The sequence below is a fragment of the Myxococcus sp. CA023 genome (genome assembly GCF_010998615.1).
GTDB lineage: Bacteria > Myxococcota > Myxococcia > Myxococcales > Myxococcaceae > Myxococcus.
The window spans coordinates 1-54,987 of the sequence record NZ_JAAEAH010000014.1; the positions used below are offsets into that span (position 1 = coordinate 1).

Consider the following 54,987-nt stretch of genomic DNA (forward strand, 5'->3'; position numbering starts at 1 on the left):
GCCTGTCGCTGCCCGCCCGGACCCCTCTGCAAAGCATCGGCCGTGCCTTGCTCGGACCTTCTGCCGGACTTCGGACATGCCAAGCAGGCCAAGCCTCGTGAAGGACGCCTGCTCTCCCTTCTTTTCGGTGGGTACGGCCGCCGGGTTGCTGGAGATTTTTCAGGGAGCCGCTCCTTGGCGCCTCTGCACACCGCGGGGTGTTCTCTGGGCGGAGGTGGGCCTGCTCCGGAGGCCTGCCCGGTCGCGGACTTTGCGACACGCCGAGCCCGGTGGCGCCTGGCGCGCGACGCCTGAATCTTCGAGGTGTAGATGACGCCAGTCGCCGCGCGGCCGTCCACGGAGCGGTGGAGCGACCGGATGCCTCCGGGAGGCTGCAAGGTGTCACCTTCACCGCTACACGCATACTCACAAGGTGAGTCGGGTGGAAGGGAAGGAGGGATGGAGATGAGGCCATCACAACTTTCGAAGACGGCATTGCCGCTGCTCCCTCCAGGGCTCGCCCGGGGGCAGCGGGGCGTGTCGCGCCTGGTGGTGGGAACGGATTTCTCGCTGCGCTCCGAGTTCGCGCTGGCGCGCGCGCTGCGCCTTCCGTTGGCGCATGGGAGCGTCTTCTGCGTGCTGCACGTGGCCCCCGTCCTGGACGGGCAGGAGGGGCCAGGTGGGACGCTGTCGGGTGCACGCTGCCTGCGCAAGGCGGTGAGCTCCGTGTGCAGGCGGCTGCGCAACCGCGTGGACATCGACGTGCGCGAGGAGCTCGGGCGAGGGGACCCGGTGGAGGTGGCGTCGGCCGTGGCGCGGATGTCGGGCGCGGAGTTGGTGGTGCTGGGGCGTCCCCATGTGACGTACCCGGTGCGTGCGCTGGCCGAGGATTCGACGGTGCGGCGCATGGTGCGCCAGCTGGGCGTCTCCGTGCTGGTGGTGGTGCCGCACCCGGTCCGGCCCTACGGCAGGCCCCTGGTGGCGGTGGACTTCTCACGCGAGTCGCGCAGGGCGCTGGAGCTGACCTTGCGCCTGTGCCCGGCGCCCGCGCTGGTGGACGTGCTGCACGTGGTGGACACGGCGGCGCAGGAGGCGGAGCTGCGCCGCGCCCATGCGCCGGCCGAGCGGTGGCTGCTGCTGCGGCAGGAGCGGGAGTATCAGGCGCGGGTGGCGCTTGGTCGCTTCCTCGCGCCCTACCGGGAGGCGGGCCGCGAGTTGGAGGTGAGGGTGCGCTGCGGCGAGCCGGCTGAAGAGGGCATCCTGGCGGAGGCGTTGGAGCGGGGCTCGGACCTGCTGGCGCTGGCCATGTCCGCCGTGGAGGCGCGCACGCCGCTGACGGAGCAGGTGCTGGCGCGCGCGGGCTGCGACGTGTTGGTGTCGCGTCACCTTCCGCCTGCATCCTGAAGCAGGAGGGCGCGCTCCGCGTTATGAACGCGGACCGTGTCTCCTCGTCCTACAACAGCCCCTGTCGCCCCGGTGTCGCTCAAGGCCCGCTTCCAGAACGCGGGCAGTCTCTTCAAGCAGCTGCCGGGGACCTTCCGGCTCTTCTGGCAGGCCAGCCCTCGCGGCGCGGTGGTGCTGGGCGCGCTGACGCTGGTGGCGGCGCTGTTGCCGGCGGCCATCGCCTGGGTGGGCAAGCTCATCGTGGACTCGGTAGTGGCGGCGGCGCAGGGCTCGGTGGAGGCCCGCTCGCGGGTGTACGGGCTGGTGGGGTTGGAGTTCGGGTTGATGCTGGGCTCGGCGGTGGTGGACCGCGGGCTGACGCTGACGCGCGAGCTGCTTCGCGCCAACCTGGGGAACCTGCTCAATGAGCGCATCCTCCAGAAGGCGCTGGCGCTGGAGCTGCAGCACTTCGAGGACTCGGCCACCTACGACAAGATGCAGAACGCGCGGCGCGAGGCGAACAGTCGGCCGCTGTCGCTGGTGACGCAGGCGTTCTCCATCGTCCGCAACACCATCACCCTGGGCACCTTCGCCGCGTTGTTGGTGGCGTTGTCGCCGTGGAGCGTGGTGGTGCTGGTGGCCGCATCGGTGCCGGCCTTCATCGCCGAGGCGCGGCTGGCCATGGCGGGCTTCCGGCTCTACTCGTGGCGCGCGCCCGAGGGCCGCAAGCTGAACTACCTGGAGTGGATTCTCACGCGGGACAGCCACGTGAAGGAGGTGAAGCTCTTCGGGTTGGGGCCGCTGGTGCTGGGCCGCTACCGCACGCTCTTCCAGAAGTTCTTCGCGGAGGACCGTGCGCTGGCCTTCCGGCGGATGGCCTGGGGCCTGGGGCTGGGCGTCCTCTCATTGGGCGCCTTCTATGGCTGCTACCTGCTGGTGGCGGGCCGCGCGGCGAGCGGGACGATTACCGTGGGCGACATGGTGCTGTACCTGAGCGTGTTCCGTCAGGGGCAGGCGGCGTTCCAGGGCATCCTGACCAGCGTGGGCTCCATGTACGAGGACGCGCTCTTCATGAGCAACCTGTTCGCGTACCTGGACATCCCCACTGGAGGCGAGGCGACGCGGGTGCTGCCGCCGCTCTCTCCGCCGCGTGGGCACGACAGCGCCATCGAGCTGCGCGACGTGTCCTTCCGTTATCCGGGGAAGGATGCGTGGGCGCTGAAGAACGTGTCGCTGACGCTGAAGCCGGGACAGAAGCTGGCGCTGGTGGGAGAGAACGGGGCGGGGAAGAGCACGTTGGTGAAGCTGCTCCTGCGCCTGTACGAGCCGGTGGACGGCGACATCCTCTACGGCGGCGTCAACCTGAAGGACATGGACGTGGAGGACCTGCGCAGCCGCTTCGGCGCGGTGTTCCAGGACTTCGTGCGCTACCAGTTCAACGTGGCGGAGAACATCGGCCTGGGGCACGTGCCGGCGCTGGAGGACCGCGGCCGCATCGAGAAGGCGGCCGAGGAGGGTGGGGCCAGCGGTGTGATTACGGCGCTGCCACAGCAGTACGACACGATGCTGGGCGGCTGGTTCGAGAAGGGGCAGGAGCTGTCGGCGGGTCAGTGGCAGAAGCTGGCGGTGGCGCGGGCCTTCATGCGCGACGACGCGGAGGTGCTGATTCTGGACGAGCCCACGGCCAGCATCGACGCGGAGGCGGAGCACGCGCTGTTCGAGCGCTTCCAGGCGCTGGCGGCGGACCGGATTGCGATTGTGATTTCGCACCGCTTCTCCACGGTGCGCATGGCGGACCAGATTGCCGTGCTCCACAACGGGCAGGTGGACGAGCTGGGCAGCCACGACGAGCTGATGGCGAAGGACGGCCGCTACGCGCATCTGTTCCGGTTGCAGGCGCGCGGATATCGGGACTGAGCGTCAGGCGCGCTCGCCACGCAGGCGAGCGATTTCCGCCCGAGCCTCGGCGAGCTGGCGCTCAGCGTCCTCGCGCCGTTGAGTCTCCAGTTCCAGGAGTCGGGACTCCTCGGCTCGCATGCGAGACTCCTCGGCTCGCAGGCGGGACTCCTCCGCGAGTTGCTGTACGAGCTCCGCGCGGCTGGCCTCGACGCGCTCAACCATGTGTTCGAGGCGGGCAATCAGCTCGGGTGCCTCTGGCAGGGCAGCGCCTCCCAGGTAGAAGCGCAGACGCTCGTCATCTACCTGGAGGTCCAATCCCAGGACTTCAGATGGATAGAGGCCGTGCTGCGGAAGGATGGGGCGATAGACGCGGCGCCCTTCGTCCAGCCGCCAGCCGCTCAGTCGTAGCCGGCCCCGGTCGAAGACGAAGTACTCGCGGATACCCAGCCGGGCGAAGCGCTCGACGTTGCGCTCCAAGTCCTTGCGCCGCTCACCCGCGACGTGCACTTCCAGCGCGAAGTCCAGGCCCTTGCCCTCGGCACTGACCACCCAGCGCATTCGCGCGTGGGGCTCGACGTCCACCACGGCCATGACGTCTGGGGCGAACATGGATTCGCCTGGGTAGTACACGGGCAGCTCGCTCCCCAGGTACACCTTGCGACCAATGCGGGAGAAGAAGCTGCCGAGCACCTCGCGGGCGCGCGTCTTGGCCTCGAAGTGGAAATCGCCCTCCGGCGGGTTTGCCTCCGAAACGGGGAATTCGGATGGAAGGCTGTCGACGATGCGTTGACGCTCCTCGGACGAGAGCGCGTCCCACGTCTCCTGGGGCGGCGCGCGCGGGTCGTTCGGATCGATGTCGTAGGGCTCGAAGGGCATGAGGTCGTGCATGAGAGTAGGCCGCGCCGCCACGAGGGCCAAGTGGCAGGCAAGGCAGCGTTGTCCTCGAATCAAGTGGTGAAGGTTCGCGTGCTGACGAGGACGGCGAGCAAGCAGCGGTCATGCCACGTTTGGCGCGTGAGAATTCTCCGATGGAGAGGGTCTCCGCGGCCCGTGAGTTTCGCGCGCGCATGTCACTGACTCATGGCAGGTTCTCTTGCCATGTCGCGCGCTCAAGCTCCGAAGAAGGTCGATGTCGCTGCGTTGATGAAGAAGGCGGACAGTCTGCTGGACGAGATGCCGCCGCAGCTGGACCAGGCGATTCCGTTGCTGCGCGAAGTCGTGGCGGCGGAGCCCGAGCACCTGCTGGGACTCCACTCCCTGAGCTGGTGTTTGGACCCGACGCGGAGCATGGAGCCGCACCGTTGGGAGCAGGAGTTGAAGGCCGAGCACTGGCGGCTGCGTGACCGTATCCTCGAGCTGACGCGAGGGACGAAGCCCGGCGGCGCGCTGACGCTCGCCCATCGTGCACGTTCGCTGGCCCTGAGCCAGTGGGCGGAGGACCTGGTGCGGCGCAAGCCGACCGTGGCGCAGCTCGACGAAGCGGAGGCCGCGCTGAACGAAGCCAACAGCCTTCGGGAACTCGCGAACCACCAGCGTGGACGCCGCGGGCTCGAGGCCTGGCGCGCACTGACGCAAGGCAAGCCGGAGCAGGGCTACCGCGAGTTGCTCGCCAAGGTGGAAGAGTTTCCTGGCATGTGCGCCCAGGGCGTGATGGACGATGACGACTCGCTCAACTTCCAGGGGCTGGAGGGCGCCTACTCCGATGAGGGTTTCCTGGCCTGGCTGCGGAAGCAGAAGCCCGCGGCACGCCCCGCGGGGAAGAAAGGCAAGGACCTGGATGCCGGACTCCTGCTGGCGGCGGGGCTGGATGCGAAGCCGTTCTTTGGCCCTGGCTTTGAAGGGAACAGCCGCACGGGCCGGGTGCTGGCCCTGGTGGCGTTGGGCGCGGACCTGGCGGCGAGAGATTCCGGCAAGCACAGCGTGCTCCACCTGGCCGCGATGGTGGATGACGCGGCGCTGGTAAAGGAGCTGCTCCGCCTGGGCGTCGCCGCCGACGTCGTCGATTCGACGAAGTCCACGCCGCTGCATGTCGCGGCCGAGCACGGCAGCGTGTCCTGCATCGCTCCGCTGGCGAAAGGCGGCGTGCCGGTGGATTCGCTCGATGCGTCAGGGCGGACGGCGCTCTTCGAAGCACGTCAGGCCGACGTGGCTCAGGCGCTCATCGACGCGGGAGCGAATCCGAACGCGGGCAAGGGCTGGACGCCGCTGCATCAGCACGCACGCTTCAAGGAGCGAGGCCCCGTCATCGAGGCCCTGCTCAAGGCGGGGGCGGATGTCTCGCTGAAGAATGGCAGCGGCCAGACGCCCGCGCAGGAGGCGCTGGAGCACAAGAACGCGTCCCTCGCCCAGCTCATGGGGGCCAAGGCTTCCTCGGGCAAGGCCGGCGCGTTGGACATGCAGCCGCTGCTTGATGCGCTGGCGCGTCAGCGCAAGACGCTGCTCAAGGCCTGGTACTTCGAGGACAAGAACGTGGACGGCGTCGAACAGGTCCTGAAGGGGCTCGCGCTGCAAGGTGCCACGTCCTGGGACCAGCTCGCGGCCGCGCTCCAGGGCGAGCTCCCCTGGACGGCCATGGCGGTGGTGCAGCTCGCGCGGGACGTGCTGCCGGCTGAGGAGAAGGCGCCTCGTCTGTCCAAGCTGCCGCGCTTCGTGCGCGGGGACCTCGTGGTGAAGGGCGACGTGCACGTCGATGGGCCGCTGCTCGTGACGGGAGACCTCACGGTGGAAGGCGTGCTGCGCAACGCGGGGATGGAAGGGATGCTGGTGGTGGGCGGCACACTGCGCGCCACCGGTGTGGACACGGACGGCGAGGTCGTCGTGGGCGAGGACCTGGAAGCGCAGGTGGTGTGGGGCCACGGCAACGACGCTTCGCTCCGGGTCGGCGGCGTGCTGAAGGCGGACGTGGTCATCGCGGACGACCACGACATCCAGGCGAAGGTGAAGGCGAAGCACCACTACGAGAACGGTGAGTTCGACGCCTCGGACGCGGCGCTCAAGAAGGTCTTCATCGCGAAGGCCTTCGCAAAGTCGGAGTTGGACCGGGACAAGCTGTTCAACGTGCTGCGCAAGGTCGGGGCCATCCTGGTGTAGACTCAGGCCTTGGGCAGGTGGTCCCGCACCACGCCGAGCCAGTACTCTTTTCCATAGTACTGGCTCATCTTCCCGATGAGCTTGCCCTCACGGAACAGCAGGAACGTGGGGATGCCGAAGAGTCCGAAGCGCTTGGCCAGGTCCTCGTACTGGTATGCGTTCACCTTGACGACGCGCATCGGAGCGTCACCCAGCTCCGCCAGCAGCGCGGGCTCGGCCGCCGCGTAGATTTCGCAGTTCGGGCAGCCGTCACCCCAGAAGTCCACGACCACCAGCTCGCCCTTGGGTTCCAGGACCAGTTGGTCGAAGTTCTCCGCCGTCCCCTCGTAGCTCACGGGATGTGCCATGGCCTCCTGCCTAACGGGCTCGGGTGTCGTGTTCAACCTGCTCACGGGGCTCGCGGCTGGAAGTCCTCGCTGTCTGCTGCGCATCCCAGGAGCCGCCAGCGCGATGCCCCCGGCACGGTCTGGCGGAGGCCAGGCAGGGGTTGAAATTCCGCGCGTGTGGCCGGGCGGCTCACCCCATTGGGCGCTCTGGCCGCGCCCTGGGGGGCCAGTCGAGTGGGCTGTTGCCACGTTGGGCTGCTTCACCCGGCGGAGGATGGATCAGCGGAACACCAGGGCCGCTCCGGAACGCGGGCGGCCGGAGCGGGTGCCAGGGGCATCACCTTCGTGCGTGAGCCCTGTTTTTCCGGAGGAGGGGATGGGTTGGACGGTGGGTACGGGTTTTCAAGGTATGCCTGCGCGCGGTGGTGGCCGCCATGTCAGCCGGAGCGAGTTGGATCAGCTCTGGCGCGGTGTCATCAAAAGCAAAAGCCCGCACTGCGCAGGAGCGCTCAGCCGCCGTAAGGTTGTGCGACTGGATGTCGTGGAGGGGTCATGCACGAGTGGTTGGAGGCACTTCGCAAGTCGGTAAAGGCATCGTCAGCTGGCGTCTCTCCCGAGGAGATTCGCCGGGCCGAAACGGAGTGCGGCGTTCCATTCCCCGATGAGCTCACCGACCTGTATCAGGCGTTCAACGGGGGCGAGCTCAACGGTGAGGTTCTCCTCTTCCGTCTGCACGGCGCGGAGGGAGACCCGAGCGTCCTGGAGAAGACCCGCCTCAAGCTGGAAGGGCTTCCCGCGGCGGGGCTGTGGCGCATCGGTTTGAAGGGGCAGCACCGGCACCTCTTCGCCTCGCGCAAGTCGGCCATGGTGGAGCAGGGCGACGGTGGCGGTCCGTTGCCGGCCTGGGTCGAGGCGCTGGATGGCGACGACTGGGTCTATGGCACCTGGGAGGGCGAGAAGCGGCAGATGCGGCTGTACCGCTCGTTGAAGGACATGCTCGACGTGCTCGTGCCCCCCGCGGAGGTGGAGAGCTTCGGTGAGCGCACCTTTGCCCGGGCGATGAATGCCGTCCTTCAGGGGGCGCTGTCCGGCGTCCAGGTCGACGAGGAGGACGAAGAGGCGGCGGAGTCCGGCGAGGCACCGCTCGGTGCGGCGGCCGAGGCTGAAGCGGTCGAAGAGGCCGAGCAGTTCGAGGAGGCGGAGCTGGCCGATGAGGAGGCCGCCGAAGTGGCGGTAGAGGAGGCGGAGGTACGCGAACTCGCGTACGAGTATGACGACGTCCGCCCGTCTTCCCGTTACGAGGATGGGGCCGGCTCGAGAAAGGCACGCGCGCAGGCCCAGCAGATACCGCTCGCCATCGGTGGCGCTGGCGTGCTGTTCCCGAAAAGTGCGTCGAGCAGGGGGCCGGGTGTGAAGAAGGCCGCCGCGGAGCCTGCTCCCGCGAAGGCGCGCCCCGCGAAGAAGGCCGCGACAGAAGCGGCTTCGGCGGACCTCCCTGCTGGGACGGGGGAGTCTGTTTCATCGCCGGAAGCTGCGCCCCAGAAGGCCGCCGCGAAGAAGTCTCCCGCCAAGAAGGCTGTTGTGTCGGAGGCTGCCGCGCAGGGGGCTGCGGCTCCGAACGTGGCCGCTGAGGTGCCCGTCGTCAGCGAGGCGAAGGCAACGAAGGCGGCCCCCGCGCGCAAGACCGGTGCGAAGAAGGCGGCAACCCAGGTGTCGGCTGCGGAGGAACCGCCTGCGCAGGAGTTCCCTGCCGTGGCGGAGGTCTCGACGACGGCGGCATCTCTGAAGCGCGCGGCGAAGAAGGCCCCTGCCGTGAAGACGACTGGCGCCCTGGATGATGCTGCGGTGGCGTCTGGCCAGAAGGGGACGGCGAAGTCTGCTGCTGCCCAGAAGGCCGCAGCGAAGGCCCCCGCGCAGAAGGGCGCGGCGAAGAAGTCGGCCACCGCGAAGAGGGCGACGAAGGCCCCTGCCCAGAAGAGCACTGAGCAGAAGCCTGCCACCGCGAAGGGGGCGGCGAAGAAGGCCACTGTCCAGAAGGGCGCGGCTCGGAAGGGCGCGGCGAAGAAGGCCCCCGCGCAGAAGGCCGCGGCGAAGAAGTCCGTCACCGCGAAGGCTCCGGCTCGGAAGGGCGCGGTGAAGAAGGCCCCTGCTCAGAAGGGTGGTTCAAAGCGGGCCGGTGCCCCGACGAGCGCAGCGAAGAAGGCGGCCGCTCAGAAGAGCGTGGCCAAGAAGGCTGCTGCTCAGAAGTCCGGAGCGAAGAAGAGCGCCGCGAAGAAGGGCTCAGCCCAGAAGCCAGCGGCGAAGAAGGGCGCACGCGGCCGGTAGTCAGGGGCTCGGAGGCAAGGCGCGCTCCCGCGCCTTGCCTCAACATCGCCTCACCGCACGTTTATCCCTGCGGCAGCTTGTCGAAGTCGATGGGCCGGATGCGGTAGCCCGGCTGTGCCGTCAATTCCAGCGGCTCTTCCTCCTCATCACCCCGGCGGAACTCATGAATCTCGTCCGGGAGGATGTCGCGGAAGTCCGGCTCCTCCTCCAGCGGTGGGGTCGCCGCCAGGTCCTGGTCGGAGATGTTGATTTCATCCTCACCGGTGTCCGGGTTCATGTGACGCCGAGAGGTGGACTCGCCCACGTCGTCTGACCCCAGCTTCTTGAATCGCATGGCCTCTCCTCGGAAAGCGCGGTGGGTCGGCTGCCTTCGTCTCAAGAATGAGAACCCGCGGGGGCTCCGGCAATTCTCGCCGCCCGCCTGCCTGCCATGCCTGCCCGTGCCTCAGCGCTCCGGGAGCACGGCGCGGCCAGAGGGGTAGGCGGGCTCCACCTCCAGCAGCACCATGGCCAGGGCCAGTACGCGCGACAGCGTCTCGCGCAACTGGTAGCGCCACGGCGTCGACCGTCCCTCGTCCGCGGCCACGCCCCATGCGTCGATGCCCACCGAGTTGGCGATGAACAGCGCCCGCGTCAGGTGGAAGCGCTGGGTGACGAGCACCGCCCGCTTCGCGCCAAACACCGTGGCGGCCCGCAGGCAGCTGTCATAGGTGGACAGCCCCGCTTCGTCGCCCAGGATCGCGCTTTCGGGCACGCCGTGCTCCACCAGGTAGCGCCGCATGGCGCGCGTCTCGTGGTGGAAGGGCTTCGTCTGGTCTCCACTGACGAGCACCGTCTGCACCTTGCCCTGCTGCCACAGCGCGACGGCCGCATCCAGCCGCTGGGCGAGCACGGGGGAGGGCACCGCGCCCCTCGCCAGACCCGCGCCGAACACCAGCGCCACGGGAGCATGGGGCGCCTGCTCCAGGGGGACGATGCGGTCCTCGTAGCTGAGGCGGACGAGGTGGGAGAGGGCGAGCAGCCCCAGCCCACCCGCGGCCAGGACCGCGAGGCCTCTACGCAACCACACCCATCTCGCACCGCCTGGCTTCATGGACCCCGAGAACACCGGTAGAGAGGCCATTGTGTTCCGGCCGCCCTCCACCGGAAAGCCCAGAGCGACATCCCTGTCTCAGGGGAACGTGCCCGCCTGGGAGCCTGCCGGCTTTGGGGCAAATCGCTCGATGGCCTCCAGCAACTGTCGGGGCTCCACGGGTTTCTTCAGGAATGCCGCCACGTTGTACGAAGACGCATAGACGGCCCGGTCTCTCGGATTCATCTCCGCCATGCCCGCGGACAGGATGATGACTGGCACCTGGGCCAGCGCTTCACTCGCCTTGCGGGTGGTCAGCACTCGGTGGCCGTCCATGACAGGCAGGGCCATGTCCAGCACCATGAGGGCGGGGCGGGGAGGCTGGGCCAACTGCTCCAGGGCCTCCCGGCCGTTGCGCGCTACGCGCACCGCGTGGCCGTGCAGCTCCAGGTAGTTCTGAAGGGCCTCACAGATGTCCACGTCGTCTTCGACGATGAGCAGCGGACCGGATGACGTCTGAGCCACCATTCCCGCAAGGTAAGTCCGTGTCCTACCGCGGGGAGGGGCTGTCAGGGGGGCTCGGCCGCCTGCCGTATCCGGTGGGGCGGGCGATCGTCTGCCCGGCGGCGGCAGGCATCCGTTGACCGGCTCCCGCCCCGCCTATATAGGGGGCCCCGTCTTACCCTGCCCCGCCTTCCTTCAGGACAAAGCGGGTCGAACGCCCCACAGGAGCTCCCCGGTCCATGGCGTCCCTTCGCGACATTCGCAAGCGCATCCGCTCGGTGAAGAACACGCGTCAGATCACCAAGGCGATGAAGATGGTTTCCGCCGCGAAGCTCCGCAAGGCGCAGGACGGCATCCTGGCGGCGCGTCCCTACGCGACGATGCTGGATCAAATCATCGCGGACCTGGCCGCCCGCGCCGGGGATGAGAGCCTCAGCCACCCGCTGCTCATGGCCCGCCCGGTGAAGCGCGTGGAGCTGGTGCTCCTCACGTCGGACCGTGGCCTCGCCGGTGGCTTCAACTCCAACGTCATCCGCCGCGCCAACCGGTTCCTCTACGAGAACACGAACCTGGAGAGCATCCGCCTCTCCACCGTGGGCCGGAAGGGCAACGACTTCTTCCGCAACCGCGGCCAGAACATCCGCAAGGACTTCGGCGGCCTGTACCAGCGCCTGAACTACCGCGCCGCCGCGGACGTGGCCGAGGAGCTGGTGGCCAGCTACCTCAATGGCGAGGTGGACGCGGTCCACATCGTCTACAACGAGTTCGTCTCCGCCATCTCCCAGACGGTGAAGGTCGCTCAGTTGCTGCCGCTGCAGACGCTGGGGACGCCGGACCAGGCCCCGACGGCGGGCTCCACCTCGCTGGTGGACTTCAAGTACGAGCCGGACCGTCAGTCCGTGCTGGACCGCCTGGTGCCCCAGGCCGTCAACATCAAGCTCTACCGCGCCCTGCTGGAGAGCGTGGCCAGCGAGCACGGCGCCCGCATGAGCGCCATGGAGAACGCCACCTCCAACGCGACCGACATGATTGGCAGCCTGACGCTCACCTACAACCGCACGCGTCAGGCGGTCATCACCAAGGAGCTGATGGAGATCGTCTCCGGCGCCGAGGCCCTGAAGTAGGGCATTCGCGCAGCCGCGACCCCGTCTCCTGGGCCCGCCTCGTCTATCGAGGTGGGCCCTTCGCGTTTGAGGCCCCCGCGAAGCGTTGCGAGCTGCATCCTCAGACCGGGTCAAGTACGCCGGCAACCTGCTCGCCTCGTGGGCCGCCCGGAGGCCCGCGAGGTGTTCGGCCGCTACGCGCCGGAGGAGCGCAACTCTTCGAAGCGCGAGCAGATTCAGAGCCAGGGCGCCAAGGTGGTCCTGGTCGGTCGCCCGAACAGCGGGCTGCCCCTGGTGTACCAGCCGGATGGGAGGTAAGGGGGTGGCGCCCGGCATGTGGTTCCGCTAAGCCGGACTTACCAGTCAGTTGCCCGGGAGGCTTGACCCCCGGGGGGGGCCCCGGTAAAGGGGGCCCGCCCTCACAGCCGGGCCGAAATTTCAAGGGTGGCGGCGCCCGTCCGCTCCCCGTGCGAGGCAGACGATTCCATGAGCGCTCAAGTTCCGACGGCAGGCAGAATCATCCAGGTCCTCGGCCCCGTGGTCGACGTCGAGTTCCCGCCCGGCGGTCTCCCCGAGGTCTACACGGCCCTCAAGGTCACCAACGCGAACCTGAGCGCCGACGCCGACAACCTCACCCTCGAGGTGGCGCAGCACCTGGGCGAGAACACCGTCCGCACCATCGCCATGGACTCCACGGAGGGCCTGGGCCGCGGCATGCCCGTCAGGAACACGGGCGCCCCCATCCAGGTGCCGGTGGGCAAGGCCACCCTGGGCCGCATCCTGAACGTCACCGGTGAGCCGGTGGACGAGATGGGCCCCGTGAAGGCGCAGGAGTACTGGTCCATCCACCGCGCGCCGCCGCCCTTCACGGAGCAGGACGTGCGCGTGCAGATGTTCGAGACGGGCATCAAGGTCATCGACCTGCTCGCCCCGTATACCCGCGGTGGCAAGATTGGCCTCTTCGGCGGCGCCGGCGTGGGCAAGACGGTGCTCCTGCAGGAACTCATCCGCAACGTGGCCGTGGAGCGCGGTGGCTTCTCGGTGTTCGCCGGCGTCGGTGAGCGCACCCGCGAGGGCAACGACCTCTACCACGAAATGCAGGACACGAAGGTCATCCAGACGGACAACCTGGAGGCCAGCCAGGCCGTGCTGGTGTACGGCCAGATGAACGAGCCGCCCGGCGCCCGCGCCCGCGTGGCCCTGTCCGCGCTGACGATGGCCGAGTACTTCCGCGACGTGGAAGGCCGCGACGTGCTCCTCTTCGTGGACAACATCTTCCGCTTCACCCAGGCCGGTTCCGAGGTGTCCGCCCTCCTGGGCCGCATCCCCAGCGCCGTGGGTTACCAGCCCACGCTGGCCACGGAGATGGGCAGTCTGCAGGAGCGCATCACCTCCACCACGAAGGGTTCCATCACCTCCGTGCAGGCCATCTACGTCCCCGCCGACGACCTCACGGACCCGGCGCCCGCGACGGCCTTCGCCCACCTCGACGCGACCACGGTGCTCAACCGCTCCATCGCCGAGCTCGCCATCTTCCCCGCCGTGGACCCGCTGGACTCCACCAGCCGCATCCTGGACCCGGCCGTCATCGGCGCGGAGCACTACGGCGTGGCCCGCAAGGTTCAGGGCATCCTCCAGCGGTACAAGGAGCTGCAGGACATCATCGCCATTCTCGGCATGGACGAGCTCTCCGAGGATGACAAGCTGGTGGTGGCCCGCGCCCGCAAGATTCAGCGCTTCCTGTCGCAGCCCTTCTTCGTGGCCAAGGTCTTCACGGGCAAGGACGGCCGCTACGTGAAGCTCCAGGACACCATCCAGGGCTTCAAGGAGATCGCCGAGGGCAAGCACGACGACATCCCCGAGGGCGCCTTCTACATGACGGGCAGCATCGACGAGGTGGTCGAGAACGCGCGGAAGCTCGCGGCGAGCTAAGCTGGGCGCTTCTCCTCCCGCAGAGGTCCCCATGCGCCGTGCAGCGCTCGCCCTGGTCCTGATGTTCCTGGCTCCCTCCTCCGCCCTGGCGGAGGAGCGCAGGGGACGGGCTCGGGTGAGCGCCAACGGGCTCTACAGCGTCCGCATGGTGGAAGCGGCGCAGGACCAGTGCCGGTTGGAGGTGACGCAGGAGAGCGGCCCCGTCTGGACGCTGAAGGAGTGTCTGGGCACGGTGGACGACCTCTACTTCGTCTCCAACGACGGCGAGCGCGTCTGGGTGGTGTGGCCGCTGGTGGAGAAGGGCAAGGCCGTGGCGGAGCCGCGGACGAAGAAGTCGAAGGCGAAGAAGCCCAAGGGGCCTCCCGCCTGGGCGCGCGTGGTGGTGGCGGCGCAGTACGGGCGGGATGGCCAGCGGCTCCAGGAGAAGCGGCTGACCGAGTGGCTCAACACGCGGCAGCTCTCCGAGGTGCGCCAGCTCACCCACCACTTCAAGTGGCTGGAGGGCACGCTCGGAATCCCCGGCAAGGGGCCCCGGTTGACGGACGCCGGGGTGGTGGAGTTGGAGCCGGTGGGTGGAACCACCCGCCAGCTCACGTTCTGATTCGGTTGTGCGAGGAGCCTCATGGCCAAGCTGACTGTGGAGATTGTCACCCCCGAGAAGCGCATCCTGTCGGTGCAGGCCGACGAGGCGATTGTTCCTGGCGGCCGGGGCCTGTTCGGCGTGCGGCCGGGACACACCCCGTTCCTGTCGCTGATGGAGCCGGGCGCGCTGACCCTGATCGAGAGTGGCCGGCGCGAGTCCTACTTCGTCGCGGGCGGCTTCGTGGAAGTGGGCAACGACAAGGTGTTGGTGCTCGCCGACGCGGCCGAGCCCGTCACGGGCATCGACGTGGAAGGCGCCCGCCGCCGCATGGCCGAGGCGCAGGAGCGCATGAAGGGCATGTCCTCCGAGGACGCGCGCTTCGAGCTGGAGCAGGCCACGGTGCGCCGTGAGGCCGCCCGTATCGGCGCCGCCAGCAGCGCGCGCGCGTAGGCTTCCCCCCGTTTCACCGCCCAGGAGCGTCCCGCGCTCCTGGCGTCCCTGGCGTGACACCCGGGCTCCCCTCGAGCGGAGCCGGTGTCCGCTTCTGTTTGCGTGACGGTGCCCCTCTGGGGTGGCGCCTCCGGAACAGGCTTCCCGGTCCGCACCTCGCTTCACAGTGCCCTCAGGGGCCTGGCTGCGTTCGCCTCCGAGCTTTCGCGCGGGCGCGGCGGCCTCCTGTCAGCGGCTGTCCTCGGTCGCAGTAGCTCCACTGACAGTGTTGCTTCCATTTGACGGTGCGGATTTTAAGGTGCATCTAGAATGCATCTTAAGGCCCATGCCGGGCGAGAGGAGCAGCGCCATGAGCGTTACTGCGGAGAAGAGTGTCTACGAGCAGTTGGGGGGAGAGCCGGCGATGGCGGCGGCGGTGGAGGTCTTCTACCGGAAGGTGCTGGCGGACGATCACATCAGCCACTTCTTCGAGGACGTGGACATGGAGCGCCAGGCCGCGAAGCAGAAGGCGTTCCTGACGATGGTGACGGGTGGGCCGGTCCACTACTCGGGCAAGGACATGCGCGCGGGCCACGCGCCTCTGGTGAAGCGTGGGCTGAACGACTCGCACTTCGACGCGGTGGCGGGCCACCTGAAGGCGACGCTGGAGGAACTGGGCGTGGCCGCGCCGCTGGTGGCGAAGGTGATGACCATCGCGGAGAGCGCCCGCGCGGACGTCCTGGGACGCTGACCCGAGGAGCACGCCATGGCCAAGGTAAAGCATGAGTCCGACTGGTACCCGCTGGAGTCCGGAGAGAGTGTGCTGGACGCGCTGCTGCGCCAGGGCGTCTCCATTCCGAATGCGTGCCGCGCGGGGGCCTGCCAGTCCTGCCTGATGCGGGCCGTGGCGGGGACGGTTCCAGAGGCCGCGCAGGTGGGGCTGAAGGACACGCTCCGGGCACAGGGCTACTTCCTCGCCTGTGCCTGCCGGCCTCCGGAGGGCACGCAGTTGGAAGTCACTGGCGCGGAGGCGCTGCGCATCCCCGCGCGAATCCAGGCGCTGTCGTTGCTGTCCACCAGCGTTCTTCGTGTGCGGCTGGTGACGGACAGCCCGCTGGCGTACCACGCGGGGCAGTACATCTCCCTGGTGCGCGAGGACGGGCTGGCCCGCAGTTATTCGCTGGCCAGCCTGCCTCATGAAGACGCCTTGGAGTTGCATGTGCGGCTCCAGCCGGGCGGGGCGATGAGTGGCTGGCTGGCGCATGACGCACAGCCGGGAGACAGGCTCCAGGTGCAGGGCCCGGCGGGGAGTTGCTTCTATGTGCCTGGCCGGCCCGAGCAGCCCCTGTTGCTGGCGGGCACCGGCACGGGCCTGGCGCCGCTGTACGGCATCGTTCGTGACGCGTTGGCGGCGGGCCACACGGGGCCCATCTGGCTCTTCCACGGCGCTCGCACGCCCGAGGGGCTCTACCTCACCTCCGAGCTGCGGGCGCTGGCGGAGCAGCATCCTCAGTTTCTCTATCGTCCGGGTGTGTTGGAAGGCGGCAGCCGGGACGTGGCCGAGGGAGCGCTCGATGTGCTCATCCGCGCCGAATGCCCGAAGCCGCTGGGCTGGCGCGCATGGCTCTGCGGAGACGGGCCATTGGTGCTATCCCTTCGAAAGAAGCTGTTCCTGGCCGGGCTCTCGCTGAAAGACCTCCACACGGATGCCTTCTTGCCGAGCGTTCCATCGGGGCAGCGTACTTCCGACGCCGGAGCCCGCTGACGTGCACCTCACCCTCCATGCCGACTACTCGCTGCGGGTGCTGCTCTACCTGGCCACGCGCACCGGGCGGCCCGTCTCCACGCAGGAGATGGCGGATGCGTACGGCATCTCCAAGCACCACCTGGTGCGCGTGGTGCAGACGCTGGCGGGGCAGGGGGTGGTGGATGCGCGAGCGGGCCGCTCCGGCGGCGTGGTGCTGGCGCGCGCGCCAGCGGACATCCGGGTGGGGAGCGTGCTGCGCGCCGCGGAGCCGGACTTCCACCTGGTGGAGTGCTTCGACCGGGAGCGAAACGCCTGTCCCATCGCTCCCGCTTGTGGGCTCAAGGGCGTCTTGGACGAAGCACGCGAGGCGTTCCTCGCGGTGCTGGACCGGTACACGCTGGCGGACCTGCTCCGCCGCTCGCGCCCGAACCTGCAGGACTACTTCCTCCCCACCTCCGAGCCATGATGTCCGGCACGCTGGAGCTGTTTCATCGCATCGCGGATGCACCTTCCGCGCAGGCCCGGCGCTACATCGTGGACTACGCGCTGGAGGACCGCGTGCGCTTTCGCAACGTGGCCTTCGACGAGGCGGAAGCGGACTGGCGCAAGCATGGCGGACATACCACGCCCGCGCTCTGGGATGGCACGCACCTGCATCAGGGCGCGCAGGCGGTGATGGCGCGCTTGCAGGCCGTCGTCAACCTGGGACGCGACGACGCATGAAGTAACGGGCGCGCGTGTGCTGACACCCGCGCGCTGGTGGCACCTGCGCGTCCCTCGTGCGCCATTCCCGCCGTGCGCGAAGCTTCGAGAGTTGGACACGTGTACAGGTGCGCGAATGCGTGCACCCTCCGATGCTTGCCGCGCGCGTGTTGGTTGCGGTAGTCAGCCCACCCCGCGCTGCGATCCACGAGGCGCCAGGGATGGAGGGTGGACGGTGAAGAATCCGAGCGGCGGAGTTTCGAGGACGGCTGTATCGCGCTCGTCAAGCCCCGGCATGATTCTTCCCGCTCCGGCTCGCGGATGTTTCACGGGTTTCTCTCGGCCGTTCTGGCCTGAGCGTCGGTTAATCTCCACGACCCCATGTCGCTGACTCCCGCCGAGCGCCAGGACAGGTTCCATGCGGCGTTCGTGGGGCTCGCCATCGGTGATGCGCTCGGCTTTCCGCTGCGCGGCATTCCACCGGCGAGCCTCACGCGGCTGCCCGGCCTTGCCGAAGACTTCGCGCCCCGCCCGCGCGGCAAGTTCGCCAAGGGCCAGTTCAGCGACGACACGCAGTTGCTGCTCGCGGCGGCGGAGAGCGTCATCCGCGAGGGCAAGGTAGACGGCCGCAGCGCGGCGGCGCACCTGGCGTGGCTGTGGCAGGAGGGCATCATCCTCCAGCCGCCCAAGAGCCTGGCGGACGCGCTGCAGCGGCTGGCCAGCGGCGTGCCGTGGATGAGCGCGGGCGCGTCCCTGGGCACGCGCTGCCATTCGGTGCTCAGCCGCGCGCTGGTGGTGGGCCTGTTGGAGAGCGGCCACCGCGCGCGCCTGCCGCATGACGCGGGCGTGCTCACCATCATCACGCACAAGGATCCGGTGTGCGCGGCGGCGGCCGCCGCTTTCGCGCAGGCCGCGGCGCTGGGCATGGAAGCGGAGCCGCTGACACCCGCGGCCTTCTGCGAGGAGCTGGCGCTGGCGGCGGCCGTGCACGACAAGGGGTTGGCCGAGGAAGTACGCCACCTGCCGCGCCTGCTCACCTGGGACACCGCGCGCGCGCTGACGCAGCTGCGCAAGGTGGGCGTGCCCCCCAGCGAGCTGAAGGGCGTGGACGGGCTGCCGCCGCACGTGGTGCCGGTGCTGCTGACGTCGCTGTTCGCCATCCTCAAGGTGCCGCACGACTTCCGGGAGGCGGTGGCCCTCACGCTGCGCTGCGGCGGCGAGGCGGACGTGGCCGCGGCGCTGACGGGCGCTCTGCTGGGCGCCCACCTGGGGACGCGCGCCATCCCCGCGCGGCTGCGCAAGCAGGTGTTGTACTCCGAAAACCTGGTGGATACGGCGGACCGCCTCTTCCGCGCCCACCAGGTCCGCGAGACGCTGGCCACTGCCCTGTCGCACCGCCGTCGCCGCTGAGCGCGAGGGCAGGGCAGGCGGGCGGCCGTTGGCGTGCATTTCCCCGGGGCTTCACTGGAGGGAGCGTCCTGCCCACCTTGTGCGAAGGAGCGGGCCGCAAGGATGCCAGGCAGGCATGGGAGCGCACGTGTGGTCCGCGGAGTCATCGCAGGAGGCGCACGTCGTGGATCTCGAATCGGAACGCCTGGAGCGAAGTCAATTGGAGGCGCTCTCCACGGCGGAGCTCATCCGGCATGCCTTGGCGGAGACGCGCCTGCTGGTGCGCGCCGAGGTGATGCACGCCAAGAAGGAGCTGCGTGAGGAGCTGAAGGCCGCGCGTACCGCGGGCATCCTCCTGGGGGCGGGCGCGGTGCTGGCGCTCACGGCGCTGGCCGTCCTCTTCGTCGCGCTGGGGCTGGCCCTGCCCATGGCCCAGGCGCTGGGCGTGCTGGTGGTGGGCGTGGTGCTGCTGGCGATTGCCGGTGTCTTGCTCTTCATGGGCCGCAAGCGCGTGCCCAAGAAGCCGCTGCCGCACACACAGGAACGCTTGAAGATGGACTACCAGCTCACGCGGGAGACGCTGCAATGAATGGCGACGACCGCGACGCAGGCGAGCCCTCGGCAATCGAGCGGCAGCATGAGGACCACCGCATCACCCGGGGCATGGGGGACCGCAAGCAGGTGGAGGAGACCGCCGACCGCATCCGCGACGAGCTGATGCTCACGCTGACGGAGTTGGATAGGCGACGCACGCGCGCGCTCGACGTTCGCTACCTCGCGCGGCAGCACCGCACCGAGCTGATGGCCGCATGCGCCGCGCTGTTGACGGCGGTAGGCTTGGGCGTGGGGTATGCGGTGTACCGCGCACGCAACCGCGACGAGATTCTGCGCCGCAAGCGCCGCAAGGCCCTGGCGCGTGCATGGGAGCACCCGGACCGCGTGGCCTCCACCGCGGAGCCGCGCCCGCTGGGCGCGGAGCTGGGGAGAAAGCTCGTCCTCATCTTCGCCAGCGCGCTCGCCACCGCTGTGGCACGAAACGCGGTGGCGACGCTGGTTCCCGCGCGCCGCGTCCCCGCTTCTGCTCAGGTGGATTATAAGAATATGTAATTGCGACAAAATAACGCATAAACCACTCTGATGGGCATGACGGACCTGCTCTATGCGCGTGCCCAAATGGGTTTGTCGCTCGCGTTCCACATCATCTTCGCCGCGGCGGGGGTGGCGCTTCCCGTCCTCATGGTGCTCAGTGACTGGAAGGGCCGGCGCACGGGGGACGCGGACTACCTGAAGCTGAGTCAGAAGCTGGCGAAGGGGACGGCCATCCTCTTCGCGGTGGGCGCGGTGAGTGGCACGGTGCTGTCCTTTGAGCTGGGCCTGCTGTGGCCGGAGTTCATGGGGCAGTACGGCGAGGTGATTGGGCTGCCCTTCAGTCTGGAGGGCGTCGCCTTCTTCACCGAGGCCATCTTCCTGGGCATCTATCTGTACGGGCGGGAGCGGGTGTCGCCAGGGATGCACATGTTCTCCGGCGTCATGGTGGCGGTGAGTGGCGCGGCCAGCGCCTTCTTCGTCACGCTGGTCAACACGTTCATGAACGACCCGTCGGGCTTCACGCCGTCGGCATCGGGGCCCGTGGACGTGCAGCCGCTGGTGGCCATGTTCAGCCCCGGCTGGCAGTACCAGACGGTGCACGTGCTGCTCTCCTGCTACCAGGCGAGCGCCTTCGCCATGGCGGGCATCCACGCCTTCGTGTTGCTGCGCCACCCGGGTGCGGTCTTCCACCGCAAGGCCCTTTCGGTGGCGCTGCCGCTGGCGTGTGTCACCGCGCTGCTCCAGCCCGTGGTGGGGGACTTGTCCGCCAAGCACGTGGCGAAGGCGCAGCCGGTGAAGCTGGCCGCCATGGAGGGCCAGTTCGAAACGGAGCGCGGCGCGCCGCTGCGCCTGGGCGGACTCCCCAACGTGGAGACGGGCGAGGTGCCCTACGCGGTGGACATCCCCAAGGGCTTGTCGATTCTCGCCTTCGCGGACCCGGACGCGGAGGTGAAGGGCCTGAATGCCTTCCCGCGCGACGAGTGGCCGCCGGTGGCGAAGGTCCACGTGGCCTTCCAAATCATGGTGGGCACCGGGAGCGCCATGGCGCTGCTGGCGTTGGTGACGCTGGGCTGGCGGTGGCGGAAGAAGGCCTGGCCCCACGGGCGGAAGATGATGTGGGCGTGGCTGTTGTCGGGGCCGCTGGGGGTGGTGGCCATGGAGGCGGGCTGGCTCGTCACGGAGTGGGGGCGACAGCCGTGGATTGTTCGCGGCGTCATGCGCACGGCGGACGCGGTGACGCCGGTGCCACACCTGGCCGCGCCCTTCTGGACCTTCACCGCCGTGTACCTGTTCCTGGGGGTGACGGTGGTGACTCTGCTGGTGCGGCAGGTGGCGGGCACGCTGCCCACGCGCGACGGCGGTCTGACGGGAGGTGAGGCTCATGCCGACTGACGCGATTCTGGGCTTCGCGGTGGCGGGGACCTTCGTCCTCTACGCCCTCTTCGGCGGGGCGGACTTCGGGGGCGGCGTCTGGGATTTGCTCGCCTCCGGGCCGCGCAAGGCGGAGCAGCGCGCGCTCATTGCCCGCGCCATTGGCCCGGTGTGGGAGGTGAATCACATCTGGCTCATCGTGGGCCTGGTGCTGCTGTTCGCCGGCTTCCCGCGCGCTTTCGCGGTGCTGAGCGTGGCGCTGCACGTGCCGCTGACGTTGCTGATGCTGGGCATCGTGTTCCGGGGCGCGGCCTTCACCTTCCGGACCTACGACACGCGCGGGGACGCGGTGCAGCGGCAGTGGGGGCTCGTCTTCAGTGGCGCCAGCGTCATCGCGCCGGTGCTGCTGGGCATGTGCGTGGGGGCCGTGGTGAGCGGCACCATCCGCGTGGAAGGGCGGGTGGTGGTGAGCGGCTTCTTCGCGTCGTGGCTCGCGCCCTTCTCATGGGCGGTGGGCGCGTTGGCGCTGAGCCTCTTCGCCTTCCTGGCGGCGGCGTACCTCACCCACGAGGCGCACGAGCCCGCGCTGCGCGAGGACTTCCGCCGTCGGGCGATGGGCGCGGGCGTGGCCGTGTTCGTCGCGGCGCTGGCGGTGCTGTTGCTGGCGCGCGAGGGGGCGCCGCGCGTCTGGGAGGGGCTCTTGCGCTCGCCCTTCGCCCTGGCGCTGCATGCGGGCACGGCGGTGGCGGCAGTAGCGTCCTTCGCGCTCTTGTGGACGCGCCGCTTTCAATGGGTCCGTGTCGCGGCGGCCGTGCAGGCGGGGCTCATCGTGCTGGGGTGGGCCGCCTCGCAGTACCCGTACCTGGTGGTGCCCGACGTCACGCTGCACGGCGCGGTGGCGAGCCCTGGCGTGCAGCGCGTGTTGTTGGTGGCGCTGGGCGTGGGCACGGCCGTGGTGGTGCCTTCGCTGGTGTTGCTGTTCCGCGTCTTCCGGCCCGCGCCCACGCCGGGTGCCGGCTCGGAGGCGTGAGTCGCGCGGGCGCCCCTCGCCACGCGCAATGCGTGACGAGGGACGAAGCGGCGCCTTAGAACCGCGCGTTCACGCCTGCGTAGAGGGTGCGGCCGCGCTCCTGGAACACGTAGCCTTCCTCGTCCTCGGTGCGGGTGTTGGCGATGTTGAGAACGCCCGCGTTGACGCCGAAGTTCTTGCTGATGTCGTAGCTGGCACCCGCGTCGAAGAGGGCATAGGCCTCCACTTCCTCGGTGCCGCTGAGCTGCGGGCCAATGTACTGGCCGCGCACGAAGGCCTTCAGCTTGTCCATCGGCGTCAGGTCAATCTGGCCGTTGAGGGTGTGCTTGGGCCGGTAGGCGAGCTGCACGTCGTTCTCCAGGTCCCGGCTCTCCAGGAAGGTGTAGTTCGCGCTCAGGCGGACCACATTGCCGAAGGCCTTGCTCGCCGTCGCCTCGACGCCGCGCAGGCGCGCGCGGTTGACGTTGCGGGGCACGTACAGGGGCAGGCCCGTTCCCGGGTCGGTGCCCACCGGCTCCACGCCCGTGCCGCGCGGCGTGTCGATGAGGTTGCGGATGTTGTTCTGGAAGACGGTCGCCGACAGGGCCCACGACGTCATGGTCCAGTTGGCGGACACCTCGAAGTTGGTGCTCTTCTCCGGGTCCAGGTCCGGGTTGCCGATGATGCCGCAGCGGCCTCGGCAGCTCGTCACCAGGGACTCGGTGCTCATCTGACGCAGCGTGGGCGCCTTGAAGCCCGTGCCGACACCCGCCTTCAGGGTGAGGTGGTTGATGGGCGAGTAGACGGCGTAGGCACGCGGCGTGAAGTGGAGGCCGAAGTTCTCGTGGTTGTCCAGACGCGCGCCCAGCAGCAGCGTCAGCTTGTCCATCAGCGCCAGCTCATCCTGCGCGTAGAGGGCCTGCTGGTGCACGCTGGCGCCGCCGCTGGTGAACTCGTCCGACTTGAGGTCAATCCAGCGCGCCTCGCCGCCCACCGTCAGCGTGTTGATGCCCAGGTACGCGGTGGCGTTCGCCTCCGCGACGATGTTGTCCTGGGTGAGGCCGTCGACGCCGCTCTCCAATCCTTCCCAGTAGCCGCGGACCTCGGAGTTACCCCAGTCCCACTTGCCCTTGTGGCCCAGCACCGCGTCGTTGCGGTGGACCACCGCGTCCGCGTCGCCGTAGGAGCCGCCGATGTAGTACTCGCCGATGCGGTTCTGGTACGCGCGGCCGTACTCGGCGGTAATCGTCTGCTGCGCGGTGGGCGTCCAGTTCAGCGACAGCCGGCCGTTGTGGTCATTTCGGCCCTCGAGCGTGGCCAGGTCGCCGTGGTTGACGACGCTGCCGTCTTCACGCGTCACCGGCGCACCGTCCGCGTTGAGCACGGGCGAGCCCGGGTTGCGCGCGCCATTCCACGCCTGGCGGTGATTGAAGCCGCCCGTAATCTTCATGGAGAGCGTGTCCTCGATGAGCGGACCGCTGAGGAAGACGCTGGAGCGGAGCTCCTCGCCGTTGGCGCCCACGGTGGGCGTCTGCGCCTTCAGGTCGATGCCGCCCGTCCACTTGGGCGCGATCGGCTTGGTGATGATGTTGATGACGCCGCCCAGGGCCTCGGAGCCGTAGAGGGAGGACATGGCGCCGCGGACGACCTCGATGCGCTCGATGCCCTCCGTGGGGATGAGGCCGATGTCGAAGTCGTTGTGGCGGAACACCGCCTCCAGCGAGTTCACGCGCTTTCCGTCGACCAGGATGAGCGTGTAGCTCGAATCCATGCCGCGGATGCTGATGCCACGGCGGCCCTGGCTGCCGGCCGTCAGGCTGATGCCGGGCGCCAGGCGGATGGCGTCCGTCAAATCGCCCACGGGCGCCCGCTTCAGGTCCTCCTGCGTCACCACGGTGACGGAGGCAGGGGCGGAGGTGACGTCCTGCTCAGTGCGCGTCGCCGTCACCACCACGGGGGCCATCTGGAAGATGTTGTCCTCCAGCGCCGCCTCCGCCTGCTCGGCCTGATGCTCGGCGGCCGCGGAGTCCGGCGGCGGCGGCGTGGCCGCGTCCTGCGCCCAGGCGGGCGTCATGGTGAGCAGCAGGGCAGAGCCCACCCACTTCCACGTCACGGACAGGCGGGGACCACGGAAGGGTCGGGGGGAAACGTCATCACGGTGAACGGCGCGCAAGGTCCTTCTCCTCATGTGGGTGTCTGAACTGCCGGACTCCCCCCGTTCCGCTTCCGCCCGAGGCGTCCGCGGGTACTGATTCGAGCAAGGCCCTCCCGCCGCCGCGGAAGCCGCGACGTGGGGGACACCTGCGATGCAAAGGGCCGCGTCCTGAGGTCTTCCGGTGCTCAGCGGAGCGTGCGCGGAAGGTGCTGTACTTTGCGTGTGACTTTGCGAATCAATTTCAACTAAGCGGCACTTTGCGTCCTGGCGGGTGTCCTGTCAACGCGCGGAAGGCGGAATCTTCTACACCAGCCGTAGAAGTCCGCCTTCACCGCGGAGGTGCCCGCGAGGTGTGCGTCAGTCTTTCGTGGGCCAGACGGCCCGCGGCTCTTCGTCGTCCCTGGCGATGAGCAGGGTGGCGCCTTCGAGCAGGTCCTCGGAGTCCAGGGCCTCCACGGCCGTGCGCACGCCCGCGTCGGCGTCCATCACCCGGCAGTAGACGCGGAGCTGCTGTTCCTGGAGCTCACCGCCTTCGACCTCGCCATTGCCCGTCCAGCCGAGCGCGTCCGTGAGCAGCTCCTCCACGGCGACGCGCTTCTCCACGTCGTGGCCGGTGCCCTTGCCCTCGATGGTGTACTGGACGATGAGGGTCATCATCGCCGTGGGATCAGGCTCGTCATAGCCCTGGTCCACCAGGGGGCCGGCGGCCTCGGCGATGACCATGTCCGGGTCTTCATCCGGGGGGAGGGGCAACTGCTGGTCTTCACCCGTCTCGCCCACGAGGCCTTGGTGCACGGTGAGTGCGCCGTCATGCACCCAGGCCTCCCAGTAGCGGAGCCGGTTGCCTTCCTTCTTGTAGAGCTTCAGCACGCTTCGAGTCTCATTCGAGGGCCCCTGCATAGCACGGAGCACGGGGGGCTTTTCGCTCAGAAGGCACGGCCCTGGCCCCCATCCACGGGTAGGGTGGCCCCTGTGACCCAGCGTGCGCGTTCCGAGCAGAGGAAGGCCACCACGTCGGCCACTTCCTCGGGGGCGCCGAAGCGGCCCCAGGGCAGCTCGTCACGCACCAGCCTGGCCACCTTCTCTGGATCCGCCTTCTGGCGTTTGTCCCAGCTTCCCCCGGGGAAGAGGATGGAGCCGGGGGCCACGCCGTTGACGCGGATGCGGTACTGCGCCAGGTCCACCGCCATCTCCTTGGTGAGCGCGGTGATGCCAGCCTTGGCGGTGGTGTAGGGCGCGCTGGTGGCGTACTCGCGGCCGAAGATGGAGTTGATGTGGACGATGCAGCCGCCGCCCTGCTGGCGCATGGTCTCCACGGCGCGCTGGCTACACCACACGGCGGACAGGAGGTTGCGGTCCAGGACGGATGTCCACTGCTCGGCGGTGGCGGAATGGAAGGCGCCCGCGCCGCCGCTGCCGCCCACGTTGTTGATCAGGATGTCCAACCGGCCGAAGGCGCGCACCGCCGCGTCCACTGCTTCCACGGCGCCGGCCTGGGTGGCCACGTCCGTCACCACAGTGGCCACGTCCGCGCCCTCGGCGCGAAGCTGCGCCGCGGTGGCCTCCAGGGCCTCCGCGCCGCGTGCGCTGAGGCACACCCGCACGCCCTCGCGGGCCAGCACCGACGCGATGGCCCGGCCAATGCCCCGGCTGCTGCCGGTGATGAGGGCCGTCTTTCCTTTGAGCTCCAGGTCCATGGGCGGGCGTTCTACTGCGCCCGTCCGCTCATGGGGACGTCATGGTGCCGGGGCGTTGAGTCCTGTGCGCAAGTCCGGGAAGCATCGCCTGGGAGGGGTTCTGCTTCCGATGACCGGTGCCGCGGCCGGGTGCTTCGGCCGCGGGCATCGGTGGCCGCGGTCCTACTTCGCCTGGAAGCGCGCCTGCGTCGGGGTGGCCCCTGGGGTGCGCGTGACGCCGCGGTCCGGGTTTGCGGCCAGGTGCTGGAGCACCTTGAACACCGTCTCCACCTCGTCCGGCATGCCGATGTCCGCCGCGAGCTGCTCGGCGGTGCGAGCCTCTGCGCGCGCCTCGCGCAGGCGCGTCGTCAGCTTGCGCTGGAGCTCCAGCACCACGCCCGCGGCCTTCTTGCCCGCCTCCACGCCCGGCTGGTGGTACGCGTTGATGTGCACCAGCGTGGCGTAGAAGCCCACGGCCCGCTCATACAGGGCAATCAGCGCGCCCAGCGTGCGCGCGCTCACGTCCGGCACGGTGAGGGTGAGCGACTCGCGGTCCTTCTCGTAGAGCGCGCGCCGCGTGCCCAGCAGGAAGCCCAGCAGGTAGTCACCGCTGGTGACGCCGGGCTCCACTTCCTGCGAGCCGCCGTCACGGTCCTTCAGCACCTCGATGAAGGTGGCGAAGAAGTTGAGCACACCCTCGCGCAGCTGCTGCACATAGGCGTGCTGGTCCGTGGAGCCCTTGTTGCCGTAGACGGCGATGCCCTGGTTCACCACCTGGCCATCCAGGTCCGTCTCCTTGCCCAGCGACTCCATGACGAGCTGCTGGAGGTAGCGCGACATCAGCAGCAGCCGGTCTTTGTACGGCAGGATGACCATGTCCTTGTGGCCCCTGCCGTCACCCGCGTAGTGCCACATGAGCGCCAGCAGCGCGGCCGGGTTCTTCAGCGCATCGCGCTCCCGCGTCGCCGCGTCCATGTCGCGCGCGCCCTTCAGCAGCGCGTCGATGTCCAGCCCCTGCAGGCGCGCGGGCAGCAGGCCCACCGCGGACGTCACCGACGTGCGGCCGCCAACCCAGTCCCACATGGGGAAGGTGCGCAGCCAGCCCTGCTTCTTCGCGTGGTTGTCCAGCTCGCTGCCGGCGCCGGTGACGGCCACCGCGTGCTTGCTGAAGTCCAGACCCCGCGCCGAGTAGCCGCGCTCGGCCTCCAGCATGCCGTTGCGCGTCTCCTTGGTGCCACCCGACTTGCTGATGACCAGGGTGAGCGTCTCCGACAGCCGCTCGCCCAGCTGCGCCAGCACGCGGTCGAAGCCGTCCGGGTCCGTGTTGTCGAAGAAGGACACCTGCATCGGGTCCTTCGCCGTGCCCAGCGCATCCGCCACCAGCTGCGGCCCCAGCGCCGAGCCGCCAATGCCGACAATCAGCACGTGCGTGAAGCGCTGCGCCTTCTGTGGCTTCACCCGGCCCTCATGCACGTCCTTCGCGAAGGCGTGGATGGCGGCCACCGTGTCGGTGATTTCCTTCTGGAGCGCGGGCTCGGGCGCCAGCTCCGGCGCGCGCAGCCAGTAGTGGCCCACCTTGCGCTTCTCGTCGGGGTTGGAGACGGCGCCCTTCTCCAGGGCCTCCATCGCGCCGAAGGCTTCCTCCACGCGGGGGCGCATCCGCTCCAGGTAGTCCGCCGGGAAGCGCATCCGCGAGACGTCGAGCGTGAAGTCCAAGGCCGGGACGACGCACAGATAACGCTGGTACCGCTCCCACAGTTCTCGCTCGGTCATGGCTCCTCCTGGCAGTTCTCGCGTCGCGAAAAGTGCCGGATGGCTTAGCGCCTCCGTGCGCGGGTGGGAAGCTGGACGGCGGTGTCGGTGCGCGTCCACGGGGCCGCGGGCGGCCGGGTGCTCAACACCTCACACGGAGGGGCGGGCCGCTTCGGGCGGGGGCTGTACTCCGGGCGGCTGGGGTGCCTCTGGTGCGTCGGGCTTCCAGGCCGGGTTGCGGAAGACGTAGCTCAGGCGCTGCTTCAGGGAGCCGGGCTTCGCCGCGTCGCGTGTGATGGCCGCGAACTCGTGGAAGGCGATGCGCACGGGATTGAACGTCTCCAGGTTCTTCGTCAGGCCGTACACGGGCTTCTCGCCCTCTGGCTCGAACGTCCCGAAGAGCCGGTCCCAGATGATGAGGATGCCCGCGTAGTTCTTGTCCAGGTAGCGCGGGTTGGACGCATGGTGCACGCGGTGGTGTGACGGCGTGTTGAGCACCCACTCCAGCGGGCGCGGCAGCCGGCCAATGGCCTCGGTGTGAATCCAGTACTGGTAGAGCAGGCTGACGGACTGCTGCACGACAATCATCACCGGGTGGAACCCGAGCAGCGCCAGCGGTGCCCAGAAGACGAAGCTGGTGGGCGGCGTCCACGTCTGCCGCAGCGCCGTGGAGAGGTTGTAGTGCTGGCTGGAGTGGTGCACCACGTGGGACGCCCAGAAGAAGCGGCTCTCATGGTGGACGCGGTGGAAGGCGTAGTAGCAGAGGTCGTCCGCGAAGAAGATGAGCACCCACGCCAGCACGCCGGTGCCCATGCGCAGCGGCGTCAGGTGGTAGAGCGCCAGGTAGCCGGCGAAGGCCACGCCCTTCCACAGGACGTTGATGGCCACGTTGCCCAGCCCCATGGAGATGCTGGCAATCGTGTCCTTCCAGGTGTGGCCCACCATGGGACGGCCTTCGTCCCGCTGCTTCTTCACCCAGAGAGCCTCGGCAATCACCGTGAGGGTGAACACCGGGATGGCCGGGGTGATGATGTCGGGGATGTGTGCTGCGTCCATGGTGGGACCCTCCGTGTCGGCGAACTCAGGAGCGGGCGCGGCGGCGAGGCCGCGCCAATGAGGGGAGGAAGGCGTTGCGCATGAAGTGGGTGAGCGCATCCAGCATGCGCCGGTGCGCCGGGTCGTTCGGCCGGGCGCTGCCTCCCACCGCGGCGCCCTGCACCGCGTCCAGCGCCAGCTCCACGATGGAGTCGAAGTCCGGGTGCTCGGCGGCCTCGGGGAACAGCTCGCGTGCCACGCGGTGCAGGTTCTCCCGGTGCGGCCCGTCCACCGCCGCCAGCGCCACGCGCAGCTCCGCGTCCGTGCGCGCCGCGACGTACAGCTCGATGGCGGCCTGCAGCTCCGGGCGCTGGAAGGCGGCCCACAACATGTCCACCGCCGCCGCGATGCGGTCCCTGCCCGATGGCCGGGCCCCCACACCGGCCAGGTAGTCCTGGATGAGCCGGGGGAAGAGGTGCTCCACCGCCGCGGCGAGCAGCTCCTCCTTCGTATCGAAGTGCGTGAAGAGCGCGCCCTGTGACAGGCCAGCCCGCTTGGACACCTCCACCGTCGTCAAGCGGGCATAGCCCTGCTCCACCAGCGTTTCGATGGTGGCGTCCAGCAGCTTGCGCCGCGTCGTCTCACGGCGCTCCTGCTGCGTGCGGCGGACAGGCCGGGCCGGCGCGTCCGATGGAGAGTTCTTCGCGGCCATTCGACTCGCAGGATAAGTCTGAACTTAGTGAGTGACCAGTCACTTTCTTCGGTGAGGGGTGAGTGGTTCTCACAGTGGCGTGTGCCGCCATCTGTCCCCGTTCACGGGCACCTCGAAAGGGAAGTGGCCGCTCATGAGGCGCGCCAAGCCCGCTTCCCCAGCGGCCCGGCGGACAGGGGCCTGGGTGCCAAGTTCACGGCGTTCGCTCGGGACTCGGGCATGACTCCCCTCGGGAGGGTGGGCGTGCCGAGGCCCTCCGCGTCGTACAGCAGGCAGGCACGGCGAAAATCCGCAGGGAAATACCCGCGCCACTTGCCCTCGTTTCCGCCCCGCCCCGATATGAACCTTTCAGCCCTCCTCCTTGGTTCTCTCCTGGCTTCGGCCCCTGCGGTTCCTTCCTCTTCCGCCACTGATGTGGGCGAAATGCCCGAGGTCGGCGTTCCCTTCGCCTGTGGTCGCATCCACACGGTGAGCCAGGGACATGACACGGGAAGTCACCAACACAACGACACGCATGCGTGGGATTTCCGCATGCCGGATGGCACACCCATCGTCGCCGCGCGCGACGGCACGGTGCGCCTGTCTCGCGGTGACAGCACCAAGGGTGGCTGTGACGAGAAGCTCGCGCCCTACGCCAACTACGTCGTCATCTCCCACGGCGATGGACTGGAGACGCAGTACCTCCACTTCAGCGCGGTGGTGGTGAAGCCGGGTGACGTGGTGAAGGAGGGCCAGCTCATCGGCTTCTCCGGCTCCACCGGCTGGGCCTGCGGCGCGCACCTGCACTTCAAGGTGGCGCGTGAGAGCGGCAAGGGTTGGAACAACCCGTCCGTGCCGGCGCGCATCGCTGGCTACGGGGACCCGGTGCGCGACACCCGCGTGGCCGCTCCCCTCTGCAAGGACAACGGCACGCAGGCGCTCATGGCGAGCAACGGCGGTACGCACACCCCGGGTCAGCCGGTGGTGTCCATGTCACCGGAGCGCCAGCAGGCCCTTCGCGGCCTCCCGCCCGGGGCGCAGAGCATCCTCGACGGTCTCTCCCAGCCTCCCGCCCAGGGCGGCCAGGGCCTCAACGAAGCGCGCACGTCCGGTGGTCCCCGCACGGCGAGCGGCCCCAGCGAGACTCGCTGAGGCCAGCAGCGCGCCCGCTCCGGCGAGCAGCATGAAGAGGGCCCCCGCGTTGACGAAGTAGTCCAACGGCAGCAGGGGGCCTTCCACGTAGGCCCGCACCACGCGGTAGCCCACATGGCCCAGCAGGGCCAGCAGCGGCAGGTTGATGAGCGGCAGCACTAGCCAGCGCGCGGTGCGCCACCAGCCGGCCACCGCCTCCGCCACGCCGGTGGTGGCGGTGTAGCGCCAGGCGCCCGCTCTGGCCACCCGCACCTCCTCCAACAGCGTGTCCACGTCGGGGACGCCCAGCAGCGCGGGCTCCAGTCCGCTCGCGCGCGCCACGCTGCGCGCCTCCGCCAGCGCGGTGCGCGCCGCGGCCTGGGCGCTGAAGTCGTCCTCGAAGGGCTCCACCACCGCGGACTCCGCGGCCCTGGCGCGGGTGTGTCCGCGCACCACGTCCACCACGGTGGAAGCCGCCGCCACCGCCAGCCCCGCGGGCAGACTGCTCCGCCCCACCAGCGCCGCCGCGCCCAGCCCGCTGGCGCCCCAGAGGGACAGCCGCAGGCCCCAGGCCGCGGGTCCCCAGAAGCGGCCTCCTGCCTGACGCCGCACCTCCGCCGCCAGGTGGCCGTGCGCCAGCCGCAGCCGCGCGTCGAAGTCCGCGCGCAGGCCCTCCGCAGCCTTCTCCAGCCCCGAGTCCAGCGCGGCGCGCGTGCGTGACAGCATCGCGTCCGTCTCCTTCAGCGCGGCCTCCACGCGCGTGTGCACCTCTTCCAGCGCGCCCATCGCGTTCGTCTTGCGCACGCGCGCGGCCACCGCCTGCGTGGCCAGCCCGCGCAGGTGGAAGAGCAGGGCGCCGAACTCGCCGGACACGTCCCGGCCGTCCTTCGCCGACAGGGCGCTGATGGCGAAGACGGGCACGTCTTCCTGGGCCAGGCCGTACTGCTCGGAGGCCACGCGGCGCACCTGGGCCTTGAGCGTGTCGCGCGACTCGGGAGACAGCTCGTCCGCGAAGTTGAGGATGAAGACGAGCGAGCGCCGGCGGGCGAACTCCGTGAGGAACTCCACCTGGGAGGCCTCCGCCACGCTTCCGCGGTGCATGACGACGAGCGCGACATCCGCGCGCTCCAGCGCCGCGCGGGCCACTTCGCGGTGCGTGGTGGCCACGCTGTTGAGGTCCGGTGTGTCGATGAAGACCTGTCCGCCCCACAGGCCCTGGGGGCCGGGGGCATACGTCATGACCCGCGCGCCGGAGCCCGCCAGCGCGTCCGTGGGCGTGCCTTCGGGCGCGAACACGGTGGCGGCCGTGCTGGTGGGCCGGTTGACGCCTTCGCGCGACAGGGCCTGCCCCGCCAGCGCGTTGAGGAGGGTGGACTTGCCCGCACCGGTGGCTCCCACCAACGCCACGCTCAGGGGGGCGTCCTTGCGCGCCACGCCGCGCGCATAGTCGTCCACGAGCCGCTCCAGGCGCGCGGCATGCGGCCGGAGCGCGGGCAGCTCCAGGGCCGTCTTCAGCAGGGAACGCAGGGCATCGGGTTCAGGCAGGCTCGTCTCGTCCACGTGGAGAGAGCCTGTCCCGGCTTCGTCCGGGTGACTACGAAGAAGATGCACGGAAGGGGCGCCAGCGTGCAGTTTCCGGCGGCGGTCCCGCGCGGGGTGCCCTACCGGGAACGTCGGGCGTCAGGGTGGGGCGGGGACCGGATGGCCGCGGGGATGCCTGGAGGAGTAGAAGCAGTACCACCATGGACCTCTTCCTCATGTCGCCGCCGGGACGCACGTGGGCCCTGCGTGGCCGCAGCAACTTCCGCAGCCGCGAGGCGCCGCCCGTGGACGCGCGTCAGGCCCGGCGGGAATGGCTGGCGCTGGCCCGGGACATCGAAGCGCGTGGCGGCACGGTGGTCGCGTTGCCGTCTCCCTCCGAGCTCCTGACGGGCATGCCGTACGCCGCCGAATGTGGGCAGGTGGTGGCGCGTCAGGGCGCCGCTCCGTTGTTCGTGCTGCCGCGGATGATGAGCGCGCACCGGCAGGCGGAGCGCGAGCACTGGGCGCCCCTGGCCCGCTCGCTGGGCATGGAGGTGGTGGACCCGGGCGTGGGCATCTGGGAGGCCCACGGCGACGTGGCCACCTTCGACGGCGTCACGCTGCTGTTCTGGGGCGGCCGCACGACGCTGGACGGCCTGGAGGCCGCGGCGCGGTATTTCCCCGGAGAGGTGCTGCGCATCCAGGTCCGCGAGCCCGCCTTCCACGGCAACATGGCGGTGCTTCCGCTGCCCGCGGTGGACCGGCTGATGGTGTGTCCGGACGTGATGGCGCCGGAGTCCCATGCGCTGCTGCGCGAGCGCTTCGGCGAGCACCGGCTGCTCCTCGTGACGGAGGCGGAGATTCGCCGCTACGCCACCAACGGGCTGCCGGTGGGGCGTGACGTGCTGGCGCCTTCGGTGGTGCCGGACTCGGTGCGGGAGCGGCTGGAGGCGCTGGGCCTGCGCGTGGTGTCGCTCACCATGCGCGAGCTGTGTGAGAAGGGCGGCGGCTCGTCACGCTGCCTCGTGTCGCGCGCGGAGGTGGACGCCGCGACGCTGAACATCCCAGACGCATTCCGGTTGTCGGCCATCGCGAGGGACATCGATGCCGATGGGTGACGCGGACACGCTGCCTCGGCAGGCGGAGGCCTTCCTCGCGGCGCACCCTGGCGCGTCGCTGGTGGCGCTGGGCTCGGGTGAGCACGCGGGCTCCTTGGACTTGTCGCCGCTGGGCGTGCCGGTGACGTTCCTTCCCGCCGAGCGGAACGCGGACCTGGCGATGCGATACCTGGCGCTGAACCAGCTCGCCTTCGGTGGCATCGGCGTGCCGCGTTGGGTGCTGTCGGACCTGTATCTGCTGCCGGGCGCCATTGGCCTCCTGCGCTGTCCGGCCCGGATGCTGGCGGCCCCCGTGCGCGAGCGGTTGGGGCTGGCCGACGAGGACCCGGCCATTGGCGCGGCCTACTACGCGGCGCCTTCGGTGACGCCGGGGCTGTTCATCGGTGTGTCGTTGCTGAGCGTGTTGCCAGGGACGGGGGCGTCGCCGTGGGTGAAGCTGCTCACGTTGCAGATGTTGCGCGCGCGGCGGCTGCGAGGCGTGGCCCAGTGGGACAACCCCAGCGTCCGTGTCCATTCCAGGCTGGGCCCTCTGCGCCTCGTGGGGCGCGTGCCCGGGGGCCATGAGTATGGCGAACGCTCCTTCGTCTACGAGTCGGAGCTGACGGACCGGACGCGGCTGGGCGACGCGATGGTGCGGCGTCTTTCGTTGACGCCGTCGCTGCGTGTACCCGCCACGGACCTTTCGACGCTGAGCGCGCTGCTCGATCGCGCGGAGGCGGGCGAGGTGTTGCACCTGGTGCCTCCGGGGCTGGAGGCGGGACAGGTGCTGGTGCGCGAAGGCCCACTCGGCTGACGCGCGTGGGCCCGCTCAGGGGGCTGGCGCGGCGGGCGACTCCATGTCCTCTTCCAGCGCGAGCCGCAACGCGCGGGAGCCGTCGCGGAGGATGGGCGCTCCGTGGGAGAAGCACAGCGTCTCCACGGGGAGGTGGTCCAGGATGCGCTGGACGCTGTGCCGGGTGCGCTGCGGTTCGTCCTGGTACTCGCTGGGGACGAACTCCGGCGTCTCCCCGTCCTCGTGCGTGAGCAGGTCGGAGATGAACGCGACGCCGCGCGGGTGTTGCTGCATCCACAGCGTGTACATCGCCTCGGTGGGCCCGGGCGTGTGGAACGAGATGAGCCCGGCGGGCAGCGTGTCTCCCGCGACGTAGAAGAAGTCGGGCTGCTCCTCCAGCGTCAGCGCCCCCTCGGGCGCCCAGACGGGCACCTTGAAGGCCTTGCGTAGCCGCCAGGCGGAGCGCTGGTGATTTCCCGCCGTCAGGACGATGGCGGAGATGTTCCCCAGCTTGCGCAGTGCTGCCTCGTCGATGGGCAGCGGGTCGATGAGGACGACGGCGCCATCCGTGTCCACCACGGCGTACGCGTCACTGCGCGCGCCGCCGATGCGGTCATCGGAGAGGGTCCAGTGGTGGATGCCGGGCACCAACTCGCTTGTCCGCTTCGCCTTCCCCTTGGGCTCGCTCATGCGGACAAAGCTAGGCACCCCCAGGCGGTGTCACGGGGGCGGGGAGGGAGGCCACGGCTTGGATGCTCCGCTGCTTCCACGGCGGGCGCCCGAGGACACGGGGACGGCGCCAGTCGGACGGCACAACGTTCACCCATGATGGCGCGAATCTCCCGCGGTGTGCTGACCCGGCCCCTGGTGCTCTTCGACGGCGACTGTGCGTTCTGCCGGCGCTGGGCCGCGCGATGGCGGTGGCGCACCGAGGACCGCGTCCGCTACCGGCCGGGCAGCGCTTGGCGCCGCTGGCTGCTGGGAATCCCGAAGGCGGACATGCGCAGGGCCATGCAGTTGGTGGAGCCCTCCGGCCGGGTGTCCCAGGGAGCGGAGGCGCTCTTCCGAGCGCTCGCCGCGTCACCTCGCCAGGGGACCCGGGTGGCCGCGAGGCTGGGCCTGATGCCGGGGGTGTTGCAGCTGGCCCAGGGCGTCTATGCGGTGGTGGCTCGGAATCGCCGTCGGGCGGCGGGCGTGGACCGCTGGCTCTTCGGGCGCGCCGTGGTGCCGCACGAATACCGGTGGGTGCGCTGGGTCTTCCTGCGGCTGCTGGGAGGGACGTTCCTCATCGCCTTCACTTCGCTGGGACGGCAGGTGCGGGGATTGTATGGGACGCAAGGCCTCCGGCCCGTGGCGGAGCGCCTGGCCGCGGAGCGCCGCGAGGAGTCCTCGGCGCTCGCGCGGTGGAGGCGCATTCCGTCCCTGTTCTGGTTGGACGCGTCGGACGCCGCGCTGGTGCGTGGGTGTTGGAAGGGGCAGGTGCTGTCCCTGGCGTTGCTCTTCAACGTGGCGCCCCGGCTCAGCGTGTCGCTGTTGTGGGCGCTGTACCTCTCCTATGTGGCCGTGGGGCGTGAGTTCCTCTCCTTCCAGTGGGACGTGCTGCTGCTGGAGATGGGGCTGCTGGCGGCGCTCACCGCGCCCGGAGGACCGCGGCCGGGCCTGGGCCGTGACGAGCCCTCCGCGCTGGATGTGTTCCTCTTCCGGCTGCTCGTATTCCGGCTCTACTTCGGCTCGGGGGTCAGCAAGGTCCAGTCGGGGGACCGGACCTGGCGCGAGCTGACCGCGTGCGAGCACTATTACGAGACGGCGCCGCTGCCCACGCGGGGTGGTTGGTACGCGCATCATCTGCCTCGTCGGTTCCAGCGGGCCTCGACCGGGGCGGCGCTCTGGCTCGAGACGGTGGTGCCCTTCCTGGCCTTCGGGCCCCGGCGCTTGCGGCAGTTCGCCTTCTGGAGCCTGAGCGGCTTGCAGACCGCCATCGCCGCCACGGGGAACTACGGCTTCTTCAACGTCCAAGCCTGGGTGCTGGGCGTGTGGCTCCTGGATGACGCGGCGCTTCGGCGGGTGCTGCCTTTGAAGGACGGGCCTCCCGCTCAGCCACGGCCCTGGTGGCGTACCGGCGTGTCCGCGCTGGTGGTGTCGCCGCTGCTGGTGCTGGGGGCGTCGGAGGTGCTTCGCAGGTTCGAAGGGTGGCAGCGGTACCGGCCCGAGCGCGTCGGCGCGATGCTGACGTGGCTGGAGTCCCAGGCGCGGCCCCTGCGTTCGGTGAATCCCTACGGCCTCTTCAGCGTGATGACGGTGCAGCGGCCGGAAATCCTCGTGGAGGGCTCCGACGACGGTGTGCAGTGGAAGGAATACTCCTTCCACTACAAGGTAGGGGACCCGGCCCGGCCTCCCCGGCAGGTGGCTCCCCACCAGCCGCGGCTGGACTGGCAGATGTGGTTCGCCGCGCTCGGCTCGCCCCCTGGATGGTTCGTCGCGTTCCTGGCCCGGCTGCTGGAGGGCTCGCCGGACGTCCTGGGCCTGCTGGCGGGCAACCCCTTCCCGGACCGGCCGCCCCGGATGGTGCGAGCGGTGCTGTACGACTACCGGATGGCGGACGTGGCCGAGCGGCGGCGCACGGGCACCTGGTGGCGGCGGGAGCGGCTGGGCCTCTACGTGCCGCCCCTCTCGCTGGCGCCAGGGCCCCGGCCTCGTGGACGCATTCCCGCGCTGCAATGGCATGCCGGGGCGTGAGGCGGGTGGGAGCAGGCGTGCGGCCCTGAATCGCGAAGGCCCCTTTTCGTACGCCGCCGATGGGGTGGGGCTACAATGGAGGCTTCCCACCCATCTCCGCCGTCGTGACGCCGTGAAGACGCCGCGCACTCCTTTTTCCCTCCCCCTTGTCGCCGTCATCGGGCTGCTGAGCGCCTGCGGGCCCACGCCCACCACCATGAAGCTGGAGCCGCTGGAGACGAAGTACCTCCGCACGCCAGGGCAGACCGTGAAGCTGGCGTACGAGGTCTTCGACGCGGAGGGCCAGCCCATGTCCGACCCGAAGCTGCGGTGGACCAGCTCCGCGCCGGACGTGGCGCAGGTCCAGGAGGGCTTGCTGACGGTGCGCAAGTCGGGGAAGACGACCATCGGCGCGACGGGTGGCAAGGTCCGCGCGGCGTTGCCGCTAGAGCTGACCATCCTCAACTCGCTGGACGTGCGTGCCCCAGGCGCGGACTTCCTCGAGGTGGGGCGTGTCATCAAGCTGCGCGTGGTGGCGAGGAACGAGCAGGGCTCTTCGTTGCAGGACGCCATGCCCACGTTCCGCTCCTCGGATGAGATGGTGGCGCGGGTGGAGGACGGGCAGTTGGTGGCCGTGCGCCCGGGCAAGGCGACCCTGAGCGCGACACTGGGGCACCTCAGCCGGCACATCGCGGTGCAGGTGGTGCCGGCGGACTTCGCGCGGCTGGGCCTCAACCTCACGCACCACGCTTTCCAGCGGAGGGGGCAGTCCGTGCAGCTCCAGGCGCGAGCCTTCAATCGCAGCGGCGTCGTGCTGGACACGGTGCCGCTGGAGTTCTTCACCTCGGACCCCGCTGTGGTGTCGGTGTCACCCGAAGGCCGCGTGACGGCGGTGGGGTCCGGGCGCGCGGTGGTGTCCGTGGTCGCCGGTCGGCGGCGGTCGGCGGCGGAGTTCGTCGTCCCGTAGCGAGTCTTCCCCGCGTCTACGGCTTCGGCGCCGCGGGAGCCTTCGACTTCACCTTGGGCATGGCAGGCGCTTTCTTGGTGGGGCGCTTGCGCTTCTTGTCCTCCGCGTCCTCCGGGCAGGGCGGACGCGGTCCGTCGCTCGGCGGCTGGATGGTGAAGTCGACGCGGCGGTTGAGCGCCATGCCTTCTTCCGTCGCGTTGTCCGCCAGCGGCCGCGAGCGGCCAAAGCCCTGCGAGCACAGCCGCTCCGCCGCCACGCCGCTCTCCACCAGGAAGCGCATGACGCTGGCCGCGCGGCGGCGCGACAGGTCCAGGTTGTACGCATCGCTGGCGCGAGAGTCGGTGTGACCCTCGACGTGCACCCGGTCGGCCTCGGTGTTCTCGTTCATCACCCGCGCGACCTCCTCCAGGATGGGGAAGGACTCGGAGAGGATGATGTCCTGGTCGGTGGCGAAGTTGAGCTGCTCCAGGATGACAATCCGGTTGCCATCGCGGCGGGCCAGCGGGCACCCGTCCTTGCCTCGGCTGCCGGCGGGCTGGTCCGGGCACCGGTCGAGCCGGTCGACCACGCCGTCGCCGTCCTTGTCCGTGTCCGGGCAGCCCATGTTGGCCACGGGGCCGGCCACGTCGGGGCACGCATCCGACTCGCCAATCACGCCGTCACCATCCGGGTCGATGGGCGGCGGCGGGGGCTCGGGCGGCTCCTTGAAGCGCTCCAGGGCCTCCCACTCGCGCGTCTTCGCCGGAATCCACAGGATGGACGTGAAGAAGCTCAGCGAGGGCGAGGCGATGGAGCAGCCGCATCCCATGCCGCCGCCGAACGTGAAGGTGAGCCCGGTGGAGCTGTACCAGCGCAGGCCGAAGAGCGCCTCCGCGGGGACCTGCCGGGGCTCATCGGGCTGCTTCTGCAACCCCACCGCACCGTGCACCATGCCCACCGCGGTGACACCGCTGCCGCGAAGGATGGGGACCTCCGCGCCGACGCCGAAGGGCATCATGTCGCCCAGGGACACGCCGCTGAAGACGCGGTCCGGGCGCTTCCAGAAGCCGCCGTTGAGCGCCAGGAGGATGCCGTTCTCGAAGCGGTAGTCCAGCACCAGGCCCGGGGCCCAGGTCAGCTCGCCGTCTCCGGCGAAGGCGTCCTGGGCGCCGGTGGGGAAGCTCACGTTGAGCGTCACCGCGCCGCCCCAGCCCTTGCCCTCGGCGGGCCGGCGCAGGCCCGGGATGGCCACCTTGCCGGTGAGCCGGAGGTCACCGAGCACGAAGCTCTCCACACTCCCCTCGGTGCCAATGACCTCCAGGTTGGCGCCGCCCTGGGCGAGGATGAGCGGCATGTCCACGCCGACCTCGGCCCAGTCGAAGAGGCCAACGGTGGCCATGACGTCCAGCTGAAGGCGGTTGCCGACCAGGTTGATTTTGCTCAGGTCTCCGCCCTCGGGAATCAGGGACAGGGGGTTGAGCGAATAGCTGAGGTACGGCCCGGCCGAGACGGACAGGTGTGACAGCGGACGCGACTGCTGCACCACGACCAGGTCCTGGGGCGCGCCGGACGGACGGAAGAGCTGCACGTTGAAGCGCGCGTCTGGCTGAGCAGTGGCGGCGGTGGACAACCCCAGCGCCACGATGAGGAACAGGTGCGAGGGCTTCATCGAGCAGGGCGCCGGCGGCGGAGGAACGTGAGGCCCGCGGCGAGCAGTAGCAGGAAGGTGGTGCTTCCAGCGGGCGTGGCGTCGGCGGTGGTGCCGCAGCAGAAGGCGCCGCCTTGGGGCTCGGTGCCCGGCTTGCGGCGGCCGCGCTCGCACTCCATCGTCTTCGCGGAGCAGTGCTCCACGCCCAGGCAGTCTCCGCTGTCGGAGCAGGCGGTGGAGCAGGTGTTGGTCGCAGTGTCGCAGGTGCCGCCGCAGGGGCAGTGGGCATCCGCGAAGCACTCCACGCAGGAGGCTCCGTCGCAGACCGTTCCCGGCTCGCACGTCACCGCGCACGCGCCCGAGTTCTCACACGTGCGCGTGGTGGGGTTGCACACGCCGCTCCCGCAGTCCCCGTCATCCGTGCAGCCCACGCAGGTGCTGCCCTGCACAGTGCCATTGGAGAGGCAGAAGGGGGTGTCACCATCGCAGGCGCCACAGCGGGGGCCGCAGTGCTTGTCCGTGGTGCAGGACGCGCATTCGCCACTGAGGCAGAACTGGCCGTCGCCGCACTCCAAGTCGTTGCGACACTGGACGCAGACTTCGCCGTCGAGGCAGTAGGGGCGCTCGCCGGGGCACTTCACGCAGCCAGGGCCACAGCTGTCGGCCGTGTTGCACGAAGGCACGCTGTCCACGCAGCGGCCGTTGGCGGTGTCGCACTGCTGTCCCGCGGCGCACTGGCTGCTGGTGGTGCACTCAACACAGGTCGGCGTGGCACCGGGCGTCAGCGCCATGCACTGGGTGCCGTTGGGACAGCAGTTGCAGGAGTTGCCAGCGCACGAATCATTGGTGGCGCAGGGCGAGCAGACGTTGTCGGTGCAGGACTCGCCTTGAGGGCAGTGGGAGTCTTGCGTGCACTCGCGGCACTCGTGGAGGTCGGTGGCGCAGACCTCGCCGTTGGTGCACTGGCTGTCGTTCTTGCACTCGACACATGTGAATGTTTCGGTGTCACAAGCGCCCGTGGCGCAGTCGCTGTCTTCGTTGCAGCCGGTGCACTGGTTGGTTTCGAGGTCGCAGCGGCCGTTCGGGCACTGGCCGTCCTCGATGCACTGCACGCACTGGGTGCGGCCGTTGAGGTTGGCGCAGTGGGGCGCGGACTCGCCGCAGGGGGAGCAGTCCTCGCCGCAGAAGAGCGAGGAGTCGCAGGGCGCGCAGAGAGCCGCTGCGTTGCAGTGGTAGAAAGAACCGCAGCCGCCAGTGCCTGGGATGTTCGCGAACTGGCGGTTGCACTGCTCGCAGCGGTTGATGTCGTCTGGGAAGGAGGGCCGTCCGCCCTCCGTGTGGAAGAAGAGCTCTGGCGGAGCAAGGGCGAAACCGGCTGTGTTGAGCTTGACGATGGGGTCGGTGCTGGCGCCACGCTCTGTATCTGGAAACGCACCGACGAACGTCGAGAACTCAAGCGCAGAGTGCTCGCTGAACTGAGCGTAGAGGATCTCTACGGGATAGAGGCCCGGTCTCTCAAAGACCACGGTGTTGGTCGTGCGCCAGGACGCGATTCCGATCCGCGGTGGCCGGTTGATGACCTGATAGGGCGTCTGGCTCAGGTCATAGATGACGAAGCTGACGGCATCGTCGGCATAGAGTCCGAAGTGTAGAGGGACTTCCACCCACTGCGGTTGGACGTTGATGTATCCGCGAAATCGGGCGCCGAAGGACGAGAACGTTGGGTGTGGGGAGGCACATCCGCCTCTACCGCACGAACCAACGGAGTCCACGAAGTCGCCGTAGCTTGGCTGCTGAATCGTTGGGTCGTTTGGATCGCCTAGCGTGATGTTGTTCGAGAGGTCGAACAACGTGCGGAGTACGGAGGTGACGCGTCGCGGCCTGCTCGACTCCATGAACGCATTGAAGGTACCGGGGAATGTGGGCTCGTCCTGAGGGAAGTCCACGACCGGATTCGATGATGTGCTTGATGCCATGCACAACCCGGTGCCGACTGCTCCTGGTGAAGGAGCTACGGGAGTCCCACGGATGCGGACAAGCTCCGGTTCCTTTTCGCCTGGCTCTGGCTGCGCCTGCGCAACACTGGCGAGGCACACCGACAAGACAGTGAGCGCGGTACGCGCGATGCGGGACAATGGCGATTTCAAAGCCCCGCAACAATGCGGGATATCTCCCACAACCGCAATTCCGGCAACGTGCGGCTTTCCGCTACGACGTCGCAGGTCCTCCGGAGGTTGCTCAACGGCGGAGATTCAGTGGGCCGTTGCTACTCGGAATAGTTTGAATTGCAGGTCGCTCTGACTCAGACCCGCTTGCAGCTCACGTCCCCATCCTGGGAGCGGATGAACGCGGCGGTGAGTTCCGTGCCCAGGGCCGCGCACAGCACCTCGAAGGTCCGCCGCCGGGCGCCGCCAACCACAGACGGCTGGCTGGCCAGTGTTTCGGGATGTCGCACGAAGATGTTGTAGCCCACGATGCAGCCATCCGCGCGGAGCACGGTGATGCCATCGGTGGCCATCATTCCCCGCAGCAACTGCGCGGCGGCGCGCACGGCGGTGCCCGCGCTGTCAGTGGGGTCCACGTGGTAGCGCTCCAGCAACGCCACGATGTCCAGCGGACGGGGAAGGATGATGCCGTCCACGAACAGCGTGGAGCCCGCGCGCTCCCGGGGCAGCACCGCCACGAGCGCGCCGTGGGAGCCCTGCATCACCTCGAAGAGCACCCGGCGGAAGAACCCTCGCGCGCGCTCGCGACTGTGCGTGGTGACGCCGGCCGTGACGACGTCCGCCAACTCATCCATCACCTCCGGCGGAGAGGCCGACTCCACCCTCGCGCCGGACAGGTACACGTGCCGGCACAGCCCTCCGCCCGAGCGCAACTCCAGGATGTTGTCGGCGAGCTGAAGCACCCCCACGACCCCCGCGTCCCTGGCTTCGACACGGCGCAGCCGCTCCAGCGGCGTCTCCGCCAGAGGGAAGGGGTCCGTCCGGAAGACGCCGTAGGCGAAGCCCTCTGGGACGCGCAGGAGGTACAGCGCCCACCAGCGCCCCTGGCCCAGCGGCGCGCACTGCTTGAGCGCGCGCTGGATGGTGGCGCGCGAACGGGGACCGATGCCGATGGCAATCGGGTCATGCCCGCCCAGGTGTTCGAGCATCTGTCCCAGGTCGTCTCCCACGAAGGCCATGGGAAACAGCGGGGCTCCCTCCTCGCGATAGCGCGACAGGGTGACGATGAGCTCTCCGATGGCGTCCGCCGTCAGCTCGCAGGACATGCGTGCTTCGTCCAGGAACGTGCTGACGGCGTCGGTCAGCAGGTGGCGGAAGGACAGGACGAGAGGTGGCGAGCCCAGTCCGGCTGGGTCCGAGCCGTTCATGAGACGTACAGCATGGCGCATTGCCGCCGTGCGCGCACGGACGGAGTGACAGCGGGCCAGGAGGCCTGTTCCCTCGCCGAGGCGTCATCGTGCGCCGGTGTCTGCCGGTTCAGCCCCGGCTGATGCGGGGTGTCAGCGCCGCTGGGTACACTCGGGATTCAGGGCCCGTCAGGACAAGCCTGTCCGGGCCTCGTCCAGGCGGGCTGCCGTCTGGTTCCAGTCGCTGGCCAGCCCGTCGAGTTGCTTCAGGATGTCGGAGAAGTACCGCGCCTCCAGGGCCTTCGACAGGGTCGCGCCGTGGGCATCCGCCCACTTCTTCGTGACACGAGCCCGCACCTGGGCGCCCAGCAGGTCCACGAAGCGCTCCATCAGCGGCGTGGACAGCAAGGTGCCCGCCCAGACGACCGCGTCATGGCCCATGCCGCCCGTGGCCACCGTCACCGCCGCCGCCGCGCCTGACGGCACGGAGTACACCAGCGTCGTCAGTGTCTGGAGAATCTCCTCCCGCATGTCGCCCTGAAGCTCCGCGGAGACCAACTCCCGGCAGTATGCATACAGCGTGGCCCGGTCCGCCGCGTGCGCGTGCAGGGGCTCGAAGCCCAGCGGCTCCTCCAGCTTCGTCAGCGTCACCGGACCGAAGGCTTCCTCCAGCTTCGTCCGCGTCTGCGCGTCGGCGCGCCACGCGGCCACTTCCGGAGCGAAGGCATCCACCAGCCGCCGCACTCCGTCCTTCAGCGTCTCGTCCACCGCGTGGGTCGGCGTGTCTGCGCCCGGGGGCTCGGGCGCGGTGAAGGACTCGCGCACCTTGCGCGTGACGAAGGTGAGCGCCGTGGCCAGCCCCCGGAAGGGCAGGCGCACCCACTTGTGGAACTGACTGCGCGCATCCAGTTCGTCGCGAAAGGCGTCGATGAGCACGTCCGCGGGCACGGCCTTCAGCGCCGCGTGCGACCCCACCACGTCCAGTTCGTGGCGCAGTCGCTTGCGGAGCCGGTCGGGCTCCCGCGCCGCCTCCGAGGCCGCGCGCGACACGGCCTCCATCTCCGCGCGCGCATCCGCGAGCGAGGCTTCCAGCGCCCGGGCCTTCAGCTCGCGCGCGTGTTCGGCCTGTCCCAGCAGCGCCCCCAGCGCGGGCTTCCCGTCCAGGGGCTCCGTGGCCAGGGGCTTCAGTCCCGCCTCCACGTCAGGCTGGTGCGGCGCCAGGTAGCGCGCCAGCGCCGGGTGGCCCACGTCCTCGGCGAGCTTGTCCAGGTGCCCGCGGGCCACCTCCTCGCGCGTGGCCTCGTTATAGACGAGCAGGTACGGCCGTCCATGCCCCACGGCCGCGCGCAGGAAGTCCACCAGCGCGGCGTTCTGGTACGTCTGCCGGCTCACCACGAACGCCAGCACATCCACGGTGACGAGCAACGCCTCCGCGCGCTCGCGGTTGTCGCGGTACACGCTGTCGAAGTCCGGTGTGTCCATGACGAGCAGCCCACGAGGCACCGCGTCCGAAAGCGTCAGGTACAGCCGGCCCGGAGGCCCTGCCTGGTCCACGGGCGCCGCGTCGCCGGAGGCCACGAGCACGATGTCATAGCGCCGCGTCAGGAAGTCCTTCAGCGGCCCGGTCCACGTCTCCGGGTGGGCCGCCGCCAGGCACTGCTTGGTGAGCCCGCCCTCGGGCCTCGCGGGGGACAGCGCCGCGCCCACCAGCGAGTTGAAGAGCGTGGACTTGCCCACGTTGTTGGGACCGGCGATGGCCACCAGCAGCAGGGGGGAGTCCGCGGAGCCCAGGCGGGGGAGCAGGTCGCGGCGCAGGCGTTCGGCCAGACGGCGCGCGAGCTCGGCGTCCGAGGCGTCCGGGAAGCGCTCGGGAGCGGGCAGGGCGTCCAGGGCGGACGCGAGGCAGGTGCGCAGGGTGTACGGGTCTCTCATCACCAGAAGTCCTCGCACCACAGCACGCGGGACGCCCCGTGCCCAGGCACTTGTCCCACCAGGTGTCGGCCGGGGACAGAGCGGGTGGAGCGCGGTAGGGTGGTCCCATGCGCCTTCTCGCCGCCTGCCTGCTCCTGTCGGGGCTCGTCGCCTGCACCGCCGCGAATACGAATGCCCCCGCGGCCGCCGCGTCTCACGCCAAGGGCCCGTTGCCCTTCATTGAGGACGACTACGCCCGCGCGCTCGCCGAGGCCCAGGCGAAGGGGCTCCCCCTCTTCGTCGACGTCTGGGCGCCCTGGTGTCACACGTGCCGGTCGATGAAGGCCTACGTCCTGTCCGACGCGTCGCTGGCCCGGCACGCGGACCGCTTCGTGTGGCTGGAGGTGAACACCGACCTGACGTCGAACGCGGCGTTCCAGGAGAAGTATCCGGTGGAGTTCTGGCCCACGCTGTACGTCATCGATCCGCGCCAGGAGAAGGCCCTGCTGCGCTTCGCCGGCAGCGCCACCGTGGCGCAGTTGGAGAAGCTCTTCGAGGACGGTGAGCGCGCGTACAAGGGCGGCGTCACCGGCGCCGAGGCACTGCTGGCTCGCGGGGACGCGCTCTATGCGGAGGGCCGCTCGGCCGAAGCCGCGGAGACGCTCGTGGAGGCCCTGGCCGAGGCGCCCGCGGACTGGTCCCGCCGGGGCCGCGCGGTGGAGTCGCTGCTGACGGCGATGTACGGCGCGAAGCAGCACGAGGCGTGCGCGAGCAAGGCGCTGGAGGAACTCCCGAAGACGCCCCGCTCGCTGTCCTGGGCCAATGGCGCTCTCCTGGGCATGTACTGCGTGCTGTCGCTGCCGGAGGACCACGCGGCGGGGGCGGAGCTGCGCGGCGGCCTGGAGGCCAAGGTGGCCGAGGCCCTGGCGCCCCCGGCCATCGAGATGTCCGCGGATGACCGCTCCGGCCTGTACGAGGTACGCGTGCAGGCGCGCGAGGTGGCGAAGGACACGGCGGCCGTGAAGGCCCTGTCGGAGGAGTGGCTGGCGTTCCTGGAGGCCGAGGCCGCGAAGGCGCCCAATCCCCAGGCGCGGACGGTGTTCGACTCGCACCGCATGCTCGCGGCCATGAAGCTGGAGACGCCCGCCCGGGCGATTCCCGCGCTCGAGCAGAGCGAGAAGGACCTGCCCCAGGACTACAACCCGCCCGCGCGCCTCTCGACGTTGTACCGGCTCGTCGGCCGGCTGGATGACGCGCTCGCCGCTAGCGACCGTGCGCTGGCGCGCGTCCAGGGCGCGCGGCGGTTGTCGGTGTTGTCGGGCCGCGCGGACATCCTCGTGGCGCGCAAGGACACGGCGTCCGCCGTGAAGACGCTGGAAGAGGCCATCACCTTCGCGAAGTCGCTGCCCGCCTCGCAGGTGTCGCCGCGCACGGTGGCCGGGCTGGAGAAGAAGCTCAGCGGTCTTCAGGCCTCGGCGCGGTAGCCGCCGCGCGGGTGTCCAGGTCGAACAGCTCGTAGTCCGGGGCCTGGCACTCGCGCATGGCTCCGTCGGTGAACACCAGCATCGCGGTGCCGGGTGCTGGTGGAGGCGGCGCGCCGTGGGCGTAGTCCACGCGCGTTCCATCCGTGACGAGATGCCGCAGCACGCCGTCGCGAGCGTCGGTGGGTGGCATCCCCAGCATCGCGCGGCTTCGCTTGTCGCGTGTATGGCCCACCACCTGCGTCAGGCCCGTGGGCAGCCGTCTCGGGTCGAAGCGGCGCCGGGGCGTGCCGCGCACGCGCTCGGCGTCCTCGGGTAGCAGGCTGGGGCGCTGGAAGAAGATGCCCGTGCCCTCGCCGTGGGCCGCGTCGCCTGGGTGGTGCAGTCCCGGAATGACGAGTGGACCTCGAGTCCAGCCCGCCACCGCCGCATCCAGGGCCGCGTTCAGCGCCGCCGCCACCTGGTTCGCGTCCTCGCGCTGGGCGGGAGGCAGGCGCGTCACGTCCAGGTCCTCCTGTGTGACGCCCGCGTGCAGCACCAGCAGGTCGGGGGCCGCGGCATGGGCCACGCGGAAGCGCTTCACCCGCAGCAGGTGCTCCACCCAGGTGCGCTGCACCTCGCGGAAGTTGCCGAAGTCGCGGGCCACCAGCTCCGCGGAAGGAACTTCGGGCCAGCGCGCGAGGAACGCCTGCTCCGCCGCTTCGTCCGTAGCGCCTCCCTGGTAGATGCGGTCCGCTTCGGCCTGGGCCTCGGCGAAGCGCGCATCCGTGAAGCTGGCGAACTCACCCACTCGCCCCAGGTCGTGGTTGCCCAGCAGCATCACCGCCTGGGTCGCCGGGTGGGCGGCCAGCCACGCCACCAGCGCCAGCCCACTGGCGGCGGCGGACTCACGCTCGGTGGGCTTGCCCCAGTCGAAGTGGTCGCCCACCGAGATGAGCTGCACGTCGGAGTGAAGCCACCCCTCGCCGGTCAGCAGTCCGTGGTGCGCCAGGATGGCCAGGACCTGGTCCAGGTCGGCTTGCGGGTCCCCAATGACGAGCCGCCGCCGCCAGACATGGTCCTCCGCCGGGACGGAGCGCGGCGCCTCCGCCGCGGCCTCGGCGGCCCGCGCGAGCGCGGCCTGGATGGATGACGTCTTGCTCATGAGCTCTGGAAGAAGCGGGCGATGAGCGCCGAGCGGCTTTCCACCTGTGCCTTGCTCAGCAGATGCGTGACGTGGACTTCCACCGTGCGCTCGGCGCAGCCCAGCCGGCCGGCGATGGACTTGTTCGTCTCGCCCTGGATGATGTGCGTCAGCACCTCGGACTCGCGCGCGGTGAGCGACCAGCGCGCCGACAGTGCTTGCACGCGCGCGGCGGCGCTGGACGCGGTGCCGGTGTCGATGGCCAGGTAGTGCGGTGGCAGGCCGGTGGTGAGCAGCGGCGTCATGGTCAGCGGGCCAGAGCAGGGAATGCCCTGGGCGCCGCGGCGCAGGGACTCCATCAGCTCCGGGTCATGCCGTTCCAGCCGCGCTCGGCCGGCATTGTTGGCGTGCACCACGCGGCCACTGGAGCTGACAATCCAGGCGGCGCGCCCCAGCGCTTCCATGGCGACCTGCAGCGCCGTGGACATCAGGCCCGACTCGCGCAGTCGCGTCTCCATGGTCAGCCGCCGCTGGAGCGCGGGCGTCAGGGCCTGGAGCAGGCGCTGCTCGCGCTCGGTGAATGGCTCGGCGCGGGCCAGGCCCACCCAGCCCAGGAGCACCGGCCCATCACAGACGAGCGTGCGCAGCCATTGCATGTTCTCCACGCCGAGCTGCCGGAAAATCGCCGCGGAGCGGGCGCTGATGCGCTCCCGGGTGCTCTCCAGCGATTCCTCGCTCATGCCCAGCCTGCGCCCCACCTCGCTGGCCGACAAGTCATGCAGCGGCAACTGGCGGGCCGTCTCGGTTTCCGCCAGCGAGCGGAAATGCAGCGCGCGGTTGCGCTGAGCAGGCTCGGGCCGTGCGGGATTGAACCAACCCCAAGGCTCTCCCCAGGCAGACACCTGGTTCTCGATGGCCGCGTGCACTGTCGCGGCGGGGAGTGGGAAGCCCGCGCAATGGGCGTAGCTCGCGTGGTAGCGCTCGGGGCCCACGTCCACGCCATAGGCGACGGCGCGCTCGGCCCTTAAAGCCTCTCGTAAAGCGCCTAGCACCGGGGGCAGGGATTCTGTCCCGGGCTCGGCCTCCACGAGCATTGCCTCAAGGTCCGTCAGCAGGCCTTGCTCCTCGGAATTCAAACGAATCACGGTTTTGGAAGTATACGCCCGTCAGGGTTTGCGCCCAGTCCTTGCCCTTTCTTCACGCACGTCTTGAACGTTCAAAATTGTCCCTACAGGGGCTTCTTGGCTCTCAAATGTTCTGGGTTTTTAATGACCCAGGGATTTCCCCAATAGCCGGACACGGGGCAGTGGCGGAACACTCTCATGTCGGCCCCCGGGGGGAGGGCCGCCGCGGTGAACTGTGAGCGCGCGCCGGGCGCTCGGTTTCGGGTACCCGGTGCGCCGCTCCTTTCCCACACGCCTGGCGCCCGCACTCCAACCCACGAGGATGGCTGCCTTTGTGGGCCCACCAGACCTCATGGGACATGCAGGAAGCGAGGCAGGCGCCCGGCGGGCACCACCCTGCGCAGGAAATGAAGCATGCCCAGGCCCAGGTAGGCCACGCCCAGGGCCAGCGCAGCCCAGCCCAGCCAGGCGCTGATGGCGCCCGTGCCCAGGCCCACCAGGGCCCAGATGGCGAGCGCCGTGCCCACGCCCCAGGGCATGGCCGTGCGCAGGTGGGGCGGACTGAAAGCACCGCCCAGGGCGCAGAAGGCGGCCGCCATGACGCCAAAGCCGAACCACTTTGGCTCCTGGACGGGGAAGATGGCCGCCATGGATAGCAGCACCGTGAAGAGTCCGAGAATCGCGAGTCCCAGGGTCATGGCTTACTCCGTGGCCGTTCCTGGGAAAGGTGCGCACCGGGCGCGTAGCGCGTAACGCACCTTCGGTTCGTGGGCTTCGCGGCATGCCGCGTGGTGTCGTCCGCAAAGGCGCGAAATCGCAACATCCTTCCGCTCGGCACGCTGCTGGCTAGGCTGCCAATCGGTTGTACCACCGTGCGACGGCCGGCCCACGTGAAGAACGGATGGACACCTGGAAATGCGTTCGATGAAGACGAAGAAGTCCGTGAAGCGCGCGTTGTGCATGGCAGTGGTGATGACGGTCTCCGGATGCAGGGCGCCCGCGGCGTTGGGGCCTGGAGGCGGGATGAGCGCTTCAGAGGGGGCCGACTCCGCCGCTTCGTCCGAGGGCTCCGACTCCGCTGCTTCGTCCGAGGGCTCCGATTCCGCCGCTTCGTCCGAAGGCTCGGGTGAATCGAGCCAGTCGGACTCAGGTGCGTCGTCGGAGGGCTCGGGCGACTCCAGCCAGTCGGAGTCGAGCGGTTCCAGTGGAGAGGGCTCCAGCCGGTCGGAGTCGAGCGGCTCTGGTGAAGAGGGCACGAGCCACTCCGAGTCGAGCGGTTCCAGTAAGGGGGGCTCCAGTCAGTCGGAGTCGAGCGGCTCTGGTGAAGAGGGCTCCAGCCGGTCGGAGTCGAGTGGCTCCAGTGAGGAAGGCGGCGCGAGCGAGGGCTCCGCGGGAACGGAGAGGGCGGACGGTGAGGCGTCGCGCTCCCGCAGCAACAACAGCAGCCAGTCGAACAACAACGACGTGGCGTCCTCGGTGACGGTGGCCGCGCTGGTGGTGGGGCTCGGCATCATCATCTGGCAGGCGTATGCCGCGGTGGAGCGGCGCCGAGGGGTGTCTCCGAAAGAGGCGGGCCGCGCGGCCCAGGTGTACCTGCGGGCGCGCACGCACCAGCTTCGTGAGGACCTCGCCCTGGGAGCGGGGCCGACGGTGGAGGACCTGGCGGCGGCGGCGCGCATCCGGCGTGAGCACCTGGGCCTCTTCGGGCGCGTGCTGCGCGCGAACCGGAAGGAGCTGCTCGAGATGGCCGAGGCGAGCACCCTCACGCCGGACCGCGCGCTCGCGTGGCTAGAGCGGGTGGGAGAGCTGGCGCGGGCCGAGCCGCGGCTGGAGGAAGATCGCCGCGCGTTCCTCGCGGCACCGGCCCAGGAGGGCACCGCGACGGTGGCGCACTGATGCGCTGGCTGCGGCTGCTCGCGCTCGTCTTCGCGCTGCCGGTGCACGCCGAAGATGCCCTGTCCGCGCGCGTCCACGCGCTCGAGCAGGCGGGCGTGGTACTGCGGGGCGCCGCCGCGGCCGACGCGGACCTGGTGACGGAGGTGGAGGCGGGGCTGGAGGCGCTGCCCCCGGCGATGCGGCGTCCGCCCGGTGGTCCCCTGGAATTGGTGCTGCACCCGGAGGCAGCGCCGCTGGGCCTGGGCGATGGCTCCCCCGAGCGTCCCGACTGGACGGAGGGCCGCGCGCGGTTCCACCTCTACCAGTACGCCCCATCGGAGGAACGCCGGGCCACGCTGCGTCTGTCTCGACTGACGGACGCGGAGGTGGAGCGGTTGTGGCGCCGGCGCGCGGTGGTGCACGCGGTGATGCAGCGCTGGGATGACGCGAAAGGCTGGAGCGGCACCCCGGCCTGGCGCCGGCTGTCGGGTTGGATGAAGCCCTTCGAGCGGCCCCTGGTGTGGAAGGAGGAGGTCCGCCTTCGCTACGCCGGAGCCTTCAGCCGCGCGATGGGGCAGCGCAGCGCCTCGTTGGATTGGGTGACGTTCGCCGAGGAACTGCTCGTGCCCGTGGAGTCCCTGCGCGCGGATGCGCTGCCGGTGGATGACCACGTCCGCTGCCAGGAGTTCTCCAAGGCTCGCGCGCTGACGGAGCAGTTGGAAGCGTTGGGCCTGGGCACGCTGCCGCCGCGCGGTGACTGTCCCGCCTTCGAAGCCTGGGCGGAGCTGGAGTCCCTGTCGCACTTCGAGGTGCTGCTGGTGGCCTCCACCGGCCGCCAGCCGGAGTCCCTCTTCGGACACCTGCTGTTGCGCCCCGTGTGGCGCGAGGGCGAGGTGCCACGAGGGCCCGCCTTCGAACGGGTGGTGCAACTGGTGGCGCTGACAGGGATGGAGTCCAAGGGCCTGGGCTATGTGGTGAAGGGAATGACGGGGGCCTACGACACCGTCTTCCTCACGGGGACGATGGGCGACCTGTCCCACGAGGCGCTGGAGCTGGAGCAGCGCTCCATCCGCCGCTTCCGCCTGCGCCTGAAGCCCGGTGAGGAAGCGCGGATGCTGGAGCGGGTGTGGGAGCTCGAGCGCCGCGGGTACATGGGCTACTACTTCTTCACGGACAACTGCGCGAGCGCGCTCGTCTTCCTGCTCAACGGCGCGCTGGAGGGGGGGCGGCAACTGCGTCCTCCCGGAACGCTCTGGGTCCTGCCCACCGCCACGCTGGACACCTTGGCCCGGGTGCAGGTGGAGGAGCCGGGGGGCGAGACGTCCTCCCTCCTGGAGCACATCCCGGATGCGTTCGAGTCCACCGGGGACCGCGCGGTGCGTGCGCACTCGGCACAGCAGGAGGCACTGGACGCGCTGGCCGGACATGTCGGCGCAGATGAACTCGCGCGTCTCCGGGGTGTGCATGCCCGGTTGGAGTCGCCGGAGCCACAGGCCCGCGCCCCGGCCTATGACGACCTGCCCGGGGTGGTGGCCGCGCTGATGCACTCGGCGAAGACGGCGTCCCGCGACACGGTCCGCGCGCACCTGCATGCCTACGTGGCGCACGCGGTGCGGGTGGAGCGCGCCGCGGTGGACCGTGCCGATGGCGAGCGCCTGCGAATCGAGCGCGAGCGGCTGCTCGCGATGAAGATGTCGGTTGCGGGCTCGGCAAGGGCCGGCACGGCCGAGCGCCAGCGCGTCTTCGAGACCGAGGACGCGCTTCAGCGGAGGCTCGCGGTGTTGGACCGCGCCACCCTGCTGAAGGACGCGCTGGCTTCCGCGGAGCGCCGTCCTCCCACGCCCGAGGAGCTGCGGACGCTGGTGTGGGCCGAGCGAACCGAGGCCACCTTCCACCGTGCCACCGACGTACAGGGCACGCTCAATGACGGCTTGCTGGCGACCGTGGACCCGGTGGCCTTCCTGCACGAGGACCGGCGCCGCAAGGCGGCGGCGGAGACGGCCTGGGCGGAAGGCGCGCTGCGGGAGTCCGGAGCGGGGCGCGTGATGGTGGCCCTGGGCGTGGATTTTCCCGAAGGGGCAGCGGCCCGGCCCCTGGTGGGGCTGCGCACGGCGGGCATGGCCGAGGCGCTGGGCGATGCGCGGCTCCACGGCTTCCAGCCGAGCAGTGAGCTGCGGGTGCTCGATGGCGAGCTGTTTCTCCTACCGCGCTGGGGACTGCCCAAGGTGGTGGCCTCGGACCTGACGCTGTTGGGCTACCGCACGCTGCTGCGCGAGCTTCCCCAGTTCCGTGACTCCTTCTGGGATTCGCTCGGCTGGGGTGCCGAGGCCCGCGTGGCGTCGAGCGACGCGCGCCTGCTGCGCTATCGCGCGTCGGTGCAGGCGGAGGCGTTGATGGTGCTGGACGAGGACGCGCGCTTCTCGCGCTTCACCACGGTGGGCGTGGGCGGCCTGGCCGCGGTGCACTGGAACCGGGATGTGCTGACGCCGGCCGCGGGGCCGCGCCTGTCACTGGCGCATCGGATGGGGCTGTTCGGCTCGGGTGCCAACGCGGTGCGGCTGGAGGCGGCCTACGCGCCCACCTGGAGGGTGGGGGACACTCACTTCACCCACGAGGCGGGCGCGGCGCTCCAGTTGGAGGTGTGGCTGGGGCGCGTGGGGTCCTTCGGCGTGCTCCTCACGCCCCGCGCGCAGGTCCGGTGGGAGGGGGCGATATCGCCCACGCCCCACTGGGAAGCCCTGTCGCCGTCTACGTGGTTGGCTGGCTCGGCGGAGCGGCGTCTGGCACTCGGGTTCGAGGTGCGCTGACAGAGACGGGCTCTCCGATTTTGTAGCTCGTCCAGAACGGGTGGCTGATGGCCCCCGTCACGGCGCCGATGAAGAGGCCGATGACGTAGAGCGCCGTGTACCCCCAGAAGCCCAGGCCATAGAAGATGTGGCCCTGGGTCGCCGAACCGATGAAGAGGAAGAAGGCGAGGGCGGCGGGCACCGCGATGGCGGAGAGGGCGGCCGCGCCGAGCGCGCGCGGTATCTTTCGCGCGTGGAAGCCGCCGAAGGTGCCGGCCAGGAGCCCGTTGAACATGGGCAGGAAGAACAGAGCCAGGCTGATGAACGCCATCACCAGCGTGCTCACGATGAACCGCTTGTGGACCGGATTGATGGTGTCTGGCTTGAAGGTCAGGTCCGCGGGAATCTCCCGGCGGATGTACTCGTAGCGCGGCTTGGGACCGGCAAGGGCCTTCTCCGGGTCCTGCGTCATGATGCGCTCGGGCATGTCTGGCTACCTCCCTCGGGGGCAAATCAACGTGTGCCTGATGGTCATGAGTTTGTGACGCCAGCGGGTGTGCGGAAGGGCCGCTGGCCGCATCGAGGGGCGGGCCACCTGCCGGGGCCTTGAATTCCCCCTCCGGAATACTCGCGGAGTCCCTGGATACCCGAGCCGGGGGGCCCGAAGATGCGCGCCGGACTTGGCGGACGGTGGCCTCCGGCTATGCTGCCGCGCCCGGCAGCACCCCCATCCCTGCCCGTACGGAATTTTCCATGAGCTTTCGCCGCAAACTGCTGACCCTTGCCCTTGCCTCTTCCTCCCTGCTGGCCGCCTGCGTCGTGCAGCGTCCGTTCTATCGCGACGTCGTCCAGCCCGCGGGCTCCTCGGTGACGGCCGGCACCCTGGTGGACCTCATCGTCCTGGACTCGGACACCAACCAGCCCGTGAAGGGCGCCAAGGTGCTCTGGGGCGAGGACTCCCGCTCGCGCGAGTCCTACGTCACGGACGAGGACGGCCGGGTGTCCTTCGATGTGACGCCGGCGCTGCTGAAGGAGAACCCGCTGGTGGAGGTGGTGTTGCCCAAGGGCGTTCGGAGCTACCGCCTGCAGGTGGTGCCCTCGACGGATGCCGCCGCGCCCGAGGCGACGGAGGCCGCTGCTGCTCCCGCGACCCCTGAGGCTCCCGCCGTGCCGGAGACGCCTGCGACGGATGCTCCCGCCGCGGCGCCTGAAACCGGCAACTGAGTCCGTTTTCTCTTCCGCGCGAGGCTCAGCCGAGCTTCGCGTGGAGGAAGTCCACGGTGCGCTGCCACGCCTTCGCGGCGTTGTCTGGTGAGTAGACCTCCGGACGCGTGTCATTGAAGAAGGCGTGCTGTGCGTCGTAGCGGTGAATCTCCATGGGGACGCCGCCGCCCTTCAGCTTCTTCTCCAACGCGTCCACCCGCTCCGGCGAGCACCATTCGTCATTGTTCGCGTAGTGCCCGAGCACCGGCGCGCGGATGCGTGACACGTCCGCGGCCTCCTCCGGGGGGATGCCGTAGAAGGGCACGGCGGCGTCGAGCCCCGGCTCATTCGCGGCGGCCAGCAGCGTCAGCGCGCCGCCCATGCAGAAGCCCATGATGGCCACCTTGGTTCCGGGCTTTCGCGCGCGCAGCGCCTCCACCGCGGCGCGCAGGTCCGCCGTGGCCTTGCCCCAGTCCAGGGACTTCAGCATCGCGTTGGCCTCGCTGGCGTCCTTCGTCACGCGGCCTTCGTAGAGGTCCACCGCGAAGACGGTGAACCCCTCGCGCGCCAGCCGGTTCGCCACGTCGCGCGTGTGGCCGTTGAGGCCCCAGTACTCATGGATGAGCACCACCGCTCCGGGCGCGTCACCCTTCGGGGCTTCACTCAGATAGCCCGCCAGTGCTTGGCCCTGCTTGCCGATGAGCTGCGTCTGTCCTGTCATGGCTTCACCCTTGCGAGGTAGTGGAAGGGGGCGCAGCTTAACGGCCGACTCCGCGCACGCGCACGTGAACCGGCGGACGTGCCCGCTTCGTGACAGAGGACCGCATGTCGAAGGCATTCACGAAGGAGGACTCGGGCGACGACAGCGTGATGCCCGTGCGCCCGCGCGCCTCCTCCGGGGAGAAGCGCTACATCACCCCGGAGGGTTACCGGGCGCTCCAGGAAGAGCTGGCGGCGGCGCAGGGGCCGGACCCCAAGGCGGGTGAATTCACGGAGCTGGAGGCGGGCGTGCGCCGCAAGGAACGCGAGCGGCGCACGCA

The 54,987-nt window shown here is 69.8% G+C and carries 49 protein-coding genes and 1 pseudogene (1 of these 50 only partly in view); 28 read left to right on the forward strand and 22 right to left on the reverse strand.

What is annotated here, in order from left to right; translation table 11 throughout:
- The first annotated feature begins 444 nt into the window (after positions 1-444).
- Both F8M74_RS08130 and F8M74_RS08135 read left to right on the forward strand, forming a co-directional pair.
- Positions 445-1,383 carry a universal stress protein gene (locus F8M74_RS08130; protein WP_141257530.1) on the forward strand — a complete coding sequence of 313 codons (939 nt, stop codon included), beginning with the start codon at positions 445-447 and terminating at the stop codon, positions 1,381-1,383.
- A 72-nt stretch (positions 1,384-1,455) separates the two neighbouring features.
- Positions 1,456-3,279 (forward strand): ABC transporter ATP-binding protein, encoded by a 1,824-nt coding sequence (locus F8M74_RS08135; RefSeq protein WP_141257548.1) that lies wholly within the window; start codon positions 1,456-1,458, stop codon positions 3,277-3,279.
- A gap of 3 nt (positions 3,280-3,282) precedes the next feature.
- On the opposite strand, the gene F8M74_RS08140 is transcribed toward F8M74_RS08135, so the two are convergent.
- The gene (locus F8M74_RS08140; RefSeq protein WP_171410463.1) at positions 3,283-4,149 is read right to left on the reverse strand and encodes a Uma2 family endonuclease; all 867 of its coding nucleotides are present in this window, start codon (positions 4,147-4,149) and stop codon (positions 3,283-3,285) included.
- A gap of 210 nt (positions 4,150-4,359) precedes the next feature.
- On the opposite strand from F8M74_RS08140, the gene F8M74_RS08145 reads away from it, so the two are divergent.
- Positions 4,360-6,351, forward strand: a complete 1,992-nt coding sequence (locus F8M74_RS08145; protein ID WP_228559178.1) for an ankyrin repeat domain-containing protein — start codon at positions 4,360-4,362, stop codon at positions 6,349-6,351.
- 2 nt (positions 6,352-6,353) lie between these two features.
- On the opposite strand, the gene F8M74_RS08150 is transcribed toward F8M74_RS08145, so the two are convergent.
- Positions 6,354-6,698 carry a co-chaperone YbbN gene (locus tag F8M74_RS08150; RefSeq protein ID WP_141257533.1) on the reverse strand — a complete coding sequence of 115 codons (345 nt, stop codon included), beginning with the start codon at positions 6,696-6,698 and terminating at the stop codon, positions 6,354-6,356.
- Between the two features lie 531 nt (positions 6,699-7,229).
- Here F8M74_RS08150 and F8M74_RS08155 point away from each other — a divergent pair.
- On the forward strand, positions 7,230-9,002 hold the full coding sequence (locus F8M74_RS08155; RefSeq protein ID WP_141257534.1) for an SMI1/KNR4 family protein: 1,773 nt from the start codon (positions 7,230-7,232) through the stop codon (positions 9,000-9,002).
- A 61-nt stretch (positions 9,003-9,063) separates the two neighbouring features.
- On the opposite strand, the gene F8M74_RS08160 is transcribed toward F8M74_RS08155, so the two are convergent.
- The 3 genes from F8M74_RS08160 to F8M74_RS08170 all read right to left on the reverse strand — a co-directional run bounded on the left by F8M74_RS08160 (position 9,064) and on the right by F8M74_RS08170 (position 10,602).
- On the reverse strand, positions 9,064-9,336 hold the full coding sequence (locus F8M74_RS08160; protein ID WP_013937437.1) for a hypothetical protein: 273 nt from the start codon (positions 9,334-9,336) through the stop codon (positions 9,064-9,066).
- A 111-nt stretch (positions 9,337-9,447) separates the two neighbouring features.
- Positions 9,448-10,125 (reverse strand): vancomycin high temperature exclusion protein, encoded by a 678-nt coding sequence (locus F8M74_RS08165; RefSeq protein ID WP_141257535.1) that lies wholly within the window; start codon positions 10,123-10,125, stop codon positions 9,448-9,450.
- A 48-nt stretch (positions 10,126-10,173) separates the two neighbouring features.
- Positions 10,174-10,602 carry a response regulator gene (locus F8M74_RS08170; protein ID WP_162295139.1) on the reverse strand — a complete coding sequence of 143 codons (429 nt, stop codon included), beginning with the start codon at positions 10,600-10,602 and terminating at the stop codon, positions 10,174-10,176.
- A gap of 215 nt (positions 10,603-10,817) precedes the next feature.
- On the opposite strand from F8M74_RS08170, the gene atpG reads away from it, so the two are divergent.
- The 14 genes from atpG to F8M74_RS08240 all read left to right on the forward strand — a co-directional run bounded on the left by atpG (position 10,818) and on the right by F8M74_RS08240 (position 21,953).
- Positions 10,818-11,702 carry an ATP synthase F1 subunit gamma gene (gene atpG / locus F8M74_RS08175; protein ID WP_141257537.1) on the forward strand — a complete coding sequence of 295 codons (885 nt, stop codon included), beginning with the start codon at positions 10,818-10,820 and terminating at the stop codon, positions 11,700-11,702.
- A gap of 138 nt (positions 11,703-11,840) precedes the next feature.
- Entirely contained in the window at positions 11,841-11,999 is a 159-nt protein-coding gene (locus tag F8M74_RS08180; RefSeq protein ID WP_153881094.1) for a hypothetical protein, read from the forward strand.
- 168 nt (positions 12,000-12,167) lie between these two features.
- Positions 12,168-13,613, forward strand: coding sequence for a F0F1 ATP synthase subunit beta (gene atpD, locus F8M74_RS08185; protein ID WP_141257538.1), 1,446 nt, complete (start codon positions 12,168-12,170; stop codon positions 13,611-13,613).
- 31 nt (positions 13,614-13,644) lie between these two features.
- Positions 13,645-14,214: a hypothetical protein gene (locus tag F8M74_RS08190; protein WP_011556842.1), complete on the forward strand. Its 570-nt coding sequence runs from the start codon at positions 13,645-13,647 to the stop codon at positions 14,212-14,214.
- 21 nt (positions 14,215-14,235) lie between these two features.
- Complete coding sequence (locus F8M74_RS08195) at positions 14,236-14,646, forward strand: F0F1 ATP synthase subunit epsilon (RefSeq protein ID WP_141257539.1); 411 nt, start codon at positions 14,236-14,238, stop codon at positions 14,644-14,646.
- 349 nt (positions 14,647-14,995) lie between these two features.
- Positions 14,996-15,376, forward strand: coding sequence for a group 1 truncated hemoglobin (locus F8M74_RS08200; protein ID WP_141257540.1), 381 nt, complete (start codon positions 14,996-14,998; stop codon positions 15,374-15,376).
- 15 nt (positions 15,377-15,391) lie between these two features.
- A complete protein-coding gene (locus tag F8M74_RS08205; protein ID WP_011556839.1) occupies positions 15,392-16,390 on the forward strand; it encodes a 2Fe-2S iron-sulfur cluster-binding protein in 999 nt (332 codons plus the stop codon).
- 1 nt (position 16,391) lies between these two features.
- A complete protein-coding gene (locus F8M74_RS08210) occupies positions 16,392-16,838 on the forward strand; it encodes an Rrf2 family transcriptional regulator (protein ID WP_140868896.1) in 447 nt (148 codons plus the stop codon).
- Positions 16,835-17,095, forward strand: a complete 261-nt coding sequence (locus F8M74_RS08215; protein ID WP_011556837.1) for a hypothetical protein — start codon at positions 16,835-16,837, stop codon at positions 17,093-17,095. The genes F8M74_RS08210 and F8M74_RS08215 overlap by 4 nt, the downstream gene beginning before the upstream one ends.
- 360 nt (positions 17,096-17,455) lie before the next feature.
- Positions 17,456-18,484 carry an ADP-ribosylglycohydrolase family protein gene (locus F8M74_RS08220; RefSeq protein ID WP_140868889.1) on the forward strand — a complete coding sequence of 343 codons (1,029 nt, stop codon included), beginning with the start codon at positions 17,456-17,458 and terminating at the stop codon, positions 18,482-18,484.
- Between the two features lie 163 nt (positions 18,485-18,647).
- Positions 18,648-19,052: a phage holin family protein gene (locus tag F8M74_RS08225; protein WP_141257541.1), complete on the forward strand. Its 405-nt coding sequence runs from the start codon at positions 18,648-18,650 to the stop codon at positions 19,050-19,052.
- Positions 19,049-19,570, forward strand: a complete 522-nt coding sequence (locus F8M74_RS08230) for a hypothetical protein (RefSeq protein WP_141257542.1) — start codon at positions 19,049-19,051, stop codon at positions 19,568-19,570. Before F8M74_RS08225 ends, F8M74_RS08230 begins: the two co-directional genes overlap by 4 nt.
- Positions 19,571-19,600: 30 nt before the next feature.
- The gene (locus tag F8M74_RS08235) at positions 19,601-20,944 is read left to right on the forward strand and encodes a cytochrome ubiquinol oxidase subunit I (protein ID WP_141257543.1); all 1,344 of its coding nucleotides are present in this window, start codon (positions 19,601-19,603) and stop codon (positions 20,942-20,944) included.
- Entirely contained in the window at positions 20,934-21,953 is a 1,020-nt protein-coding gene (locus tag F8M74_RS08240; protein WP_171410464.1) for a cytochrome d ubiquinol oxidase subunit II, read from the forward strand. The genes F8M74_RS08235 and F8M74_RS08240 overlap by 11 nt, the downstream gene beginning before the upstream one ends.
- Positions 21,954-22,008: 55 nt before the next feature.
- Here the strand turns inward: F8M74_RS08240 and F8M74_RS08245 are convergent, their stop codons facing one another.
- The 6 genes from F8M74_RS08245 to F8M74_RS08270 form a co-directional block, all read right to left on the reverse strand.
- On the reverse strand, positions 22,009-24,045 hold the full coding sequence (locus F8M74_RS08245; protein ID WP_228559180.1) for a TonB-dependent receptor: 2,037 nt from the start codon (positions 24,043-24,045) through the stop codon (positions 22,009-22,011).
- A gap of 399 nt (positions 24,046-24,444) precedes the next feature.
- Positions 24,445-24,987, reverse strand: coding sequence for a hypothetical protein (locus F8M74_RS08250; protein WP_141257549.1), 543 nt, complete (start codon positions 24,985-24,987; stop codon positions 24,445-24,447).
- A gap of 26 nt (positions 24,988-25,013) precedes the next feature.
- A complete protein-coding gene (locus tag F8M74_RS08255) occupies positions 25,014-25,784 on the reverse strand; it encodes an SDR family NAD(P)-dependent oxidoreductase (protein ID WP_141257546.1) in 771 nt (256 codons plus the stop codon).
- A 162-nt stretch (positions 25,785-25,946) separates the two neighbouring features.
- Entirely contained in the window at positions 25,947-27,536 is a 1,590-nt protein-coding gene (locus tag F8M74_RS08260) for a glucose-6-phosphate isomerase (protein WP_141257547.1), read from the reverse strand.
- A gap of 129 nt (positions 27,537-27,665) precedes the next feature.
- On the reverse strand, positions 27,666-28,571 hold the full coding sequence (locus tag F8M74_RS08265) for a sterol desaturase family protein (RefSeq protein WP_141341424.1): 906 nt from the start codon (positions 28,569-28,571) through the stop codon (positions 27,666-27,668).
- 25 nt (positions 28,572-28,596) lie between these two features.
- The gene (locus F8M74_RS08270; RefSeq protein WP_141253277.1) at positions 28,597-29,262 is read right to left on the reverse strand and encodes a TetR/AcrR family transcriptional regulator; all 666 of its coding nucleotides are present in this window, start codon (positions 29,260-29,262) and stop codon (positions 28,597-28,599) included.
- Between the two features lie 423 nt (positions 29,263-29,685).
- On the opposite strand from F8M74_RS08270, the pseudogene F8M74_RS38445 reads away from it, so the two are divergent.
- Positions 29,686-30,051: pseudogene (locus F8M74_RS38445) on the forward strand (M23 family metallopeptidase); the annotation flags it as partial.
- 183 nt (positions 30,052-30,234) lie between these two features.
- Here the strand turns inward: F8M74_RS38445 and F8M74_RS08280 are convergent.
- A complete protein-coding gene (locus tag F8M74_RS08280) occupies positions 30,235-31,932 on the reverse strand; it encodes a GTPase (RefSeq protein WP_141253276.1) in 1,698 nt (565 codons plus the stop codon).
- A 182-nt stretch (positions 31,933-32,114) separates the two neighbouring features.
- On the opposite strand from F8M74_RS08280, the gene F8M74_RS08285 reads away from it, so the two are divergent.
- Together F8M74_RS08285 and F8M74_RS08290 are read left to right on the forward strand one after the other, a co-directional pair.
- Positions 32,115-33,011: a dimethylarginine dimethylaminohydrolase family protein gene (locus tag F8M74_RS08285; protein ID WP_141253275.1), complete on the forward strand. Its 897-nt coding sequence runs from the start codon at positions 32,115-32,117 to the stop codon at positions 33,009-33,011.
- The gene (locus tag F8M74_RS08290; RefSeq protein WP_141253274.1) at positions 32,998-33,804 is read left to right on the forward strand and encodes a hypothetical protein; all 807 of its coding nucleotides are present in this window, start codon (positions 32,998-33,000) and stop codon (positions 33,802-33,804) included. The genes F8M74_RS08285 and F8M74_RS08290 overlap by 14 nt, the downstream gene beginning before the upstream one ends.
- Before the next feature lie 15 nt (positions 33,805-33,819).
- Here F8M74_RS08290 and F8M74_RS08295 read toward each other — a convergent pair whose 3' ends face one another.
- Positions 33,820-34,473 (reverse strand): MBL fold metallo-hydrolase, encoded by a 654-nt coding sequence (locus F8M74_RS08295; protein ID WP_171410188.1) that lies wholly within the window; start codon positions 34,471-34,473, stop codon positions 33,820-33,822.
- A 135-nt stretch (positions 34,474-34,608) separates the two neighbouring features.
- On the opposite strand from F8M74_RS08295, the gene F8M74_RS08300 reads away from it, so the two are divergent.
- Both F8M74_RS08300 and F8M74_RS08305 read left to right on the forward strand, forming a co-directional pair.
- The gene (locus F8M74_RS08300) at positions 34,609-36,519 is read left to right on the forward strand and encodes a lipase maturation factor family protein (RefSeq protein WP_216619846.1); all 1,911 of its coding nucleotides are present in this window, start codon (positions 34,609-34,611) and stop codon (positions 36,517-36,519) included.
- Positions 36,520-36,631: 112 nt separating this feature from the next.
- Positions 36,632-37,465, forward strand: a complete 834-nt coding sequence (locus tag F8M74_RS08305) for an Ig-like domain-containing protein (protein WP_141253271.1) — start codon at positions 36,632-36,634, stop codon at positions 37,463-37,465.
- 16 nt (positions 37,466-37,481) lie between these two features.
- Here the strand turns inward: F8M74_RS08305 and traB are convergent, their stop codons facing one another.
- From traB to F8M74_RS08325, 4 genes are all read right to left on the reverse strand, one after another.
- Positions 37,482-39,113: an outer membrane exchange protein TraB gene (gene traB / locus F8M74_RS08310; RefSeq protein WP_141253270.1), complete on the reverse strand. Its 1,632-nt coding sequence runs from the start codon at positions 39,111-39,113 to the stop codon at positions 37,482-37,484.
- Positions 39,110-41,269 (reverse strand): outer membrane exchange protein TraA, encoded by a 2,160-nt coding sequence (traA, locus tag F8M74_RS08315; protein WP_141253269.1) that lies wholly within the window; start codon positions 41,267-41,269, stop codon positions 39,110-39,112. Before traA ends, traB begins: the two co-directional genes overlap by 4 nt.
- Positions 41,270-41,394: 125 nt before the next feature.
- The gene (locus F8M74_RS08320) at positions 41,395-42,465 is read right to left on the reverse strand and encodes a hypothetical protein (protein ID WP_228559182.1); all 1,071 of its coding nucleotides are present in this window, start codon (positions 42,463-42,465) and stop codon (positions 41,395-41,397) included.
- Positions 42,466-42,633: 168 nt separating this feature from the next.
- Positions 42,634-44,376, reverse strand: coding sequence for a GTPase domain-containing protein (locus F8M74_RS08325; protein WP_171410189.1), 1,743 nt, complete (start codon positions 44,374-44,376; stop codon positions 42,634-42,636).
- A 107-nt stretch (positions 44,377-44,483) separates the two neighbouring features.
- Here F8M74_RS08325 and F8M74_RS08330 point away from each other — a divergent pair, with 107 nt between their 5' ends.
- A complete protein-coding gene (locus tag F8M74_RS08330) occupies positions 44,484-45,839 on the forward strand; it encodes a thioredoxin family protein (protein ID WP_141253266.1) in 1,356 nt (451 codons plus the stop codon).
- On the opposite strand, the gene F8M74_RS08335 is transcribed toward F8M74_RS08330, so the two are convergent.
- The 3 genes from F8M74_RS08335 to F8M74_RS08345 all read right to left on the reverse strand — a co-directional run bounded on the left by F8M74_RS08335 (position 45,811) and on the right by F8M74_RS08345 (position 48,781).
- Positions 45,811-46,980 (reverse strand): metallophosphoesterase, encoded by a 1,170-nt coding sequence (locus tag F8M74_RS08335; protein WP_141253265.1) that lies wholly within the window; start codon positions 46,978-46,980, stop codon positions 45,811-45,813. The two genes, F8M74_RS08330 and F8M74_RS08335, sit on opposite strands and share 29 nt — an antisense overlap.
- Positions 46,977-48,104, reverse strand: a complete 1,128-nt coding sequence (locus F8M74_RS08340; RefSeq protein WP_141253264.1) for a helix-turn-helix transcriptional regulator — start codon at positions 48,102-48,104, stop codon at positions 46,977-46,979. Before F8M74_RS08340 ends, F8M74_RS08335 begins: the two co-directional genes overlap by 4 nt.
- Positions 48,105-48,433: 329 nt before the next feature.
- On the reverse strand, positions 48,434-48,781 hold the full coding sequence (locus F8M74_RS08345) for a hypothetical protein (protein ID WP_141253263.1): 348 nt from the start codon (positions 48,779-48,781) through the stop codon (positions 48,434-48,436).
- A gap of 226 nt (positions 48,782-49,007) precedes the next feature.
- Here F8M74_RS08345 and F8M74_RS08350 point away from each other — a divergent pair, with 226 nt between their 5' ends.
- Entirely contained in the window at positions 49,008-49,979 is a 972-nt protein-coding gene (locus F8M74_RS08350; protein WP_228559184.1) for a hypothetical protein, read from the forward strand.
- On the forward strand, positions 49,979-52,765 hold the full coding sequence (locus F8M74_RS08355) for a DUF4105 domain-containing protein (RefSeq protein WP_141253261.1): 2,787 nt from the start codon (positions 49,979-49,981) through the stop codon (positions 52,763-52,765). The genes F8M74_RS08350 and F8M74_RS08355 overlap by 1 nt, the downstream gene beginning before the upstream one ends.
- Here the strand turns inward: F8M74_RS08355 and F8M74_RS08360 are convergent.
- Positions 52,707-53,231: a hypothetical protein gene (locus F8M74_RS08360; RefSeq protein ID WP_141253260.1), complete on the reverse strand. Its 525-nt coding sequence runs from the start codon at positions 53,229-53,231 to the stop codon at positions 52,707-52,709. The genes F8M74_RS08355 and F8M74_RS08360 overlap by 59 nt on opposite strands.
- 266 nt (positions 53,232-53,497) lie before the next feature.
- Between F8M74_RS08360 and F8M74_RS08365 the strand changes: the two genes are divergently transcribed.
- A complete protein-coding gene (locus F8M74_RS08365) occupies positions 53,498-53,968 on the forward strand; it encodes a hypothetical protein (RefSeq protein WP_216619848.1) in 471 nt (156 codons plus the stop codon).
- Between the two features lie 25 nt (positions 53,969-53,993).
- Here the strand turns inward: F8M74_RS08365 and F8M74_RS08370 are convergent, their stop codons facing one another.
- Complete coding sequence (locus F8M74_RS08370) at positions 53,994-54,668, reverse strand: dienelactone hydrolase family protein (protein ID WP_141253258.1); 675 nt, start codon at positions 54,666-54,668, stop codon at positions 53,994-53,996.
- A gap of 104 nt (positions 54,669-54,772) precedes the next feature.
- Here F8M74_RS08370 and F8M74_RS08375 point away from each other — a divergent pair, with 104 nt between their 5' ends.
- Positions 54,773-54,987 carry the 5' end (the start) of a GreA/GreB family elongation factor gene (locus F8M74_RS08375; RefSeq protein ID WP_141253257.1) on the forward strand. 289 nt of this gene lie beyond the right edge of the window, so the window shows 215 of its 504 coding nt (coding positions 1-215); its start codon is at positions 54,773-54,775; its stop codon lies off the right edge, out of view.

What these genes read in the sequence shown, in the direction of transcription:
- F8M74_RS08345 (WP_141253263.1), bottom strand. Translation starts at nt 48,781, where the DNA reads ATGACCCTGGGACTCGCGATTCTCGGACTCTTCACGGTGCTGCTATCC.
- F8M74_RS08150 (WP_141257533.1), bottom strand. Translation starts at nt 6,698, where the DNA reads ATGGCACATCCCGTGAGCTACGAGGGGACGGCGGAGAACTTCGACCAA.
- F8M74_RS08215 (WP_011556837.1), top strand. Translation starts at nt 16,835, where the DNA reads ATGATGTCCGGCACGCTGGAGCTGTTTCATCGCATCGCGGATGCACCT.
- F8M74_RS08220 (WP_140868889.1), top strand. Translation starts at nt 17,456, where the DNA reads ATGTCGCTGACTCCCGCCGAGCGCCAGGACAGGTTCCATGCGGCGTTC.
- F8M74_RS08195 (WP_141257539.1), top strand. Translation starts at nt 14,236, where the DNA reads ATGGCCAAGCTGACTGTGGAGATTGTCACCCCCGAGAAGCGCATCCTG.
- F8M74_RS08170 (WP_162295139.1), bottom strand. Translation starts at nt 10,602, where the DNA reads ATGGTGGCTCAGACGTCATCCGGTCCGCTGCTCATCGTCGAAGACGAC.
- F8M74_RS08240 (WP_171410464.1), top strand. Translation starts at nt 20,934, where the DNA reads ATGCCGACTGACGCGATTCTGGGCTTCGCGGTGGCGGGGACCTTCGTC.
- F8M74_RS08260 (WP_141257547.1), bottom strand. Translation starts at nt 27,536, where the DNA reads ATGACCGAGCGAGAACTGTGGGAGCGGTACCAGCGTTATCTGTGCGTC.
- F8M74_RS08230 (WP_141257542.1), top strand. Translation starts at nt 19,049, where the DNA reads ATGAATGGCGACGACCGCGACGCAGGCGAGCCCTCGGCAATCGAGCGG.
- F8M74_RS08370 (WP_141253258.1), bottom strand. Translation starts at nt 54,668, where the DNA reads ATGACAGGACAGACGCAGCTCATCGGCAAGCAGGGCCAAGCACTGGCG.
- F8M74_RS08160 (WP_013937437.1), bottom strand. Translation starts at nt 9,336, where the DNA reads ATGCGATTCAAGAAGCTGGGGTCAGACGACGTGGGCGAGTCCACCTCT.
- F8M74_RS08200 (WP_141257540.1), top strand. Translation starts at nt 14,996, where the DNA reads ATGAGCGTTACTGCGGAGAAGAGTGTCTACGAGCAGTTGGGGGGAGAG.
- F8M74_RS08235 (WP_141257543.1), top strand. Translation starts at nt 19,601, where the DNA reads ATGGGCATGACGGACCTGCTCTATGCGCGTGCCCAAATGGGTTTGTCG.
- atpD (WP_141257538.1), top strand. Translation starts at nt 12,168, where the DNA reads ATGAGCGCTCAAGTTCCGACGGCAGGCAGAATCATCCAGGTCCTCGGC.
- F8M74_RS08145 (WP_228559178.1), top strand. Translation starts at nt 4,360, where the DNA reads ATGTCGCGCGCTCAAGCTCCGAAGAAGGTCGATGTCGCTGCGTTGATG.
- F8M74_RS08360 (WP_141253260.1), bottom strand. Translation starts at nt 53,231, where the DNA reads ATGCCCGAGCGCATCATGACGCAGGACCCGGAGAAGGCCCTTGCCGGT.
- F8M74_RS08300 (WP_216619846.1), top strand. Translation starts at nt 34,609, where the DNA reads ATGATGGCGCGAATCTCCCGCGGTGTGCTGACCCGGCCCCTGGTGCTC.
- F8M74_RS08330 (WP_141253266.1), top strand. Translation starts at nt 44,484, where the DNA reads ATGCGCCTTCTCGCCGCCTGCCTGCTCCTGTCGGGGCTCGTCGCCTGC.
- F8M74_RS08165 (WP_141257535.1), bottom strand. Translation starts at nt 10,125, where the DNA reads ATGGCCTCTCTACCGGTGTTCTCGGGGTCCATGAAGCCAGGCGGTGCG.
- F8M74_RS08350 (WP_228559184.1), top strand. Translation starts at nt 49,008, where the DNA reads ATGAAGACGAAGAAGTCCGTGAAGCGCGCGTTGTGCATGGCAGTGGTG.
- F8M74_RS08320 (WP_228559182.1), bottom strand. Translation starts at nt 42,465, where the DNA reads ATGAACGGCTCGGACCCAGCCGGACTGGGCTCGCCACCTCTCGTCCTG.
- F8M74_RS08285 (WP_141253275.1), top strand. Translation starts at nt 32,115, where the DNA reads ATGGACCTCTTCCTCATGTCGCCGCCGGGACGCACGTGGGCCCTGCGT.
- F8M74_RS08140 (WP_171410463.1), bottom strand. Translation starts at nt 4,149, where the DNA reads ATGCACGACCTCATGCCCTTCGAGCCCTACGACATCGATCCGAACGAC.
- F8M74_RS08155 (WP_141257534.1), top strand. Translation starts at nt 7,230, where the DNA reads ATGCACGAGTGGTTGGAGGCACTTCGCAAGTCGGTAAAGGCATCGTCA.
- F8M74_RS08335 (WP_141253265.1), bottom strand. Translation starts at nt 46,980, where the DNA reads ATGAGCAAGACGTCATCCATCCAGGCCGCGCTCGCGCGGGCCGCCGAG.
- F8M74_RS08270 (WP_141253277.1), bottom strand. Translation starts at nt 29,262, where the DNA reads ATGGCCGCGAAGAACTCTCCATCGGACGCGCCGGCCCGGCCTGTCCGC.
- F8M74_RS08205 (WP_011556839.1), top strand. Translation starts at nt 15,392, where the DNA reads ATGGCCAAGGTAAAGCATGAGTCCGACTGGTACCCGCTGGAGTCCGGA.
- F8M74_RS08130 (WP_141257530.1), top strand. Translation starts at nt 445, where the DNA reads ATGAGGCCATCACAACTTTCGAAGACGGCATTGCCGCTGCTCCCTCCA.
- F8M74_RS08325 (WP_171410189.1), bottom strand. Translation starts at nt 44,376, where the DNA reads ATGAGAGACCCGTACACCCTGCGCACCTGCCTCGCGTCCGCCCTGGAC.
- F8M74_RS08265 (WP_141341424.1), bottom strand. Translation starts at nt 28,571, where the DNA reads ATGGACGCAGCACACATCCCCGACATCATCACCCCGGCCATCCCGGTG.
- F8M74_RS08255 (WP_141257546.1), bottom strand. Translation starts at nt 25,784, where the DNA reads ATGGACCTGGAGCTCAAAGGAAAGACGGCCCTCATCACCGGCAGCAGC.
- F8M74_RS08355 (WP_141253261.1), top strand. Translation starts at nt 49,979, where the DNA reads ATGCGCTGGCTGCGGCTGCTCGCGCTCGTCTTCGCGCTGCCGGTGCAC.
- F8M74_RS08290 (WP_141253274.1), top strand. Translation starts at nt 32,998, where the DNA reads ATGCCGATGGGTGACGCGGACACGCTGCCTCGGCAGGCGGAGGCCTTC.
- F8M74_RS08250 (WP_141257549.1), bottom strand. Translation starts at nt 24,987, where the DNA reads ATGCAGGGGCCCTCGAATGAGACTCGAAGCGTGCTGAAGCTCTACAAG.
- F8M74_RS08190 (WP_011556842.1), top strand. Translation starts at nt 13,645, where the DNA reads ATGCGCCGTGCAGCGCTCGCCCTGGTCCTGATGTTCCTGGCTCCCTCC.
- F8M74_RS08365 (WP_216619848.1), top strand. Translation starts at nt 53,498, where the DNA reads ATGAGCTTTCGCCGCAAACTGCTGACCCTTGCCCTTGCCTCTTCCTCC.
- atpG (WP_141257537.1), top strand. Translation starts at nt 10,818, where the DNA reads ATGGCGTCCCTTCGCGACATTCGCAAGCGCATCCGCTCGGTGAAGAAC.
- F8M74_RS08295 (WP_171410188.1), bottom strand. Translation starts at nt 34,473, where the DNA reads ATGAGCGAGCCCAAGGGGAAGGCGAAGCGGACAAGCGAGTTGGTGCCC.
- traB (WP_141253270.1), bottom strand. Translation starts at nt 39,113, where the DNA reads ATGAAGCCCTCGCACCTGTTCCTCATCGTGGCGCTGGGGTTGTCCACC.